We start from the raw sequence: 57,671 nt of genomic DNA on the forward strand, positions 1-57,671 counted from the left end.
AATGCTGCCCAACGTCGAACTGAAGTGGTACCGCACCTCCGTCGAGGGCAAGCAGGAGCACTTCTTCACCACCACCCTGACCGACGCCACCATCGTCGACATCAACCTGCGTATGCCCCACGCCCAGGACGCCACCAAGGCCGAGTTCACTCAGCTGATGGACGTCTCCCTGGCCTACCGCAAGATCGACTGGGAACACACCGTCGCCGGCACCTCCGGTTCCGACGACTGGCGCGCCCCGTCCGAAGCCTGATCGGCTCGTCCTCGCTCCCGCCCGCCGGCTCGCCGGGCGGGAGCGACGGTGCGCACCGCGACGCCAGCGTTCCCTTCGAGCGCTGGCGTCGCGGCGTGTAAGACATCGCTGACCATTGCTGTCAGCCATTGCCCTTTCGTGCCGTTTCGCTCTTGTCTTGTCGGATACGGCACGTAACCTACCGTCGCAGCATCTTTCGCCGTGGCGGTGGCTCACCGCATATTCGTCTTCCAGGAGGGAAGCATGGCCGCTGAAACCGGACTCCAATTCACCCTCGCGCTCGCCGGGGCCGACAGCGCCGAGCTGGCGGTGGTCGACTTCTCCCTGGAAGAAGCGCTCTCAGCGCCCTTCACCCTCAAGCTGCGCTTTGCCAGCCGTAACGGCAGTCTCTCCGCCAGCGAGCTGCTCGACCGCCCGGTGACCCTGACGATCTGGCAGGACGGCGAGGCGCTGCGCCGGGTACACGCCATCGTCAGCGAGTTCGGCCGCGGCGACCGCGGCCACCGCCGTACGATGTACTCGCTGGTCGCTCGCCCGGCGCTGTGGCGCCTCGGCCTGCGCCAGAATTCACGCATCTTCCAGCAGGTCTCGCCGCTCACGGTGATCAACACCCTGTGCGACGAGCGCGGCCTCACGGATGTGGCCTTTGCCGCCACTCGGGAACCGCAGGAAAGGGAGTACCTCACCCAGTACCGTGAAACGGATCTCGCCTTCCTTCAGCGCCTGGCTGCCGAGGAAGGGCTGTTCTACTTTCATGAATTTGAAGCGGCGCCGAACGGTGCCCACCGCCTGGTGTTCGCCGACGCGCCCCAGGTGCTGGCCCACCTGGGCGAGCGCACCTACCACGGCCGTGCCGGCGGTACCCCGCCGAGCCGCCACGTACGCAAGCTCCAGCAGCTCGCCCGGGTCGCCCCGGCCTCGGTCACGCTCAAGGACTACTCGTTCAAGAACCCGGCCTACGCCCAGCTGCATGAATACTCTGCTGACGGCCTGGAAGAGCACGGCCAGCGTGGCGTCGTTGATGGAGAGTACGAGCACTACGACTACCCCGGGCGCTACAAGGCCGACGCCTCTGGCGAGGCCTTCACCCGCATTCGCCTCGAGCACCTGAGAAGCGACGCCCTGACCTGCGCCGCCGAGAGCGACCTGCCCGAGCTTGCCCCGGGTACGCGCTTCACCCTTACCGACCACGACCTCAGTGAGCTCAACCGCGACTGGCAGGTGGTGGCGGTGACGCACCACGGCAGCCAGCCCCAGGCGCTGGAAGAGGACGGCTTCACCCAAAGTGACGGGGCCGGGTTAGGGCAAATGACCAAGTTCGACAACGAACTGGTGCTGACCCCCGCCGACCGCGCCTGGCGCCCCAAGCCCAACGCCAAGCCCCGCGTCGACGGCCCGCAGATCGCCTTCGTCGTCGGCCCCGAGGGCGAGGAGATCTATTGCGACGAGCACGGCCGGGTCAAGGTGCAGTTCCCCTGGGACCGCTACGCCGAGCCTGATGAGACCGCCAGCGCCTGGGTGCGCGTCAGCCAAGGCTGGGCCGGCGGCGGCTACGGCAGCATGGCGATACCCCGGATTGGGCATGAGGTAGTCGTCAGCTACCTGGAGGGCGATCCCGATCAGCCGCTGATCACCGGGCGCACCTACCACGCCGTCAACACGCCGCCCTACGCACTGCCGGCGCACAAGACACGCACCGTGATCCGTACCCAGAGCCACCAGGGCGAAGGATTTAACGAACTTCGCTTCGAGGACCAGGCCGGCGAAGAGCAGATCTGGCTGCACGCCCAGAAGGACCTGGAGCTGCTCACCCACAACGACCGCACCGAAGAGATCGGCAACGACAGCTTCCTCACCGTGCATCACGACCGGATCGGTGAGATCGACGGCGACGAGCACCACACCGTGCGCGGCAACCGCCATGAGCAGAGCGACGGCAATCAGCACCTCACGGTTCAGGGCACGCTGCACGTCAAGGCCGGCCAGGCCTGGCTCAGCGAATGCGGCCGCGAACTGCACATCAAGGCCGGCCACAAGGTGGTGCTGGAAGCCGGCAGCGAAATGACCCTCAACGCCGGCGGCAGCTTCCTCAAGCTCGACGGTGGTGGCGTGACCCTGGTCGGGCCCAAGGTGAAGATCAACGCCGGCGGCAGCCCCGGCACGGGTTCCGGCCAGGCGGTAGAAACGCCGCTGCTGCCGGGCCGGGCAGTGCCGGAGGTGCATGAGGCGATAGAGCCCACCTCGCTGCCCAAGCTCAAGGACTACCAGCTCTCCGAAGCGACGCTGATGCCGCTGTGCGGCAAGCTCAGCGAGACCACCTGCAGCCGGGGGGATTGCCCATGCCTGGCTGGCTGACCCGTATCGGCGAGCGCAGCCAGCGAGTCGACACCCTGGCAAGCGGCTTCGCCGCCCATCGCTCCGCCTACCTGGTACTCGATCAGCGCCGTGCCCCAGAACGCTGCGCCGCGCTCGTGGGCCAGCCCGGCTGGCACGACTTCCTGACCCTGTTCGCCGGCACGCCCTTGGCACCGTTGTTGGAAGCAAGCCCCTGGCTGATCGAACTCAGAATGGGCAGCCAGGCCTGGCAGGCCGCCACCGCGCTGTGCCAAGAGCAGCGTATCGGCTGGGCCTTTCAACCGGCGCAGGACGCCCGGCTGGATGGCCTGGCCGATCACCTCCGCCAGCTGTTCGTGCTCGACGATCCCCACGGCGGCCAGTCACTGGTCAACGTGCAGGACCCCACCGCCTGGACGGCCATGCTCGCCGCCGGCAGCGCCACCGCCTACGCCCAGCTCATCGGGCCCCTGGGGAAGGTCGTCACGCCCACGCCGCTGCCACACTGGCAGGCGTGGCAGCCTGCCGAAGCCACTGGCGACGCCGAGGCACTCTCCCTGTCCCACGAACTGGAACAGGCCCTCAAGGAGAGTCCACGCGCCTGGTGGCTGAGCCGGGCAACCGATACGCCGCTGCAGGCACTGCCGCCGGAGTGGCTGGTGCGGCTCGGGAGGCTTGAGGCGGTAGGCATCAAACAAGCTCATCACCTCCAGCGCTTGTTGCCCTTGATCTGCCAAGACAGCGAGCACTTTTCCCAGCCTGTCGAACAGGGACTGCGTGCCGACCTGCCGGCGCGCAAGAAAGTACAAGTTTTGGAGAGCCTGGTATGAGCACAGGAACACGCCCTGGAAGTCGCGAGAACCCTCACGTCATCAGCCAGTTTGAGCCACCGGAGACAGAGGGCGGCAGTATCGAATCGACGGCACAGCATGTCTGCGAGGAGCAGTGCTGGGCCGACATTCTCTACCTGCCAGGCACCCGCACCTTCTGGCTGCTGACCGAAGAGGTCTCCGACATCTTGCTGGAAGCCAGCGAAACGCTGAGCGAATGGGTTCAGGAAGAAGACCCGGCCGAGCGCCTGCGCAAGCTCACCGAAGATGCTGGGCTCGAGTGCTTACTGCCGGCCCGGGCCGAGAGCTTTCTTGATGAGAGCGAACGGCAGCGCTATCAAGAAGCCTTCGAGCGGCTCGTCGAGCTCACACAAGACGACGAGGCCTCACTGGAAGCGCGCATTGCTCATCAGCACACTCTGTGGGACTACTTGTATCAATCAAGCACTCCAGGCCTGCTGGAGTACCTGGCTCGCAGTATCCGCAGGAACAGTCAAGAAATCGCTCGGCTGGAGCGCCAACTGAGGCAGCTTTACCAACAGGGCCTCGAGCGAGCCAGGGAGCAAGGATACAGCCTTGAGGAGGAGGGCTACTTCGGCCCCTGGGAGGCCGAAATCGCATCAGCGCTGGATGCCTACCGTTCGCACCGCGCCCAGGCCCAACGGGAGTACCACTTCAATCCTGATGGGCAAGGGGAAGCCACTCCCTTCTCTTTGCAAGACGTGCTGGCGGAGTACCAGCGCTTCATCCAGCTATGTGAGTCGATGCCGCCCCATGAGGCAGCCAACGAGTGTCGCTTCGTCGGCTACGTGCAGCAATTGAGCGAGCGGCAGGAAAGCAAGTACTCCGCCTATCTGCACAGCATCCTGACACTGGCTTCTCTCGGCATCGCCACACCCGAGCTGGCCCTCTCCTCGCCCAACCCACGGGTGCGCCAATTGCGCAATGGCGTTGAGGCTTTCGATGCCTACTGCCGCACGCTCAAGGAGAGCCTCGAACTACACCAGGCCGTGGAAAACAAGCTGCGTGAATGGGAGTCCGGTACGGGCGGGCAAACCCAACTGCCCGTTTTCCTTTTCGAGCAGGAGCGACAACGCTATGAGGCTCTGCAAGAAACACTGAACGAACTCCATGAGCACGCGCGTCAGGCTGTGGAGGAGATGGAGCCAGGTCGAGTACTGGTCTGGCATACCGATATCGAAGACGACCGGCACTCATTGGGCTACCAGAAACGCAAGATAGAACTGCTGGTACAGAACGACTTCCCGCTGCGCGAGTTCAGCTCACCACTGGGGGAAAAGTCCCTCAGCCACATCAGCCTGTTGCAGATGATTCCCACCATGACCGGCAACGAGCGCTGGCGGCTAGAACGTACGCTTAGAGCTGACGGGGTACTGCCAGCCAGATTGTGGGAAGCTCCCGAGACCGCACTCTCGCAATGGTTGCAAGGGCGTCGCTGCCAGGCGATAGAGCATCGGCTCGATTGGCACGATGAGCCCATGGGGTTCTTCCAGCCCGAGCGCTTCTTCGCTCACCTGGAAGAAGAAGGCCATGAGGTCGCTTCGCTGGATGAAGCCAGCAAGCAAGCCTGGGGCGAGGCGCTGCAAAAAATTCTCTTCACCGGCCCGAGCCGCGAGGAGCTTCGTCTGTTCGATGCCAGCGCCCAAGCGCAGATGCTGCGGTTGGTGGGCATGGCACGACATGAGCTCAACGAAGCCCGACAGGAAGGCGAGCGCGACACCCCGTGGGACGTCACCGAGCACTCCCCCAGCCTGACCTTCTTCGATGTCGAGATGGAAAGGAAAAGTGAGGGTAAACTCAAGACTCAGAGCCGAAGCGAAACTGCCCTCGAACGGGAGGAGCCCGGCCTCTGGATTCTCGATGCCAACGATGAATGGAGCCCTTCGGTCGCTCTCACCTACAGCTGGGAAACCAAGGGTACCTTCAGTCTCGCCCGCGGTGAGCTTCCGCTGGGGCGACTCGTGCTCCCAAGCAGGGAGCAGGCCCGTCCTGTCGTCGCGACACTCACCAAGAATGGCGAGCAACGCGAACTTGGCCGCTACGCCATTGCGCTCGACGCCGTCGCCAAGGGCTTCGCCGGCGCCAGTCTGGCACTCGCCACCGAAGTAGGGTTCTCCATCGACAAGGATGGGCTCAGCGTTTCCGGCATCGACTGGGTCAAGCGAGAAGCGACAGGCGCCACGGTGGAAGCCTTTGCCGGGGCGCGCCTCGGCATCGAGACGCGCTGCGAGGTGCATTGGGAGCCGCCCGAGAACCTGCTGCGCATTCTCCCCCAGCGTGCTGCCATGGCCAGCATGGGCATGCACCGCCCCAGCCAATCGCTGAGCGGCTGGCGCAGCATCGGCGTTGCCCAGATCGATGTCGAGGGGGCAATTGGAGCTAGTGTCAAACTCGGGTTCGTGCTTGGCATGAAGAACGGTAAGTTCGTGTTCAAGGTGTCAGGGCGCTTCGTGTTCGGCAAGGGCGCCGGCGGTGGCCTTGCCATCGAACTCGACCCCGATAGCCTGGACCTCTGGCTGGTCATGCTCCACCGCGCCCTGGTAGACAACAACTTCGAAAAGCCAGAGTGGATCGATGAGGAAGCCTATGAAAGCATGAACTGGCTGGCCTACATCGCGACCACGACACTGCTCAACGTGGGGCTGCTGGCCGCACGTGGCAGAACCGGCATCGAGCGACTCTACCGAGCCATGACCGGTGGGCAGAAAGCGGGGCCGATTGCGCATGTGCTGGCAACACGTGATGGCGATGACTTACGAAAAATGAAGGCGTGGGTTCAGCAGTTGTCATCGGAAGCTTTGGGGGTACTATTGCATTTGCTGATTAGCGAGCCAAGAGCTTTCGAGGTAGAAGCCTCAGGTCGAGGGCGTGCTGGAAGCCAAAGCTTCAATGCACGGCAGGCATTGGACTTCCAGCAGATCGCCATCGCCAACTGCCTGGGCTGGATTGTGGAGGGCGTGACAATGAGCGTTTACGGTCCCCAGTGTCGCTTCAGCAACGTGAACCCCACTCCGGCACAGTACCTCTTTACCAAGGCGGTGGTACGTATGACAGCAGATGGCCAGCCATCCGATAACGCCGGTGATGCTGCCTATCTTACCAATCGAAATCGGCTGGATAGGTTTATGGCAAGAATCTCTGGGACGAATAACAGATCTGTCACGATAGCGAAAGGCAACTATCAACACTATGCAGCTGGCCTTGGGGTCATCAATTGCGCCGTATAAGTATGATTCATTATTAGGAAATACACTGATGAGCCGGCTATCTATCTCAACACTGGCAGCTTTGGTGCTATCGCTGCTTGCAATGCCTACAGCCGTGGCACTCGATGAGGAAGCGCAAGCCGCCAAGGACGAGGGCATGCGACTTTATAATGCCCATCAGCGTACGACGAGCATGCCGTACCTGGAAATCGCCGCGAACGCTGGGGATGTGGAGGCAATGTACTATCTAGGCGAAGCACATCGATTGCGCCACCTGGGTATGACTCAAGCTGCCTTGGAGTGGTATCACATGGCCGCACAACAGGGCGAACCCCATGCCATGCTGCGGCTCTATGATGGCAGTGCCTGCGAATTGGGCGATGTCTGCCCTGAAGATGGCAACGATTGGCGCGAAGCGGCCCTCGACGCAACGCTGCCCAAGGCCGAGTCGGGCGATGCCGATGCCATGGGCGCGCTCTACGATATTTACACCTACCTCGACCGGCACGATGAGGCCATGGAGTGGCTTCTGCAATCCGCTGAAGCCGGCAACCTTAACTCCATGAACTGGCTCGGCCATTTAGCGCGTGACGATGAGGAGAACTACGCCACAGAGACCGAACGCCTGGAAGCAGCAGCGGAATGGCATCGCAGGGCCGCCGAGGCCGGTTATGCCCCGGCCATGAATGATCTTTCATCTGTATTGAACAATCTTGGGCGTCATGAAGAGGCTTGGGAATGGATGGTGCATGCCTCTGAGGCCGGCCATATCAATGGTAGGCTTTGGCAGGCAGCTTGCTACATAGAGCCAGATTCAGAAGAAAACGAGATGTGTCAGACAGAGAAAGATCCTGCTAAAGGCTGGGCTATTCTTCTAGCTTTGAGTGAAGAAGTGCCGGGTTCATCTTCCGAAAACGCATTAAAATATTACACCTATGGCGATAACGTCACTGCCAAGCAGCGCGAAGAGGGCGAACGAATGATGGAAGAATGGCTCAATCGCGAGCCACCGCTCTCCTATTTTCCGGACAAGTTTGGCTACTGATGTCGATAAGCGGACTCAAAGCCGTGGTGGCGTTGGCAGCCCTGACGCTTTCGCCTATAGTAATTTCAGCAGCCTGGGCTTGGGATGATGAAGCTCAAGCCGCCAAGGATGAAGGCATGCGGCTATGGGGCATCCATCAGTGGATAAAAATGCAGCCCTATCTAGAGCAAGCTGCTGAACATGGTGACGTTGAGTCCATGTACTATCTGGGCGAAGCGAACCGCCTATTAAGTCGTGGGCTTTCGCTAGCCGCTCTAGATTGGTACCACCGGGCCGCCCAACAGGGCGAGCCCCATGCCATGCTGCGGCTCTACGATGGCAGCGCCTGTGAGCTGGGCGATGTCTGTCCCGAGGATGGCAACGATTGGCGCGAAGCAGCCCTCGAGGCCACGATGCCCAAGGCCGAGGCGGGCGACGCCGATGCCATGGGCGCGCTCTACGATATCTACAACTACCTCGACCAGTACGATGAGGCCATGGAGTGGCTGCTGCTTTCCGCCGAAGCCGGCAATCAGGACTCCATGAACTGGCTCGGCCAACTGGCACGAGACGATGAGAAAAATTACGCCACGGATCCCGAGCGCCTGGAAGCGGCAGCGGAGTGGTATCGAAGAGCTGCTGAGGCTGGGTATGCCCCCGCTATGAATAATCTCGCATCGGCTCTCAATCACCTTGGGCATCCCGAAGAGGCCTGGGAGTGGATGACAAAAGCTTCTGATGCTGGCCATATCAATGGCCGCGGCTGGATAGCTGCTTGTCATATTACGCCTGATGAAGAGGGGCGCGGCTTATGCCAAGGGGCTCCAGAGCCGGAACCAGCCAAAGGATGGGCTATCTTCCTTGCTATTCATGAAGAAGTACCGGGGACATCTTCTGAGCGATCACTACGAGTCTATCGCGATAGTGTGACGCCGGAACAGCGTGAGGAAGGCGGGCGAATGATGGAAGAATGGCTAAATCGTGAGCCCCCGCTTTCCTATTTCCCGGACAAATTTGGTTTCTGATGTCGATGATCCGATTCAAAGCCACGGTGGCGCTGGCAGCCCTGACGCTCTCATTTCTGGTGCCGCCCACAGCCTTGGCGCTCGATGATGAAGCTCAAGCGGCCAAGAATGAAGGTATGCGGTTATACAATACCCACCAGCGTACGACGAGCATGCCGTATCTGGAAATCGCCGCGAACGCTGGGGATGTGGAAGCAATGTACTATCTAGTCGAAGCGCATCGGTTGCGTCACCTGGGTATGACTCAAGCCGCCCTGGAGTGGTACCACCGGGCCGCCCAACAGGGCGAGCCCCACGCCATGCTACGCCTTTACGATGGCAGCGCCTGCGAGCTGGGTGATGTCTGTCCTGAAGACGGCAACGATTGGCGCGAAGCAGCCCTCGAGGCCACGATGCCCAAGGCCGAGGCGGGCGACGCCGATGCCATGGGCGCGCTCTACGATATCTACAACTACCTCGACCAGTACGATGAGGCCATGGAGTGGCTGCTGCTTTCCGCCGAAGCCGGCAATCTGGACTCCATGAACTGGCTCGGCCAACTGGCACGAGACGATGAGAAAAATTACGCCACGGAGGCCGAGCGCCTGGAAGCGGCCGCAAAATGGTATCGGAAGGCGGCTGAAGCCGGCCATGCTCCCTCTATGAGCTATCTTGCATCGACTCTGAACAGTTTGGGCCGCTCTGAAGAGGCATGGCAGTGGATGGTCAAGGCCTCTGAAGTTGGGAATATTAATGGCCGTCAATGGTTGGCAACTTGCTATATAGACCCTCAGGAGAGCGAGCTATGCCACGCAGAAAAAGATCCTGCCCAAGGGTGGGCTATTTTTCTCGCTATAAACGAGGAAATATCGAGCACTTCCTCTGAGAGAGCTCTTAGGGTCTATCACGACACGGTCACTCCTGAGCAACGTGAAGAAGGCGAGCGAATGATGGAAGAATGGCTCAATCGTGAGCCGCCGCTCTCCTATTTTCCGGACAAATTTGGTTTCTAATGTCGACAAGTCAGCTCAAAGTCTGGGCGGCGCTGGTAGCCTTCATACTTTCATCTCTCGCGATGTCAGCAGCCTGGGCCTTGGAGGAAGAGGCTCAGGCCGCCAAAGATGAAGGAATGCGGCTCTATGGTATTCGTAGGGCAGAAGCAGCGATTCCTTTGCTTGAACAAGCAGCGACGGCAGGCGATGTTGAAGCGATGTACTATCTCGGTGAAGCCAATCGGCGCTTGGTTATGGGGGGAATGAACCAAGCCGCCCTGGAGTGGTACCACCAGGCCGCGCAACAGGGCGAGCCCCATGCCATGCTGCGCCTCTATGATGGCAGCGCCTGTGAGCTGGGCGAAGCTTGCCCAGAAGATGGTAGTAATGATTGGCGCGAAGCAGCCCTCGCTGCCACGCTGCCCAAGGCCGAGGCGGGGGATGCTGATGCCATGGGTGCGCTCTATGATATCTACACCTACCTCGACCAGCACGATGAGGCCATGGAGTGGCTTCTGCTTTCCGCCGAAGCCGGCAATCTGGACTCCATGAACTGGCTCGGCCAACTGGCACGAGACGATGAGAAAAATTACGCCACGGATCCCGAGCGCCTGGAAGCGGCAGCGGAGTGGTATCGAAGAGCGGCCGCAGCCGATTATGTACCAGCTATTCACAACCTTTCCTTGGTGCTTTTGCAGTTGGAGCAGTCGCAAGAAGCATGGGAGTGGATGCAGGTTGCTTCCGACGAAGGCCACATAGATGCGCGGCTTGGGATTGGTTGGTGTTACCTAGAACCAGAAAGAAGTGCGCTTTGCCAGAACGAAAAAGATGTAATGAAAGGACTTGGCATGCTCACGGCGCTTGTCCAAGTGACTAATATAGAGATGGTCAAACCGCTCATAGACGACTTCAAAAAAAACTTGATGAAGAGCAGCTGAACGAAGTTGAAGCCCTTGCCGAAGAATGGTTAGCTAAAGAGCCCCCCTTATCTCATTACCCCGACAAGTTTGGCTACTGATGTCGATAAGCGGACTCAAAGCCGCGGCGACCGCGGCCACCGCCGTACGATGTACTCGCTGGTGGCTCGCCCGGCGCTGTGGCGCCTCGGCCTGCGCCAGAATTCACGCATCTTCCAGCAGGTCTCGCCGCTCACGGTGATCAACACCCTGTGCGACGAGCGCGGCCTCACGGATGTGGCCTTTGCCGCCACTCGGGAACCGCAGGAAAGGGAGTACCTCACCCAGTACCGTGAAACGGATCTCGCCTTCCTTCAGCGCCTGGCTGCCGAGGAAGGGCTGTTCTACTTTCATGAATTTGAAGCGGCGCCGAACGGTGCCCACCGCCTGGTGTTCGCCGACGCGCCCCAGGTGCTGGCCCATCTGGGCGAGCGCAGCTACCACGGCCGTGCCGGCGGTACCCCGCCGAGCCGTCACGTACGCAAGCTCCAGCAGCTCGCCCGGGTCGCCCCGGCCTCGGTCACGCTCAAGGACTACTCGTTCAAGAACCCCGCCTACGCGCAGCTGCATGAATACTCTGCCGACGGCCTGGAAGAGCACGCCCAACGGGACGACTACGAGCACTACGACTACCCCGGGCGCTACAAGGCCGACGCCTCCGGCGAGGCCTTCACCCGCATTCGCCTCGAGCACCTGAGAAGCGACGCCCTGACCTGCGCCGCCGAGAGCGACCTGCCCGAGCTTGCCCCGGGTACGCGCTTCACCCTTACCGACCACGACCTCAGTGAGCTCAACCGCGATTGGCAGGTGGTGGCGGTGACGCATCGCGGCAGCCAGCCCCAGGCGCTGGAGGAGGACGGTTTCACCCAGAGTGATGCGGCAGGCTCAGGGCAGATGACCAAGTTCGACAACACCCTGGTGCTGACCCCCGCCGACCGCGCCTGGCGCCCCAAGCCCAACGCCAAGCCCCGCGTCGACGGCCCGCAGATCGCCTTCGTCGTCGGCCCCGAGGGCGAGGAGATCTACTGCGACGAACACGGCCGGGTCAAGGTGCAGTTCCCCTGGGACCGCTACGCCGAGCCGAATGAAACCGCCAGCGCCTGGGTACGGGTGTCCCAGGGCTGGGCCGGCGGCGGCTACGGCAGCATCGCCATCCCGCGGATCGGGCACGAGGTGGTCGTCAGCTATCTGGAGGGCGACCCGGATCAGCCGCTGATCACCGGGCGCACCTACCACGCCGTCAACACCTCGCCCTACGCACTGCCGGCGCACAAGACGCGCACCGTGATCCGCACCCAGAGTCACCAGGGCGAAGGCTTCAACGAACTTCGCTTCGAAGACCAGGCCGGCGAAGAGCAGATCTGGTTGCACGCCCAGAAGGACCTGGAACTGCTCACCCACAACGACCGCACCGAAGAGATCGGCAACGACAGCTTCCTCACCGTGCATCACGACCGGATCGGTGAGATCGACGGCGACGAGCACCACACCGTGCGCGGCAACCGCCATGAGCAGAGCGATGGCAATCAGCACCTCACGGTTCAGGGCACGCTGCACGTCAAGGCCGGCCAGGCCTGGCTCAGCGAATGCGGCCGCGAACTGCACATCAAGGCCGGCCACAAGGTGGTGCTGGAAGCCGGCAGCGAAATGACGCTGAACGCCGGCGGTAGCTTCCTCAAGCTCGACGGCGGCGGCGTCATCCTGGTCGGGCCCAAGGTGAAGATCAACGCCGGTGGCAGCCCCGGCTCGGGCAGTGGCCAGGCCGTCGAGACGCCGCTGCTGCCGGGCCGGGCAGTGCCGGAGGTGCATGAGGATGTAACCCTCAAGCCCAACCGACAGCCCACCGCGTTTGCCGAAACGGAAGGCCAGGTACTGGCGCTACAGCGAGCGGCCAGCAGTGGCAAGGCGCTATGCGATATCTGCGCCGATACGCTCAAGTCCTCAGGGGGAAGCCAGTGAGTACGCTGCCTACCTGTACGCATATTCTGCTGGACACGGCACTTCCCGAGATGCGCCAGCAGTGGTACCAGCGCTCTTCTTACAGCACTAGCAGCGTACCGCTCTATGTGGGCACACCCTTCGCCCACCTGCTGGAAGTCTCGCCCATCGTGGCCAGCACCTCGCCCCGCGATCCGTTCCTGCACTGGCTGATGACAGAACGACCGAGCCTGAACTGGGGGCTGCTACTGGAAAGCCCGGCGACACCAGAGGAACTGGCAGCGCACTACCGCCGCTGGCTGACGATCCTGAACCCGCAAGGCGATGAAGTCCTGTTCCGCTTCTACGACCCGGACGTACTGCCGCATTTCCTCGATGCCTTCGATGGCCGCGAATACCGCCAATGGTTCGGTCCCGTCACGGCCGTCAATTACCGCTCCGCTGGTGGCTTCACCGTGCGACATGCTGCCGAACGCCCAGCGGAGGAGCGCGCTCAGCCCCCGTTACCGGCAGCGCCGTGGTGGAAAATCCAGGCACGCCATCAACGGGCATTACGACCGCTTTACCGCCAGGAGCTGATTGGCGATACCCAGCAGCGGCTGCTGCTCGAGGCCGGTGCCTGGTTGATGCACCTGGACAGCCCCAGCATCAAGGCGCGAGTGGCCGATGCCGTGGATCGCCTGACGGCGCTCAACGCCGATACCCTGCCCAGCCGTGACGAAGCCGCGCATTTCTGTCTGCTGGCGGTGACCAGCTGTTCGCACCCGGAACGGCGTGACGACTTCCGGCAGGACCTGGCGCGGCACGGCCTGACGGCAACCCTCGCCAACTGGCAAGCCCATGCCTACGGCAAGCTGCCCGACCGCCACCACCATGATCCCGCTTGGCTGCCCGAAGGCCCCCAGATGGACGCAGCATCACGAGAAGGAACGCATTCATGAGCGACAACGGCGCCCAGCAGTGCCCGCTGGAAAACGACATCGAGAGCCGCCTGGGTATCGTCTGCAGCTTCGTCTGCACTTGCAATGAGGTACCCAACCAGGGCCGTGGCGGTATCAACCTCAAGCAAAGCTGTGTCGATATCGGTATTGCGCGCCTCAACGAGACCTGCGACACAGGACTGCGCGTGCAGGTACCCTACTACGTACCGGTAAATCAAGCTGAAACTCCCATGCCTCTGATGATAAAAGATGCCGAAGGTAGGGAAACCGTGGAGCCGATTCGCAACTTCGGCCATGCCATCAACCGCATCGTCAGCATGAAACGACGTAATCTCCCGATCAGCGAAACGGAGAAGAACCGTATCGAGGGCTATAACCGTGGCGAGTTGCGCATTCCCGATGCCGTGGCGCTGCGCGACCCCAACGGCAGCCCCACCCAGGACAACCTGCTGGGCGTTATCGAGGTCAAGTTTCCGCCGGATGATTGGAGGCCGGACCAAAGACAAGCTTATGAGAGAATTGCAGGCGAACGGGACAATCTAAAACTACTCACTCCAGAACGCTGTGGCTGTGATGGCCCTCGCCAGACACAATATGAAACGGATGCCCAGCCGGCCATGGAGGTCTATCGGGACCGGCTGGAGGAGAACGGCATTGACTGGGGTGGGCTTGCAGGGGGCGCGGCCACGGTCGGGGCCGCGGTAGCCATCGCTGTACTTTCCAGAGGAAGGCAGGGCAAGGAGAGTCAAGCGCTCGGTAAAGCCGGCATAAGGCAAATCATGCAATCCTTGGGTAGAGCCCCTGCCTGGTAACCATTGATGGGAGAACACCGGATGGAACAACTGCAGGATATCGATCAACTACTCACCGTCGAGACCGACAACGGCGTGCTGTTCAAGATCTGCCTGGGTGTGGCCCTGTTCTTCAAGGGCGACCAGCAGCAGGAAAAACGTCAGGCGGTATTGGAGATTCTCGCGGACTACCGCGATCTGGTCGGCGACCAACTGACCTGGACGACCAACCCAAGCACTGGCAAGTGGAAGAAGCTCGAGGGCTTCGACAGCTATATCACCCCCTTCGACTGGCTGCCCACTTACGGGGCCGGCCAGTGGCAGTTCGTCTACCACGGCGGCCAACGACGTAGCGATGCGGACAACCATAGTTTCGTCGTACTGGGCACAGGCCATAATGACAATATCAGCTACCTATACTGTCAGTTCCCCATTGATTTCTTTATCGAGCGTGAACAGAAGCTGCCTGCCCTGGTGCAGCAGTGGTGCGAGAAACTCAAGCCCGAGCATGGCTACGCCGGCTTCTGGTTGGGGCAGTCTTACGGCTACGAAGACACGGATGAAGCGATTATTCTCGAACACAAATTCGGTCAGCGTTTCCCCGGAATCCAGATTAATGGCTTTTCCACTCACTCCTTGAATCTGCACCGGGGCCCCAAGGGCGTCGATTGGCTGACCATTCTCTCCGATCAATGGCTGGAACGGCTGGGTGGCCTCGACCACGTGAAGACCGAGATGGGCGAGTTGCCGGTACTGGAATATAACGGCGGTGCCATTCTGCGTGCTGGGCCGATGCCGCAGTTCGGCGATAGCGAAGATCCCGAGGTCAATGCCGCCCTGGCCGACTACCGCCGCGTCGCGGCGATAATCGAGCCGATTCGTATCAAGGATCACCAAGGAATTCACTCAACTCTTTCCCCCAGCTATCGGCACGAGAAACGCTTCGATGCCCAGGAATACCAGGCTTGGCTGGCACGCTTTAGCCCGCAGGGAGGTGAACGGTGAGCGACGAATCAAAACCCCAAGGCGAGGCGTTTCCGCTGGAGTGGTTCCCCACGCAGCTCTTCCCCGATATCGCGCTGGAGCGAGTGGAGATCGCGGACACGGCCATTCGGGTGATCTGCCGCGACGGTGACTGGTCGCTGCAATCGGATCTCACGCCCTTCTGGGGCCCCGGTACCATGGTGTTTCACACCCAGGGCGAGATCGAGGTACGCATCCAGGAGGGTGAGAGCTGGCCACTGGTGGAGCGTGAGCTGGCCGAGGAGAAACTGCTGCCTCATTTCCACACGTTGGAACTGATCGAACGCGGCGAGCCCTGGCGCCTGCGCGGCCGGGCCGGCAAGCAGAATGCCGTGGTTGAATTGCTCGCCGACATTACCGCCATTACCTGGCACGCCGACGAGGCCTGAGGTTAGCCATCGAAATGGGTTTTCCTTCGACAAGGATGGGCTCAGCGTTTCCGGCATCGACTGGGTCAAGCGAGAAGCGACAGGCGCCACGGTGGAAGCCTTTGCCGGGGCGCGCCTCGGCATCGAGACGCGCTGCGAGGTGCATTGGGAGCCGCCCGAGAACCTGCTGCGCATTCTCCCCCAGCGTGCTGCCATGGCCAGCATGGGCATGCACCGCCCCAGCCAATCGCTGAGCGGCTGGCGCAGCATCGGCGTTGCCCAGATCGATGTCGAGGGGGCAATTGGAGCTAGTGTCAAACTCGGGTTCGTGCTTGGCATGAAGAACGGTAAGTTCGTGTTCAAGGTGTCAGGGCGCTTCGTATTCGGCAAGGGCGCCGGCGGTGGCCTTGCCATCGAACTCGACCCCGATAGCCTGGACCTCTGGCTGGTCATGCTCCACCGCGCCCTGGTAGACAACAACTTCGAAAAGCCGGAGTGGATCGATCAGGAAGCCTATGAAAGCATGAACTGGCTGGCCTACGCCGCGACCACGACCTTGCTCAATGTGGGGCTACTGGCCGCACGTGGCAGAACCGGCATCGAGCGAATCTACCGGGCCATGACCGGCGGGCAGAAGGCGGGGCCGATTGCGTATGAAATAGTGAACGCCAGTGATAGTGGTCGGGGTGAGCAGCTTGCCGCTTGGGTACAGCAGCTAACTCCGGAGGCGTTGGGGGCGTTGCTATTCTTACTTACTCGTGAGCCAAGAGCTTTTGAGGCTGATGGGCTGGGCAGAGGACGCGGTAACCGCCAGAATTTTAATGCGCGACAGGCGCTGGATTTCCAGCAGATCGCTATCACAAACTGTCTAGGCTGGATTGTAGAGGGCGTGACCGTAAACGTTTACGGCCCTCTTTGCTATTTTAGCCGCGAGGCACCCACTCCATCGCAGTATCTTTTTACTAAGGCTGTAGTTAGGATGACCGCAAGCGGTCAGCCGCCTAACCCTCGTTACCCAGATGTCGATTATGCAAATCATAAGCACCGATTAGACAAATTTATGGGAAGAGACTCTGGAACGGGTGATCAAGATGCAATGTTTGCCAGAAATGACTACCACCGCTATGTCTCTGGTCTTGGTACGGTAATCTGCGCTGGCTAAGGAAGCTTTTTGAGAAGGAAGATAAGGATGCGCCCAGTAATCCTAATATTGCTAGCAGCTTGGGCATTTTTACCGCTGGTTGTGCCTGCGGCTTGCGCTCTGGACGAAAAAACTCAAGCTGCCAAAGATGAAGGAATGAGGCTCTATGGTGTTCGTAGGGCAGAAGCTGCAATTCCTTTGCTTGAACAAGCTGCGGCGGTAGGTGATGTAGAAGCTATGTACTATTTAGGGGAGGCCAGCCGCCGGTTGGTTATGGGGGGAATGAGTCAAGCCGCCTTGGATTGGTACCACCAAGCCGCACAACAGGGAGAGCCTCATGCCATGCTGCGCCTCTATGATGGCAGCGCCTGTGAGCTGGGCGAAGCTTGCCCAGAAGATGGTAGTAATGATTGGCGCGAAGCAGCCCTCGCTGCCACGCTGCCCAAGGCCGAGGCAGGCGATACTGATGCCATGGGAGCACTCTACGATATCTACACCTACCTCGATCAGCACGATGAGGCCATGGAGTGGCTTCTGCGATCCGCCGAAGCAGGCAATCTGAACTCTATGCACTGGCTTGGTCAGTTGGCTCGTGACGATGAGGAGAGTTACACATCTGAAACCGAGCGTCTGGAAGCAGCTGCACAATGGTACCTGAGAGCGGCTGAAGGCGGTTATGCTCCTGCTATGAATGATCTGGCAGTGGTTCTGAGTAATCTTGAACTCTATGAAGAAGCCTGGAAGTGGATGATCAGAGCTTCTGAGGCTGGTCATATCAATGGTAGGCAATGGCAAGCCTCATGCTATATTGAGCCTGAGGCAGAAGGACGTGATCTATGCAAAGTAGACAAGAATCCAGCTAAAGGCTGGGCCATCATGCTGGCGAGAAATGAGGAGGTTCCTGGCACTTCTTCCGAACGAGCCTTGCGATCCTTTTATGATAAGGTAACGCCCGAGCAGCGCGAAGAGGGCGAACGAATGATGGAAGAATGGCTCAATCGCGAGCCACCGCTCTCCTATTTTCCGGACAAGTTTGGCTACTGATGTCGATAAGCGGACTCAAAGCCGTGGTGGCACTGGTAGTTTTGGCGCTTTCACCTCGCGCAGTGTCAGCAGCCTGGGCCCTGGAATCCGAGGCACAGGCAGGGGACGTGGAGGCGATGTACTACCTTGGCGAAGCCACTCGCCTGCTGGATCGTGGTTTATCCCAAATATCTATGAATTAGTATCTGCAAGCCGCCGAGCAGAATGACGTTTCCGCCATCTCGACCCCACCACGCGTATCTTCGATGAGGCCGGCAAGCGCGGCCGCCCGGCGACTTATTGGCGTGACCTATATGCTAGGGCCAGCGAGCCGCAGCAAGACGCTTCATCGCAAAACGACGGCACACGGTAAACCTTGGCCGCACGGCAAACCTATCTCCCTGTCGGCTTTATCGGGCTAGCCGCTGGCCGCCTGCCCTGGCGGCCACCTGGGCAAGCGCTGACCCGGCGTTGGAATAAGCAAGGAGACAGAACAGGACCGACGCTGCGCAACCGGAAAGGTCCGGCTTGCCGGGGCTTTTCGTATCCGTCAGCTCAGCGATTCCTATCAACCCTGAGCGTCACCGAGTAGCGGTAGTCTCGCTCCATCGTCCCGAAGGAGCTGGGGCTCGCATGTGGGGTGGTCACCCGCAGGTACCAGGTGCCCGGCTCCAGTTGACGCTCGATCCTGAAGTTGCCGTTGCGGCCGCTGACCCAGTCGCGCTCCACCATCCGACCGTTGGCATCGAGCAGTTGCCCGGCTGGCTCTACGAGTCCGGTGTCCCCAGGGAAGGTGTGGCTCTCCAGCACCACACGGGCGGGAGCGTCCAGGGTAAAAGTGAAATAGCGGTGCCCTGCCGACATGACCTCGTAGGCTCGACCGGGCACCAGCTCGGTGGCGCTATCCAGTGGGTCCCATGTTCCGGCACAGCCGGTCAGTGACAGCAGCAGCATCAATGAGAGAGAGGACACGAAGCGTTTCATGACAGACTCCTTTCCGGATAAGCCAACCCTTACATACTCAGCCTAACCCCAACAGGCGCTCTGCGCCCAGCCAGATCAGGCGCAGCGCCAGCAGCGTCAGCGCCCACTTGAAGAGGAAGTCGAAGCGGTGGTCGCTGACCCGGTGCAGCAGGCGCAAGCCCAACCAGGTGCCGACGAAGCCCGCCGCCACCATGACCAGCATCAGCCCCAGCCAGTCGCGGAAGACGAAGCCGGCGAAGCCGAAGATGAATGCCTTGGTCAGGTGCTGCAGCGTCATGCAGGTGGCGAAGGTGGCCACCCGCGGCAACCGTTCGCTCATGCCAAGCTTGATGAACGAGGCCACCATGGGGCCGCTGGCCCCTACCAGACTGGAGAGCAGCGTGGTGACGGCACCGGCGATCACGGTACCGGTGCGCCCCACCGCCCGCTGGGGCAGGCCCGGCCCCCAGCAGGAGTAGAGCACGAAGGCGGCGATGCACAGCTCCAGCACGCCGTAGGGCAGGCGGATCAGCAGCCAGGCCGCCACCAGGGCGCCAACGACGACGCCGGGCAGGAAGGCCGCGACGATGTCGCGGCGCATGTGACGCCAGGTCATCACCGCGCGGCCGCCGTTGGAGCCGAGCTGCACCATGCCGTGCACCGGGATCAGCGCCGTGGCCGGCATCACCTGGGCCATGGCAATGATCAGCAGCGTGCCCCCGCCGATGCCGGCCGCCGCGGAGAGCGCCGAGGTCAACACCGAGAGCAGCACCAGGCTCAGGTTGACCCCGGCCGACAGCGGCGAGAGCAGCTCCAGCATCAGCGTCGATGCCTCGTCACGCCAGCCTGCCCTCCTCGACGCCGTGACACGCCACCTCGCTGCCGTCGCTGCGGGCGATCAGCTTCGGTACCTCAGCCTTGCAGCGAGCGTTGGCATGCGGGCAGCGGGGGTGGAAGGCGCAGCCCGAAGGCGGATGCACCGGGTTGGGCACTTCGCCCTGGATCACCGTGCGCTCCTTGCCCACGCCCTCGAGTGACGGCACCGCAGCCAGCAGCATCTTCGAATAGGGATGGTGCGGGTTATCGAAGAGCTGGTCGGCCGGGGCGATCTCGGCGATGCGCCCCAGGTACATCACCGCGATGCGGTCCGACATGTGCTTGACCACCGCCATGTCGTGGCTGATGAAGAGATAGGTCAGCCCGTACTCATCCTGCAGGTCGCGCATCAGGTTGAGGATCTGCGCCTGCACCGAGACGTCCAGTGCCGAGGTCGGCTCGTCGCAGATCATGAACTCCGGCTCGTTGGCCAAGGCGCGTGCGATCGAGATGCGCTGGCGCTGGCCGCCGGAGAACTCGTGCGGGTAGCGGTTGGCGTCCATGGGCGACATGCCCACCTGTTCGAGCAGCTCACCCACCCGGCGGCGGCGGTCGGTGCTGCTCATCTCGGGGCGGAAGAAGCGCAACGGCTCGCCGATGATGGTACCCACCCGCCACAGTGGGTTGAGGCTGGCGTAGGGGTCCTGGAAGATCATCTGGAAGCGCTTGCGCACGCTGGCGGCCTGGCGTCCGGTGCGGTTCGCCAGGTTGCTGATGTCCTCGCCGTCGAACACCAATCGGCCACGGGTAAGCCCGTAGAGCCCCACCACCAGGCGTGCCACCGTGGACTTGCCGCAGCCGGACTCGCCCACCAGCGAGAGCGTCTCGCCGCGGCGGATGGAGAAGCCCACGCCATCCACCGCCTTGAGCGTGAGCCGCTCGCTACGCTCGATCACCCGGTTGAGCCAAGGCTTGGAGACGTCGAAGTAGCGTGCCAGGTCGTGCGCTTCCAGCAGGATGTCGCCCTGCGCCGCCGGGGCCGGGCCTGTCGATTTCAGTGCCGTATCAGCGCACATGGCTCACCTCCTGTCCCTCTACGTCTTGCCTTGGCGGCAGCGGATCCACCGGGTCGTGCAGCCAGCACGCCGCGCGGCTGCCCTCGGCCGGTAGCAGGTCCGGTCGTTCTTCGCGACAGCGCTGCTGGGCGTGAGGGCAGCGCGGGTTGAAGGCGCAGCCCTCGGGAATCGCCGCCAGCCGCGGCATGGAGCCTTCTATCTGGTAGAGCCGCTCGAGCTTCTTCGTAATGCCGGGAATCGAGGCCATCAATCCCTTGGTGTAGGGATGCTGAGGGTTTCGCACCACTTCATCGACCGGTCCGATCTCGATCAGCCTGCCGGCGTACATCACCGCCACCCGGTCGGCGGTTTCGGCGATCACGCCCATGTCGTGGGTCACCAGCATCACCGCGGTGCCGTGGTCGGCACACAGCCGCTTGAGCAGGGCCAGGATCTGCGCCTGCACCGAGACATCCAGCGCGGTGGTGGGCTCGTCGGCGATGATGAACTCAGGCCGCGCGGCGAGCGCCAGGGCGATCACCACGCGCTGGCGCATACCGCCCGAGAACTGGTGCGGGTAGCTGTCGAGGCGGTTCTCGGGCGCGGGAATGCCCACTTCGCGCAGCAGCTTGAGTGCCTCCTCGCGGGCTTCGCGCTCGTTCATCGGCAGGTGCGCGCGGATCGTCTCGATCAGTTGGTCACCAATCGAGAACAGCGGGTTGAGGCTGGTCAGCGGGTCCTGGAAGATCATGCCGATATGGCGGCCACGCAGCGGCACGAAGCGCTCTTCCGGCAGGTCGTCGATGCGCTTTCCCGAGAGGTACACCTCACCCGCGGCGATGCGCCCGGGTGGCTCCAGCAGTTGAATCACGGCATTGCCGGTCATCGACTTGCCGGCACCGGACTCACCGACCACACCCAGCACCTCGCCGGGGGCGATATCGAAGGAGACATCGTCCAGCGCCACCAGGGTGCCATGGCGGGTGGGGAACTCCACCCGCAGGTGGCGCACGGAAAGCACCGGTTCCTGCCCCGCAGCGCCAGGCTCGTGGCCGGCCATCGCGGTATCGTTCTTAACGGAGCTTGGGGTTGAGGACATCACGCAACCAGTCTCCCAGCAGGTTGACGGAAAGCGCCAGTATCAGCAGCGCCACCCCGGGGAAGAGCAGGATCCACCACTCTCCCGAGAACATGTAGTCCTGGCCCACCCGGATCAGGGTGCCCAGGCTCGGCTGGGTGGCCGGCATGCCGACCCCCAGGAACGACAGCGTGGCCTCGGCGATGATGGCGAGAGCCAGGCCGATGGTGCCGATGACCAGCACCGGTCGCAGCACGTTGGGCAGGATGTGCTGGAACAGGATCTTGCGTGCCGGCAGGCCAATCACCCGCGCTGCCTGCACGTACTCCTTGCTCTTTTCCACCATGGTGGCACCGCGCACCGCACGGGCGTACTGCACCCAGTCGGACAGGCCGATGGCGATGATCAGCACGATGATCGCCACCTCGGCATGCATCGAGCGCGGCAGGAAGCCGCGGATCACACCGAAGATCAGCAGTGCCATGAGGATCGACGGGAAGGTGAGCTGGACGTCGGCAATGCGCATGATCAGCGCATCGCGCCAGCCGCCGCGGAAGCCCGCCAGCAGGCCCAGGGCGGTGCCCATCACCAGGGCGAAGATCACCGCAGCGAAGCCCACCAGCAGCGAGATGCGCGAGCCGTAGAGAATCGCCGAGAAGACGTCGCGGCCCTGGCTGTCGCTGCCCAGCAGGTAGAAGTTGCCGGTGAAGTCCGAGGTGGTCAGCGGCGGCGTGAAAGCGTCGATCAATTCGAGCTGACGCGGGTCGAACGGATTCTGCGGCGCAATCCACGGCGCGAACAGCGCCGCGGCGAACATGATCAACGTCACCAGGGTGGCAAGGATTACCACCGGTTGGCGCTTCCACGAGTAGACGATGTCGCTCTCGAGGAAGGTGCGCCACTTGCTCGGCTTGGGCGGCACTGCGGGTGCAGCGCTCTCCCGGGTCTGGATGTCCTGGCTCATTTACCACCTCCCTGCGCACGCAGCCGCGGGTCGACGGCGTAGTAGAGCAGATCCACCACCAGGTTGATGATCACGAACACCAGCGCGATCATCATCAGGTAGGCCGCCATCACCGGCACGTCGACGAAGCGCACGGCGGTGATGAACAGCGCCCCGACGCCGGGCCACTGGAACACCGTCTCGGTGATGATGGCGAAGGCGATGATGGTGCCGAGCTGCAGGCCGATGATGGTGATCACAGGAATCATGGTGTTCTTCAGCGCATGGCGCAGGTGCACAACGCGCTTCGATAGACCTCGCGCCCGGGCGAACTTGATGTAGTCGGTGCTCAGCACCTCGAGCATCTCGGCGCGCACCAGTCGCATGATCAGCGTGAGCTGGAACAGCCCCAGGGTGATCGCCGGCAGGATCAGCGAGCGCAGGCCGCTGGCCGTCAGTAGCCCGGTGGACCACCAGTTGCCGATACGCACCGTCTCGCCGCGCCCGAAGGCCGGCAGCACACCCAGCTCCACCGCGAAGATGTAGATCAGCAGCACGCCGATCAGGAAGGTGGGTAGCGACACGCCGATCAGCGAGGCGGTCATGATGAAGTTGGCCAGCCAGCTGCGACGACGCAAGGCGGTATAGATGCCCAGCACGATGCCCATGACCACGGCGAAGATCGCCGAGATGACGGCCAGCTCCAGGGTAGCGGGCAGCCGCTCGAGGATCAGGTCGGTGACCGGGCGGGCCGAACGGTAGGAGATGCCGAACTCGAACTGGGCGGCATTGACGATGAAATTCCAGAACTGCACCACCACCGGCTGGTCGAGGCCCAACTGGGCGCGCAACGCGGCGCGATCGGCCTCGGTCGCCTCCTGTCCGAGCATGTTGAGCACCGGGTCGCCGACGTAGTGGAACAGCGAGAACGAGATGAGCGCGACCACGAACATCACGAAGATGGCCTGCAGCACGCGCTGGATCAGAAACGCTAGCATGGGATCACCAAATAACGACGATGCCCCCGGCTACTTGTGGCAGCCGGGGGCCGGGCCTTCAGGCTCGCCCGGAAAGTATCTGCGCTCGCCGACTTCCGGACAGAGCCTGACGCTTACTTGTTGAACTTCAAGTATTTGAAGTGCGGCGTATTCTCGCTCTGCACCTTGAAATCGATGTCGTCGCGCATCGACCAGGTCAGCATCTGGTGGTGGATCGGGATGTAGAGGATCTCGTCGTGGACGATCTCCCACGCCTCGCGGATCATCTCGTTGCGCGCTTCCTCATCCGTCTCCTGGCCCATGGCCACGGTCAGCTCGTCCACCCGCTCGTCGGAGTAGCCGGTGAAGTTCCAGGTGCCGTGGTTCCCATCCTTGGTGTGGTAGAGGTAGTTGAAGATGTACTCGGAGTCCATGGTGGGCACGCCCCAGCCCAGCAAGTAGAAGTCGTACTCACCTCGCGCCAGCTCGGCGAAGTGCAGCGAGCGGGTCTGGGCCACCAGGTCTACGGTGATGCCGATGCGCGCCAGCATGCTGACCACCGCCTGGCAGATCTGCTCATCATTGACGTAGCGGTCATTGGGGCAGTGCAGGGTAACGCGGAAGCCATCGCCGTAGCCGGCCTCCTCCATCAGCTCCTGCGCGCGTGCGGTATCCGCCTCGAGAACTTCGTCCATCTCCTCGCTGTAGCCGTTGACGAAGGGCGGCGCGATCATTCCGGCTGGCTGGGAGTTGCCGCGCATCACCGCGCGCTGGATGGTATTGGCGTCCACCGCCAGGTTGATCGCCTCGCGTACGCGGCGGTCGGCGAAGGGGTTGTCGTCGGTGTCGGCAGTGCGCAGCTCAGCCGAGCCTACATCCATACCGAGAAAGATGGTGCGGTTTTCGGCGCCCTGCTCGTTCTTGATGCCGTCGGCATTGGCCAGGCGCTCAATGTCCTGGACCGGCGTCTCCTGCAGGAAGTCGACCTCGCCGGAGAGCAGTGCCGCCACGCGGGTGGAGGCCGACTCGATGGGCGTGAACACCAGGCGGGTGATCTCCATCGGGTAGTGGTCGATGCCCCAATAGTCGTCGTTGCGCACGAACACGGTACGCACGTCGGGCTCGCGGCTCTCGACACGGAACGGCCCGGTGCCGTTGGCGTTGCGCACGGCGTGAGTTTCCTCGCCGGCAGAGTAGTTCTGTGCCTCTTCCACCCCGTGCTCTTCCGCCCACTCGCGGCTCATGATGAACAGGTTGGTGAAGTTGTTCGGCAGCAGCGGGTTGGGCTCGTGGGTCTCGATCTCGACGGTGTAGTCGTCGACGGCGCGCACCTCGGAAATCGAGGTGAGCAGGCCGCGCATATCGGCAGGCTCGCGGCGTGCGCGGTCGATGGAGAAGGCGACGTCGTCGGCGGTCAGCGCCTGGCCTTCATGGAAGGTCACCCCCTCGCGGATCTTGAACACCCAGACGGTGGGTTCGTCTTCCTTCACGTACCACTCGGTGGCCAGGCCCGGCTGGTACTCGACGTCCATGTCCTGATAGACGAGGGTGTCGAAGATCTGGTGGTTGACCGAATGGGTCGGCCCCTCGTTCTGGGAGTGGGGGTCCATGGTCAGGCTGTCCGCAGAGCGGGTCCAGCGCAGGGTTTCGGCATTCGCGGCGGTGGCCAGCATGGCGCCGATAACGGCGGTGGCCAGAAGGGTCTTCTTGGGTAGCATCTTGTTATGTCCTCAATCAAGCGTTTGATGGGCATGCGCCCTGGTAGAGGTTCTCCCATACCTTAGCCAAGAAAGCTAGAATTTACTTAGGAAGGCTTTTCAGCGCTATTTCGACTATTGGCAGTTACATTTACGGTATCGAGACCGATTCTTGGGAAACCGCTCGGTCGGTTTCACTTCATTGATAATAGACGCAAATACTGAATCAAAGGAAAAAGGCACTCATGGCACTGCTGACGACCCGAGTCGCCCCGGAGTGGGTCGACTACAACGGCCACATGAACGATGCCGAATATGCGAGGGTCTTCTCGCTGGCAGTGGATACGCTGATGGAGCGGATCGAGCTCGATGCCGAGGGGCGCAAGAGCCTGGCGTATACCCTCTTCACCCTGGAGACCCATCTCTGCTACCGGCGCGAGGCCCACCAGGGGCAGGCGCTGGCCGTCGAGGTGCTGCTGCTCGACCGCGACGCCAAGCGGCTGCATGTCTTCTTCACGATGCGCGATGAGGCCGGCGAGCTACTCGCCACCAGCGAGCAGATGCTGATGGGCATCGACACGCGAAGTCACCGCCCCGCCCCGTTTCCGCCCGCCGTGATCGAGGCCATCGATGCCCTGCCGCGAATCGAAGCCGACGCCTGGCCGGAGGCGGCCGGACGGCGGATCGGCATTCCACGGCGTTGAGGCAGAGCATCGCCAACCTCACTGCAGAAGCGGCCTCGAACACAAGTACACTGATGAACCTTTAATTGACAGCAGTGTACATTTCTCTCTATCGTTGTGAAATACACAACAATAGAGAGGCCTGGCCATGGCCAACGACCCGCTGCTGCAGCCCTTCCAGCTCAAGCATCTCACCCTCAAGAACCGGCTCATGATGACCTCCCACGAGCCTGCCTACCCCGAGGATGGGATGCCCAAGGCGCTCTATCGCGAGTATCACGTCGAGCGAGCCCGGGCCGGCCTGGGTCTGACCATGACCGCCGGGTCGGCGGCGGTAGCCAAGGACAGCCCCCCGGTGTTCAACAACATCCTGGCCTACAAGGACGAGGTGGTGCCGTGGATGCGTGAGCTCACCGATGCCTGCCATGAGCACGGCACCGCGGTGATGATCCAACTGACGCATCTGGGCCGCCGCACGCGCTGGGACAAGGGCGACTGGCTGCCGGCGGTATCGGCCTCGCATCGTCGTGAAGCCTCCCACCGCGCCTTTCCCAAGCAGGTTGAGGAGTGGGATATCGAGCGCCTGATCCGCGACTATGCCGATGCCGCCGAGCGCATGCATGCCGCCGGCCTCGACGGCATCGAGCTGCAGGCCTACGGCCACCTGATGGACCAGTTCTGGTCGCCGCTGACCAATACCCTCGAAGGGCCTTACGGGGGCGATCTCGACAACCGGCTGCGCTTCACCTTCGACGTGCTGCGGGCCATTCGCCAGCGGGTGGGCGAGGCATTCATCGTCGGCGTGCGCTACACCGGCGACGAGATGCTGCCGGGCGGGCTGACGGCCAGCGACGGCATGGCGATCTCACGGCGCCTGAAGGAGAGCGGCCTGGTCGATTTCCTCAACGTGGTGCGCGGACATATCGACACCGACGCCGGGCTCACCGACGTGATTCCCATCCAGGGCATGCCCAGCGCCCCGCACCTCGACTTCGCCGGAGAGATCAAGCGCCAGGTCGACTTCCCTACCTTCCACGGCGCCAAGATCCAGGACGTGGCAACGGCGCGCCATGCCATCGCCTCGGGCAAGGTCGACATGATCGGCATGACCCGCGCCCACATGGCCGACCCGCACATCGTGCGCAAGATCATGGAAGGTCGCGAGGAGGAGATCCGCCCCTGCGTCGGCGCCAACTACTGCCTCGACCGCATCTACCAGGGCGGCGCCGCCTACTGCATCCACAACGCCGCCACCGGGCGGGAAACGACGATGCCCCACACCATCCCCAAGGCCGCGCAGAAGCGTCGGGTGGTGATCGTCGGCGCCGGACCCGCGGGGCTGGAGGCCGCCCGGGTCGCTGGCGAACGGGGCCATTCCGTGGTGGTGCTGGAAGCCGCCAGCGATGCCGGTGGCCAGGTACGTCTCACGGCGCAGAGCGAGCGCCGCCGCGAGATGATGGGCATCATCGACTGGCGCCTGGCCCGCTGCGAGGCCCTCGGTGTCGAGATTCGCTACAACGTCTGGGCCGAGGTGGAGGACGTGCTCGCCGAAAAGCCGGACGTAGTGATCGTGGCCACCGGAGGCTATCCCATGGAGGACCAGCCCGCAGTCGGGCACGAGCTGGTGGTCAACACCTGGGACATCCTCTCCGGGCACGTGGGACCGGGCAAGCGCGTGCTGCTGTTCGACGATGCCGGCGACCATGCCGCCATGCAGGCGGCGGAGATCATTGCCGCCACCGGGGCTGAACTCGAGATCATGACGCCGGACCGCACCTTCTCGGCGGAGATCATGGCCATGAACCTGGTGCCCTACATGCGCGCCCTGCAGCGCCCCAACGTCACCTTCACCCCCACCTACCGACTGAAGTCCGTGCGGCGGGAAGGCGGCGAACTGCTCGCCACTATCACCAGCGACTATCTGGATCTCAACCACGAGCGGCGCATCGATCAGGTAGTGGTCAACTACGGCATCACACCGATGGCCGACGTCTATTTCGCGCTCAAGCCGCACTCGAGCAATGGCGGCGAAGTAGACTACAACGAGCTGATCGCCGGCCGGCCCCAGGCGGTTGTCCGTAAGCCGGACGGCAACTTCCAGCTATTCCGGATCGGCGATGCCGTCGAGTCGCGCAATACCCATGCGGCGATCTATGACGCCCTGCGGCTGGTGAAGGATATATAGTGGCCGGGCACCCGAAACAGCGAGACCCTCTCGATGCCGACAGCTAGTAACAGCGACACCAAATGGAAAGGCTCCCGCGAAGCCTGGCTCGACGCCGCCTTCGAACTGCTGCTCGACTCCGGTGTGGATAGCGTGCGGATCCTGCCGCTGGCCAAGCGGCTCGACGTCTCGCGCACCAGCTTCTACTGGTTCTTCAAGGATCGCGAGGCGCTGCTGGACGCCCTGATCGAGCGCTGGCGGGAGAAGAATACCCAGGGCCTGGTGCGGCAAACCGAGGCCTATGCCGAGACCATCGTCGAGGCGATTCTCAACGTCTTCGACTGCTGGCTGGACCCCGAGCTGTTCGACTCCCAGCTGGAGTTCGCGATGCGCAGCTGGGCGCTACAGTCGGAAGAGGTGGCGAAGGAGATCGATACCGCCGACGAAGCGCGCATCGAGGCGCTGACGCGCATGTTCGAACGCTTCGGCTATGAGCCGCTGGCGGCCAACGTGCGTGGCCGCACCATCTACCTCACCCAGATCGGCTACATCTCGATGAAGACCCAGGAAGCGCTCGAGGTCCGCATGCGGCGCATCCCCGCCTATGTCGAGATCTTCACCGGCCAGGCGCCGCAAGCCCGAGAGCTGCAGCGCTTCCAGGCCCGGCATGGCTATACGCGGGAAGGCACCCAAGCGGCGTCAGGCACTGCGGGTCACTGATCCAGCCTCCTCTCCAGCTCCGGCACCACCTCGAACAGGTCGCCGACGAGACCATAGTCGGCGACCTGGAAGATCGGCGTCTCCTCGTCCTTGTTGATCGCCACGATCACCTTGGAGTCCTTCATGCCGGCCAGGTGCTGGATCGCCCCCGAGATGCCCACGGGGGACGTAGAGTTCCGTAGGCGGGCACGTAGACGGTGTGTGGCCCGACGATCTCCACGTTGCGTGCCGGATTACGCGCGTGCTGGATGAACTGGCGTGGCACGCTATCCTGGATCAGCCGCCGGCACAGCCCGCGCGGTATGCGTACACGCTCGCCTGCACTTCGGCCCCCGGCATCGCGCCAGATCTGCCGGGCCCCCTCATCGTCGCGGAAATCGATGCCGATCTCCTCAAGAAGGGACAACCCCGCGTCGTCGAGAACTTCAAAATGGGGAATACGGCGCGTGGCGTAGGGCTGGGCCGAGGCGGCAGACTGGCATTACTCATACAGCGACCCGCACATGCCGAATTGCGTCAACCGTTGCGCTGCGCGATAGCCTTGGGCGGCAATGGATATCAGAGAGTATTGCGGGGTCGCATTCGACATGCTATGCATGCTGCATGTTGTTGGAGTGCCTCCCCATGGCTATGAGCATTTTCGTGCAAAGGTATTTGCTATCAGAAAACATTCATTTAATATGCATATTATCAATAGTTGCTTAAAAAATTGATCCTAAGCAACTAGCGACCGATAACGTCATTGTCCGGCCAGCCAATATGTTAACGTATATTGCATTGAACAACTGCCTGATGACTGAAGGCAAGCCAGGGCAACAGCTAACAAGTCCAACCATGACGGACCTGGTCATAAGCATGTGGGAGAAACATCATGTCAATGTCATCGTGCACAATACCGCTCGGCTCGCCGATCAGAAAAACTCAAAGCATAGGATTCCTGCTACTAAATAACTTCACTCAGATCTCACTAGCCTCAGCCATCGAGCCGTTGCGTATGGCCAATCAGCTCACCGGTAGCGAACTTTATCGCTGGTATACGCTGACGACAGATGGCGAGCCTGTCAGCGCTAGCGACGGCCTCACAGTAATTCCTGACATGTCCATCCATACGCCGCTCTGCCTAGATATGGTTATTGTCTGCGGTGGAGTGAGGCCTCAGTGCAGCGTAAAGCACGAACACATCAATTGGCTGAAAGAGCAGGCGCGCCTATCCCGCAGCTTGGGCGCCATCTGCACTGGCAGTTGGGCTCTGGCCATGGCGGGCTTGCTTGACGGCTACGATGTGAGTGTACACTGGGAATATGAAGCGGCGATGCGCGAGGCTTTTCCGCGTATCGAGATGTCCACACGCTTGTTTTCCATCGATCGAGACCGAGCCACCTGCCCTGGCGGGACGACCCCACTCGATATGATTCTCACGCTGATTAGCCAAGATTATGGCCACGAACTGTCTGCGAGCATTTCAGAGATATTCATCTGCGAGCGTGTACGTAGCGATCGAGATCAGCAGCGCATCCCTCTACGCCATACGCTGGGCACCAACCAACCCAAGCTTTTGGAGGCCGTAGTGCTGATGGAGGCCAATCTCGAGGAGCCCATCGACCTCGACGAACTGGCTAGCTATGTCCGCATCTCGCGTCGTCAACTCGAACGTCTATTCCAAAAGAACTTGCAGTGTACTCCGTCGCGCTACTATATGAAGCTGCGACTGACCCGCGCCCGCCAGTTGCTCAAACAGACAGCCATGTCGATAATCGAGGTGGCCTCGGCCTGCGGCTTCAACTTCACACCGCACTTCTCGAAATGCTATCGGGAACTCTTCGGCATATCTCCACGCGACGAGCGCATCGCGTATTTCAACCCGCCGCTGCATTTGAGGAAGAATGATATCAAGGCGCTATTTAGCAAGGCCGCCTTCGAGGCCGTGCTCAATGAACCAGCCTCAAGCGCTACGGCGGCCCTCGTCCATGCACGGGGTGAATCCACTTATGCCAGTGTATCTGTGCCCCCCCCGGCCGACCTTCTGTCCATCTAATACTCACCAACGAGGCCGTGCTCACTCTACGCCTCGTTCCACTTCCTCTCGGCGAGCACGCCCTGAAACTCAGGCATAGTCTGATACAACGTCGCGTTCCCAGCCCAACCATGGCACTCCGGCCAATTACCGTTTTGCATGGTACGCACAGCCGGTTGGTCCGGAGAGGAAAGGGGCTTTTCGGTCTACCAGCTGTGTGGGCAGCTGCAGCAGGCTACTGCTGTAACCGGCTTAATGCATAAGCCGGATTAATTTACATGATAGTCTGCTTAGTTTTTTCTTCGACGTTGGCGACGGGCAGGTACTTCCCGAGCTTTATCGTTACCATCGCTGACCGAGGAAAACTCACCCAGTGCATAGCGAATTTGCTCCAAAGTGGGTCGCGTTCCTCGCGGCCTTTCTTCAAGCGCAGCGCGCATTCTAGCAAGATGCTCTGGCGTGGTACCGCAGCAGCCACCAATAATCCTTGCCCCTGCGTCCCGCGCCAGAACCGCATAATCGGCCATGAGCTCGGGGGTTCCATTATAGTGAATATGCCCATCAATATATTCGGGTATCCCGGCATTGCCTTTAGCAATAATCGGCATTGTAGTTTCTTGCAATGTAAGGCCCAGCACAGTGCGTATCAAATCAGACGCACCAACACCGCAGTTGGCTCCAAATGCTACCGGTGTGTTGGATATCTGACCAACAAGCTCCACCATGCTCTGGGAGGTCATGCCCATCATAGTTCTTCCAGCCATATCAAAGCTCATAGTTCCACACCAAGGCATACTGGCCAGTTGAAAGGCGCTACTCGCAGCCTGAAGCTCTTCAGGCGCCGAGATTGTCTCCAGCCACAGTACATCAGCACCACCTTCCTTGAGACCTTCGGCCTGTTCGTGGAAGATCTCCACTGCTAACTCATGGGTTAAAGAGCCCAAGGGGGCCATCATTTCACCCGTTGGCCCCACAGAACCTGCAACAACGATGGGGCGGGAGTAGCGATCTGCCACATCGCGTGCGATTTCAGCGGACAGTCGGGATAATTCGCGCGCTCGGTGTTGTGCACCATGTAGCCTGAGCCGTGCAGCATTACTGCCAAAAGAATTAGTCAGAAAAAGATCGCTTCCGGCCTCCAAGGTTAGTGCATACAACCTAGCAATTCTTCCAGGGTAACGCTCATTCCACAATTCCGGTGCTTCGCCAGACTTCAATCCCATGTCGAACAAGTTGGTCCCCGTGGCTCCATCTGCCAGCAGCCAATCACGAGACGCCAAAATTTTTTCAAGCTTGTTATCCATAGCCGTATTGACCTTCTCCCGGTTTTAGGTCCGCCATCAATGTGTGGAGCCACAGCCGGCAAGGCGGTTCGAAGTCCGTCTTGCCGTCTGGCCGTCTGGCCGTCTGGCCGTCTTGCTTTATTCCAATGCAGTTTATGTAATCGATTTATTTATATATCTTGGATTAATCAAGCGATACTCACTCAGCAGACCTTTAACGATTGTGAAACAACCTGCGAGAAGCACCAATGTGAATGGCAGGCCCGTGGACACAGCCATGGCCTGCAGAGCGACCAACCCGCCACCGAGCAGCAGAGCAATCGCAATCAGTCCTTCGATCACCGCCCAGAACACGCGCTGCGGCTTGGGGGCGTCGACCTTGCCGCCGGCCGTGATGGTGTCGATCACCAGCGAGCCGGAGTCGGAGGAGGTGACGAAGAAGACGATGACCAGCACGATACCGACGAAGGAGGTGATCGCGGTCAGTGGCAGTTCGCCGAGCATCACGAACAGCTGCAGTTCTAGGGCCGCGTCCTGCACCCCCTCGAAACCAGTGGCCACCAGCTGGTGGACGGCGGTACCGCCAAAGGCGGTCATCCACACCACCGAGACCAGCGAGGGAATAAGCAGCACGGCAATGATGAACTCACGCACGCTGCGCCCACGCGACACCCGGGCGATGAACATGCCGACGAAGGGCGACCAGGAGATCCACCAGGCCCAGTAGAAGGCCGTCCAGCCCTGGCTGAAGTTAACATCCTCACGGCCGAAGGGCGCCGAGAGCGCCGGCAGATGGGTGATGTAAGCGACCAGGTTGTCCAGCACGCCGGTGAAGATCACCAAGGTCGGGCCTACGATGATTACGAAGGCCAGCAGCAGGAAGGCGAGCACCATGTTGATCTCCGACAGCCGGCGCACGCCCTTGTCGACACCGGAGATGATGGAGAGGATGGCGATCAGCGTGATGCCGATGATCAGCAGCACCATGGTGGTGTCACCGCCCGGAGCACCGAACAAGTAGCCGAGTCCTGCCGTGGCCTGGGAGGCGCCCAGTCCCAGCGAGGTGGCCAGGCCGAACAGCGTGGCGAAGACCGCCAGGATGTCGATGACATGGCCCGGCCAGCCCCAGGTGCGCTCACCCAGCACGGGGTAGAAGATCGAGCGCATGGTCAGCGGCAGGCCTTTGTTGTAGGCGAAGATCGCCAGAGCCAGCGCCACCACGGCATAGATCGCCCAAGGGTGCAGGCCCCAGTGGAAGATACTGGCCGCCATGCCCAGCCGCGCCGCCGCCTCAGGGTTGCCGGCGGCCGCGCCCAGGGGGGCCCAGTCGCTGCGCACGCCACCATCCAGGCTGGTACCGCCCAGCGAGGAGGCGAAATGCGACATGGGCTCCGAGACGCCGTAGAACATCAGGCCGATGCCCATGCCGGCGGCGAACAGCATCGAGAACCAAGCCGAATATGAGAAGTCGGGCTTGGCGTTGACACCCCCGATACGCACCTTGCCCAGCGGCGAGATGACCAGCACTAAGCAGAGCACCACGAAGATGTTGGCGGAGAGCAGGAAGAACCAGGTGAGGTGGTTGGTCAGCCAGTTGCGCAGCCCGGTAAAAAGCGGCTCCACTTCGCTGTGCAGGGCCAGGGTTAGAATGACGAAGAACAGTGTGACCAGGGCCGAGATGGCGAATACCTTACCGTGGATGTCCAGGTTCAGCTTGAACTCTCCGGTGATGTTGTCTTGCCCGATCACGTAGTCGGTATCAATCAGATCGGCAGGGCCCTCGGGGGCCGGGACTCCGTCGGAGGGTCGAGTGATGGGTTCTTTCATCTATAGATTCCTCGAGTTGTTGTTATCTCATTGCCGTGATGATCACCAGTGCTGCCGAGTCCTCCAGTGGGGACGCCGGCCGGCTTGGCGGGACCGGCCGGCATCGTGGATTAGCAGGCTGCTAAATATTGGAATCGGGGAAGGCCGCCTTGCGCGTTGCCATGTAGTCGAGCAGGGCCTCGTCGATCGCCGGGTCCAGGGGCGGCGCCTGGTATTCGGCGAGCAGTTTCTTCCATCGGGCGTTGGCGCGCTGGGCCATGTCCAGTCGGCCGTCGGCATCCCACTGTTCGAAGCTGTTGTTGTCGGTGATCGGCGAGAGGTAAAAGGCATCCTTGAAGTTGGCCTGGGTGTGCGCACAGCCCAGGAAGTGCTTGCCGGGGCCGACCTCGCGAATGGCGTCCATGGCCTGGCCGTTCTCCGACAGGTCGACGCCCTTGAGCAGGGTCTGCATCATGCCGGTCTGGTCGGCGTCCATGATGAACTTCTCATACCCCATGGCCAGCCCCCCTTCCAGCCACCCCGCCGAGTGCAGCGCGAAGTTGACGCCACCCAGGGTGGTCGGCACCAGGGTGTTGGCGCTCTCGCTGGCAGCCTGGGCATCGGGCAGCTTGGAGGCGGTGAACGAGCCGCCGGAACGGAAGGGCACGCCCAGGCGGCGGGCCAGGTTGGCCATCACGTAGAGCACCAGCGCCGGCTCCGGCGTACCGAAGGTAGGGGCGCCGGACTGCATCGACATGGAGCTGGCGAAGCTGCCCAGCACCACCGGTGCACCCGGGTTCACCAGCTGTATAAAGGCCATCCCGGCCATGGCCTCGGCCAGGGTCTGGGCGGCGGTACCAGCCACAGTCACCGGTGACATGGCGCCTGCCAGGATGAAGGGGGTAACGATGCAGGCCTGATTGGCCCGCGCATAGACCTTGGCGGCACCCAGCATGGTGTCGTCGAAGGTCATCGGCGAGTTGGCGTTGATCAGGTTGATCACGCAGGTGCGCGGCTTGCCGGTGTCGGGGTCGATCCAGCGATCGCCGAACAGGATCTTGGCCATCTCGACCGTGTCTTGGGCGCGATCGGGGTGCGTCACCGAGCCCATGAAGCACTTGTCGGAGTACTTCATGTGGCTGTAGATCATGTCGAAGTGGCGCTTGTTGACCGGCAGGTCGACTGGCTCGCAGATGGTGCCGCCGGAGTGGTGAAGGCTCGGTGACAGATAGGCGAGCTTGACGAAGTTCTGGAAGTCCTCGAGCGTGCCGTAGCGCCTTCCGCGGTCGATGTCGTGCACGAAGGGACAGCCGTAGGCGGGCACGTAGACGGTGTGCGGGCCGCCGATCTCCACGTTGCGTTCGGGATTGCGCGCGTGCTGGGTAAACTGGCGTGGCGCGCTGTCCTGGATCAGCCGCCGGCAGAGGCCACGCGGCATGCGTACGCGCTCCCCCTGCACGTCGGCACCGGCATCACGCCAGATCTGCAGGGCTTCCTCGTCGTCGCGGAAATCGATGCCGATCTCCTCGAGGATGGTGTCGGCATTCTCCTCGATGAGGGAGAGCCCCGCGTCATCGAGGACCTCGAAGTAAGGGATGCGGCGCGTGGCGTAGGGCTGGGTCGAGACGGCGGCGCCTTTGCCGGCGCGGCGGGCGTTTCCAGCGGTGCGGGTACGGCGGCGAGAAGAGGGGGAATCCATGGCGTTCTCCGGCATTGTTTTGCAGACAGTGTTGTTGGAGAGGGCAATATGCGAAGCACCGACAGGCTGGCATTGCTCATCCAGCGACCCGCATATACCGAATTGGTCAACCGTTGTGCAACGTCATCGCCATGGGCGATGACGGTTATTAGGCCATCTCGGCCGACGTGCTCCCCCAAGCCAGCGACATGATGTCGTCGGGGAAGGGGATGCCATGCTGTCGGCAGGTGGCTTCCAAGGTGTTGAGTAACAGGCAGGCGATGGTCATGGGGCCGACGCCGCCGGGGACCGGCGTGAGGGCGCCGGCAACCTTGCGGGCACCTTCGAAGTCCACGTCGCCGACCAGCCGCGTACTGCCATCGGCTTCGATGCGGTTGATGCCTACGTCGATCACCGTAGCACCGGGTTTGATCCAGTCCTCCTTGACCAGGCGCGGCCGACCTACCGCAGCCACCAAGATGTCGGCCTGACGGCACACCTCCTCGAGTTGCCGGGTGCGCGAGTGCGCGACGGTCACGGTGCAGTGCTCCTGCAGCAGCAGGCTAGCCATCGGCTTGCCAACGATGTTGGAGCGCCCCAGCACCACGGCACGCTTGCCACTCAGGTCACCCAGTTGGAACTTGAGTAGCTTCAGGCAGCCGAGTGGCGTGCAGGGCACCATGCCATATCCCCCGGTGGCGATGTTGCCCACGTTGATCGGATGGAAGCCATCAATGTCCTTGTCTGGACAGATGGCCTGGATCACGCGTGCCTCATCGACCTGGGGCGGCAGCGGCAGCTGGACCAGGATGCCGTGCACTTCCGGGTCGCAGTTGAGCCGCTCGATCAGGTCGAGCAACTGGATCTCGGGCACGCTGTCAGCCAGGCGGTACTCGAATGAAGACATGCCAGCTTCCCGGGCCTGGGTCGCCTTGTTGCGTACATATACCTGGCTGGCGGGATCCTCGCCGACGAGGATCACGGCCAGGCCGGGAGTGATCAGGTTGTGCTGACGCAGTCTGCCTACTTGACGGCCGATCTCTTCGCGAAGCCGAGCGGCGTGGGCCTTGCCATCGATCAGGATGGACATGGTCTTTCCTCCTGTCGGGCGCCTCAGCGGAAGACGACGGTCTTGTTGCCATTGGGGAAGACGCGATGCTCCAGGTGGTAACGGACCGCCCGCGACAGCGCCATGTTCTCGGCATCGCGTCCCACGGCTGCCAACTGGGCAGGACTATAGGTGTGGTCGACGCGTTCGACGACTTGTTCGATGATCGGCCCTTCATCCAGGTCGGTGGTGACGTAGTGGGCAGTGGCACCGATCAGCTTGACGCCCCGCTCGAAGGCCTGGTGATAGGGCTTGGCGCCTTTGAAGCCCGGCAGGAAAGAGTGGTGGATATTGATGGCGCGACCAGCCAGTTCCTCGCATAGGTTGGAGGAAAGGATTTGCATGTAACGCGCAAGGACGACCAGCTCGGCCCCCGTTTCCTCGACGAGGTCGAGCACCTGGCGCTCCTGCTCCTGCTTGGTCTCCGGTGTAATGGGTAGGTGATAGAAAGGAATTTCATACCAGTCGGCGAGACGCTTGAGGTCGGGATGATTGGAGACGATGGCCGGAATCTCCATCTTGATCTCGCCGGTCCGCTGTCGATACAAAAGATCGTCGAGGCAATGGTCGTACTTCGACACCATGATCAGCACCTTGGGCAAAGTCAGGGTGTCGTGCATCTCCCACTCCATGCCGTCGCGTTCGGCAACACCATGACCGAATTCTGTCTTGAGTTCCTCCAGCTTGGGAGTGATGCCAGGTGTCGTGGAAAAGACGCAACGTACATAAAAATTGCCGGTTTCGATGTCATCGAACTGCGCCAGTTCCATGATGTAGCAGTGGCGCTGGGCAAGGTAAGTGGTAAGGCGGGAAACGGTACCGATGGCCCCCTTGCAGTTGGCCTTCAGCACATAGACGTTCTTCCCTTCGATCATAGCGGACATGGCTACCCTCGCTTCGGCTTGTCTGTTGTTGTTCAGGTATGCGTCGCAATGTACTCCGGTGGCATCGGCACGCATGTCTAAAGACGACTCGAAACGTTGTCGCAGCGACCGCGGCGAAAAAGTTGGAAAATCGTAAAATTTGACTCAAATCAATTAACTGCAAGATATTTGGAAATTCCCAAACGAAGCGAGACATATGGCGTTTTTCGGCATGAAGGCGTCGCTTGCATGGATATGTTTCCTACGGTGAGCGCCTAGGCTGCTTTCGCAACCATACCCTCTCCGTAATTCGGGTATGGAATGACCAGGAGCGGAGCACCATGACAGAACAGTACAATGAAAACGAAGACTTCGATCTCAATGACCTGCCCGACGACGAGCTGGTCGAGCAGATGCACGACGACCTCTACAACGGGCTGCGCGACGAGGTGGTCGAAGGTACCGAGATCCTGCTGGAGCGCGGCTGGAGCGCCAACCGAGTGCTCGACGAGGCGCTGGTGGGTGGCATGGCTATCGTCGGCGTCGATTTTCGTGACGGCATCCTCTTCGTCCCGGAGGTGTTGATGGCGGCAAACGCCATGAAAGGGGGCATGGAAGTGCTGCGCCCCCTGCTGGCGGCCTCCGGTTCCGAGACCATCGGCAAGATCGTGATCGGCACCGTCAAGGGCGACATTCACGACATCGGCAAGAACCTCGTGTCGATGATGATGGAAGGGGCTGGTTTCGAGGTGGTCGACATCGGCATCAACATTCCGGTGGAGACCTATCTCGAGGCCCTGGAAGAGCACAAGCCTGACATCCTTGGCATGTCGGCGCTGCTGACCACCACCATGCCTTACATGAAAGTCGTCATCGATACGCTGGTCGAAAAGGGCCTGCGTGACGATGTCATAATCATGGTTGGTGGCGCTCCGCTCAACGAGGAGTTTGGTCAGGCTATCGGTGCCGATGCCTATTGCCGTGATGCCGGTGTAGCGGTCGACATGGCCAAGGAACTCATCGCCCAGCGTCGCGCAGCCTGAACCCCGGAGGTCCACCGTCATGTCGTCCACGTTGATCATCGCCTGCGGGGCGCTGGCCAGGGAGATCAAGGCCCTGATCGATGCCAATGGCTGGCGTGACGTGCGCCTGGAGTGCCTGCCGGCGGACCTGCACAATCGGCCGGATCGGATACCCGAGGCCGTGGGCAAGAAGCTGCAAGAAGCGTCGTGGTATTCGCGCATTTTCGTAGCCTATGCCGACTGCGGTACGGGCGGATTGCTGGACGAAGTGCTGGCCGAGCATGGCGCCGAACGGTTGCCGGGGGCACACTGTTATGACGTCTATGCCGGGGAGTCGGTGATCGCGGCGCTCAGCGAACAGGAGTTGGGCACCTTTTATCTGACCGATTTTCTCGTGCGCCACTTCGACCGGCTGGTCATCCAGGAGCTCGGCATCGAGCACCATCCCCAACTCGCAAGTCTCTATTTCGGCCAGTATCGCCGGCTCGTCTACTTGTCGCAGCGGGACGATCCCGCTCTTCAGGCCGCGGCCCAGCGTGCCGCCGCACGACTCGGACTCTCCTTCGAATACCGGCATACCGGCTACGGCGAGCTGGCGACCTCCCTGGTCCGCTTGGTCTCAGAGCCGGTCGCTGTAGAGCAAGCAACATGACAACTCTGACCATCGTCAGCTGGCGGGATATTCCCGCCCAGGTAATCACCAAGCAGGGGCGCAAGAGCGCCAAGGTACTGCTGTCGCCGCGCTTTCAGCACGCCATCGACCGGGCGGCCATGCGGGCTGGCAAGGGCGGCTCGGAGGCGTACATGGCCGACTGGCAGCGCAGCGCCCCGCGCGAGTGCGGCGACAACCTGCAGGCCGAGGCCGAGGCCGAGGCGGCACGCCTCGAGGCAAGCTTCGATGACGAGGCGCTCAAGCAGTTGGTGCGCCAGAAGGGACTGGCTGAGCCTGCCTGAGTGAGCGCGACGACAACAACAACGACCATGGCCGCGGCCCCCGCTCACGGGGGCGGCGGCAAGGAGGGAGAGGATGTACAAGGTGAGGCGCTGGGTGGTCCGTCACGCCCGGCTGTTCGAATGGGTGTACCGGGGCTTCGAGCCACTGTTGGTCAAGCTGCATCCGCTATGGCAGCGAATCGGCTATGAACGCGTCGAGGCCCCGGTCAAGGCCCTCGAGAAGGGCGTCAAGGGCCTACTGTTCGATTGCCAGATGTGCGGGCAGTGTGCGCTCTCCGCTACCGGCATGTCCTGCCCCATGAACTGCCCCAAGAACCTGCGCAACGGCCCTTGCGGCGGGGTGCGCGCCAACGGCCACTGTGAGGTCAAGCCGGAGATGCGCTGCGTGTGGGTCGAGGCCTGGGAAGGCAGCCGCCGGATGAAGTATGGCGATCGCATCCAGGTGGTGCAGCAGCCGGTCGACTTCCGCCTGAAGGATTCCTCGTCCTGGCTGCGCGTGGTGCGCAAGCTGGCCGATCAAACCCGCGAGCGCGCGGATAGCGGAGCCGTGAAATGAAGTTCGACGACGAGCCCGTACCGGGCTACTCCCTGCCGATCCTGCCGGGCCACGTCTCGCCCGGACGCCTGGAGCGCGTGCTGCGCGCCGGCAAGTTTGCCATCACCAGCGAGATCGACCCGCCAGACTCCGCCGACCCCGCCGAGGTGCTCAAGCGTGCGGCGATCTTCGACGGCTACGTGGATGCCATCAACGCCACCGACGGCTCCGGTGCGCACTGCCACATGTCCAGCGTCGGGGTCTGCTCGCTGCTCACCCGGGTGGGTTATGCCACCATTCTGCAGATCTCATGCCGCGACCGGAACCGCATCGCCATACAGGGCGAGATCCTGGGGGCCGCGGCCATGGGCGCCTGCAACCTACTGTGCCTGTCCGGCGACGGCGTCCAGGCCGGCGACCATCCCCAGGCCAAGCCGGTGTTCGATCTTGACTCCATGTCGTTGCTGGAGATCGCCCGTGGTATGCGCGACGAGTGTCGCTTCCAGAGCGGGCGCAAGATCGACGCGCCACCGCGGATCTTCCTCGGCGCGGCCGAGAACCCCTTTGTGCCGCCCCTGGAGTGGCGCCCGCACCGGTTGGCCAAGAAGGTCGCTGCCGGGGCGCAGTTCATCCAGACCCAGTACTGCTTCGACATCCCCCGGCTGCGTGACTTCATGCTCAAGGTGAACGACCTGGGGCTGCTCGAGGGGCCGGACCGCGTATTCATCCTGCCCGGCGTCGGGCCGCTCGCCTCGGCGCGCAGCGCACGCTGGATCCGCGACAACGTGCCCGGCGTGCACATCCCGGATGCCGTGATCGCGCGCCTCGAGGGCGCCCAGAACCAGAAGGAGGAGGGCAAGCGACTGTGCATGGACCTGCTTCACCAGATCCGCGAGATCCCTGGGGTCAGCGGTGCCCACATCATGGCCTACCGCCAGGAGCACACCGTGGCCGAGATCATCGAAGGCACCGGCGTGCTGGAGGGACGCGTGCCCTGGTACCCGGGGCGCGACAACCCGGCCGAACTCAATCCGGAGTCGCCCGACGCGCTGGCGGAAGAGTTCGAGCCTGTGTCGGGATGACCCATCCCTATCCGACCGCCAGCTTGGAGCCGCAACGCCACAGTTAACTACAACGCCTTCCGCAGGCACCCAATAGCAACGACAAGACACCATCACTGAGGAAGCATCATGACCGATACCGTCATCAGCTCGCACAAGAAGGAAGTCGTGATCGGCTTCGAGCGGCCCTTCGTGGTCATCGGCGAGCGCATCAACCCCACTGGCCGCAAGCAGCTGGCTGCGGAAATGGCCGCCGGCGACTTCTCCCGCGTGGTCAAGGACGTGGAGGATCAACTGGCGCACGGCGCGCACATGCTGGACGTCAATGCCGGCATCCCGCTAGCCGACGAACCGGCGATCCTGGCCCAGACCGTCGAGCTGGTGCAGTCGCTGACCGACGTGCCGCTGTGCATCGACTCCTCGGTCATCAAGGCACTCGAGGCGGGCCTGGCGGTTTATAAGGGCAAGGCGCTGGTCAACTCGGTGACCGGCGAGGACGAGAGCCTCGAGGCGGTGCTGCCGCTGGTGAAGAAATATGGGGCGGCGGTGGTGGCGATCAGCAACGATGAAACCGGTATCTCCCACGATCCCGACGTGCGCTTCGCCGTCGCCAAGAAGATCGTCGAGCGCGCCGCCGACCACGGCATCCCTGCCTGCGACGTGGTGGTCGATCCGCTGGTGATGCCGATCGGCGCGGTGAACTCGGCGGGCCGCCAGGTATTTGCCCTGTGCCACCGCCTGCAGCAGGAGCTCAAGGTCAACACCACCTGCGGGGCCTCCAACGTCAGCTTCGGCCTGCCCAACCGCAACGGCATTAATGCGGCGTTCATGAGCATGGCCATCGCCTCGGGGATGACCTCGGCGATCACCAACCCGCTGCACACCGAGATCATGACCGCGATCATGGGCGCCGACGTGATGATGGGGCACGACCCCGATTGCATGCGCTGGATCCAGAAATTCCGTGAGCCGCCGGCCGTCGGGGCGGACGGGGCCGAAGGGCGCGGGCGGCGGCAGACGCGCCGACGCCGCGCCGTGACCTGAGCGCGGATAGTTGCCAGACCACTATAACAACGAACAACGCAAGCGCCTCGCCTGAGGCGCTTCGCTCTCCTGAACGAATTCCTGTGGACGGAGGTCCCCATGTCCGATGCTGACGAAGCGCTCGTCGTCTTCACCCCTTCCGGACGTCGCGGACGCTTCCCGGTCGGTACCCCGGTGCTGGAGGCCGCTCGCGCGCTGGGGGTCGACATCGATTCGGTGTGCGGCGGGCGCGGCCTGTGCGGCCGCTGCCAGGTCGACCTCTGCGAGGGGCGCTTCGCTAAGCACGGGGTCGCGTCATGGCCGGATCACCTCACCGCCAAGAGCGACACCGAGCAGGCCTGGGAGAAGCGTCGCGGGCCGCTGCGCGACGGACGTCGGCTGAGCTGCTCGACCCAGCTGCTCGGCGATGCCGTGATCGACGTACCCTCGTCGAGCCAGGTGCACCGCCAGATCGTGCGCAAGCGGGCCGAGGTGCTCGATATCGAGCTCGACCCCATCGTGCGCCTCTACTATGTGGAGGTGCAGGAGCCGGACATGCACGTGCCGGCCTCGGACCTGCGTCGCCTCAAGGATGCCCTGGCCTACGAGTGGCACCTGAGCGAGCTGGAGAACGACATCCGCGTGGTCCAGCAGCTGCAGCAAGCCCTGCGTCAGGGCGGCTGGGGCGTGACGGTAGCGGTCTACGACGAACGGCGCATTATCGGCGTGTGGCCGGGCTTCCAGTCACAGGTCTACGGCATGGCGGTGGATGTGGGCTCGACGACCATCGCCGCCCACCTGTGCAACCTGCAGACCGGCGAGGTGGTCGCCTCCACCGGGCGCATGAACCCGCAGATCCGCTACGGCGAGGACCTGATGAGCCGGGTCTCCTACATCATGATGAACCCCGGCGGCGACCAGACCATGACACGCTCGGTGCGCGATGCCTTGAACGAGCTCACCGTGGAACTGGCCAGCGAAGCGGACGTGCATGTGAACGCCATCCTCGAGGCGACTTTCGTCGGCAATCCGATCATGCAGAGCCTGGTGTTCGGCATCAATCCGGTGGAACTGGGCGGCGCGCCCTTCGCCCTGGCCACCGACGAGGCCATCGACGGGCTGTGGGCCACCGAGATGGACCTGGTCATCCACCCCAACGCCCGGGTCTACGGTCTGCCCTGTATCGCCGGGCACGTGGGAGCCGACACCGCCGGGATGATCCTCTCCGAGACGCCCTACCTCGGCGAGGAGCTGATGCTGCTGGTCGACGTGGGTACCAACGCGGAGATCGTGCTGGGCAACCGCCATCGCCTGCTGGCCTGCTCCAGCCCCACCGGTCCAGCCTTCGAAGGCGCCCAGATCAGCGGCGGGCAGCGGGCAGCTGCCGGCGCCATCGAACGGGTGCGCATCGACCCGCTGACGCTCGAGCCGCGCTACAAGGTGATCGGCTGCGAGCTGTGGTCCGACGAGCCGGGCTTCGACGACGCCGTGGTCCCCCATGGGGTCACCGGCGTCTGCGGCTCGGGCATCATTGAGGTCATCGCCGAGATGTACCTGGCCGGCATCATCAACCAGGACGGTGTCATGCAGGGTGGCCTGGCGGCGCGCAGCGAACGGATCGTGGCCGATGGGCGCACCTTCGCCTACGTGCTGCATCGCGACGGCAGCCGCACCCTGTCCATCACCCAGAACGACATCCGTGCCATCCAGTTGGCCAAGGCGGCGCTCTATGCCGGTATCCGCCTGCTGATGGAGCACTTCGGCGCCGACCACGTCGATCGCATCCGCCTAGCCGGGGCCTTCGGCGCCCATATCGACGTCAAGTACGCCATGATCCTGGGGCTGATCCCCGACTGCGATCTGGCGCACGTCACCTCGGCGGGCAACGCCGCTGGCACGGGAGCGCGCATCGCCCTACTGAGCCGCAAGGCGCGCCGCGAGATCGAGGAGGTGGTGCGCCGCGTGGAGAAGGTGGAGACGGCCACGGAGCCCCGTTTTCAGGAACACTTCGTGGGTGCCATGGCGATCCCCCATCGCCACGATCCCTTCCCGCAACTGAGCGCCCACGTGACCCTGCCGGCGGTGACGGAGGATGCCAGCGCCGCAGCGCGCGGCGGCCGGCGACGGCGCCGCCAGCGCGCCTGAGGGGCGACCCTATAACGCGCTATCAATGTGGCAATGACACGAAGGGTGGTTGGCAAAACACCAAGCACATTTGGCAACACACCAAGTACATAAGGAGAGGCCCCGATGGGCTATCGGCTGGGCATCGATACGGGCGGTACCTTTACCGACGCGGTCCTCCTGAATGAGGCCGATCAGGTGGTGGCGATGGCCAAGCGCCTGACGACGCGCCTGGATCTTCAGCAGGGCATCGCCGATGCCTTGGGGGCGCTTCCCACCGACCTGCTGTCTCAGGTCGATCTGGTGTCACTGTCGTCGACGCTGACGACCAACTCGGCGGTAGAAGGCAAGGGTGCACCGATCTGTGTGCTGCTGATTGGGTATGACGAGCGCCAGGTCAAGGCGACCGGACTGGTCTCGCTGCTCGGCGCCAACAGTCTGATTCTGCTGGGCGGCGGCCATGACGCGGGAGGCTGCGAACTCGCGCCCCTGGATGAGCAAGCCCTGCGCGAGACGATCCTGGCCTGGCGGGAGCGGGTATCGGCGTTCGCGGTCTCGGCCTCCTTCAGTGTCCGCAACCCGGCTCACGAGCAGCGCGCGGCCGAACTCGTGCATGAGCTGACCGGCAAGCCAGTGACCTGCGGCCATGAGCTGGCGGCTTCGCTGGGGGCGCCGCGCCGCGCCATGACCGCGGCGCTGAATGCCCGCATGATCGCCTATGTAGCGCGACTCATTGAAGCGGTCCAAGGGCTGTTGCACAGCCATCGGATTTCGGCACCGCTGATGATCGTGAAGGGCGATGGTTCACTGATTTCCGCTGACAGTGCCATCCTCCAGCCCATCACCACCGTGCTGTCCGGGCCGGCAGCCAGCGTCAACGGCGCCATAATGCTGAGCGGTCGCCGCAACCTGATCGTAGCCGATATGGGGGGGACCACGACGGATATTGCCGTGGTGCGAGACGGCTTGCCGACGCTCTCCTTCGACGGCGCCCGGGTGGGAGACTGGCGTCCCATGGTGGAAGCGATCAAGCTCTATTCCATCGGCCTTGGCGGCGATAGTGAAGTCGCCTTCGACCCAGGCCGGGGCCTTGCCATCGGACCTCGCCGCGTGTTGCCCATGAGCCTGTTGGTCAGCCAGCATCCCGAGCTCCACGAGGCCCTGCTGCGGCAGCTCAACATTCCCCCGGGCAGCAACCACAATCGCTTCGCCATGCGCCTGCAGCACGACGAAGCGCTCTTGGGTCAGCTCACCCCCGATGAGCATGAGGCCTGGGCGCGGCTGGCCGAGGGACCGGTGGAGATGCTGCGTGCGGTGGAAGAGAAACGTTGGCTGGCCCGTGCGCTGACCAGCCTGGAACGTCGTGGCCTGGTGATCTTCAGCGGCTTCACACCCACCGATGCCGCCCATGTCCTGGGTATCTCACGCCACTGGGACGTCGAGGCCGCCCGCCTGGCAGCGGTCATCTGGGCCAAGCGCATGCGCCGCCAATACGGCCTTGGGCGCTGGCCGGAAGGCGATGCGGAAGCGCCATCACGCGAGGTCTTCGGCCGGGTGGTCAAGGCCATCTCCACCAAACTGATCGAGGCGGGGCTGCACGATGCCAATGTCGATGCCCAGCAGGCGCGGTTGGCGTCCTCCTTGGCGGCGCTGATCCTGCGCGGCGAATCCCGCGTCACCACTACGCCCTCGGTCTTCACATTGAATTTCTCGCCGCTCTCCCCGGTGGTCGCGGTGGGCGGGCCGGCAGCAAGCTACTATCCAGCGGTTGGCGAGGCTCTGGGCGCCGAAGTTGTGTTGCCATCCCACGGCGAGGTGGCCAATGCCGTAGGCACCCTGCTCGGCCAGGTGGTACAGCGGGTTCATGTCTCGGTTCTGCAGCCTGTTCACGGCCGCTTTAGGGTCTTTCTGCCCGATGGCCCCTGCGATCACGTCACACTCGAGGCTGCCTATGCGATGGCGCGGCAAACGACCGCCGAGCGCGCTGAAGCCTTGGCTTGGCAGGCCGGCGCGGCCAAGGTGGAGGTGCGCTTCGAGATTGACGAAAACCGTGTCGATAACGACATCGACGGGGAAGTCTTCTTCGAGGCGAGGGTAACGGCCGTGGCCATCGGACCACCGCGCCGTACTCGGACATGACAAGCCATACGCTCCCAGCCTTGGCCGGAGTCGTGTAGCTATTCAGACGATTGAGCGATGACGAAGGCCTGCATGTGAAATGCAGCATGTTGCGAGTCGTAGCGTGACGGGGCGCTGACTGGGCAAGCGCATCTTGCTGCGCAGCCCAGCTGCATGCAGGCGCCACCCGGCGTGTCGCGCAGGTGCAACATACATGCTCCGATTCGATACTCGGTGCCTGTGAAGGCTCCGACTGGGCACGCATCGAGACATGGCCGCTTGGCGCATCCCAGGCACGGCGACGCGTATTCGGGCGTTGGCGCAAGATCGTCCGGCATTTGATCGATCGCGAGCGCGAAGCGGTATGCGTGCCATAAACCGTGCTCTGGATGGATGGCCAGGCCGAGCGGTGATGGGTGTACCGATTCGGCACGCGACGCCCAGCGCTGGAAGGGATAATGCGGCGGCCCGCCGAACGGATAAAGTGCACGCGCACCGTAGCGTGCAGCAAGCGCGTCTCCGATGCGTTGGCTCCAGCGATCCAGCGGATCGCGCCTTCCGTCACAATACTCGGGCGACGCAGCGAATTGGGGCCACAGCGACGAACCGACATTACCCACTAGTACCAGTGCTGCGGCTGGCATGGCGTGGGCGAGCGGGGGCACATGATCCTCCGGCCCCACCTCGAAGGCTCCGCGCAAAACGAGCCCATGCGCCTCGAGTTCATGTTTCAGCTGAAGCAGTCTCATCGGAGCAATACCACCATCATTTCGCTGATCTGCGCATCAGTTTGCGCCATCCGTCGCGGTTGTACGCGATTGGCTGTGGCAGAGTCACGCAACGACCGGGCCGGCTGGCACCATAGTTTCGGTGAAAGCATTTGGTTGCATAGTGCTTGAGGCGCTGTGCAACGGCTGAAGTGCGGCGAACTACCGGGCTAAGCCACAGCCTTGCTTATGGTCTTCTCAGTCGGCCTGCCTCGCTGCCATGCTCACCGCCTCGCGCAGCGCCTGGCCGGCTTCGCCCTCCGGCCCTTGCCAGCCGTCGAAGTGCAGCAGCTCCTCCAGGGGCAGCCGCGACAGCCAGCCCGCTTTCTCCAGCTCCGGCCGGTCATGGAAGTGACTCACATAGCCCACGCAAAGGTAGGCGATCGGCATGATGTGGCGGGGGATACCGAGGGCCTCGCGCAGCGCCTGCTGGTGGAAGATGCTGACCCAGCCCACACCGAGCCCCTCGGCGCGCGCCGCCAGCCACAGGTTCTGCACGGCACACACGGCGCTGAAGATATCCATCGTCTTGATGTGGGTGCGCCCCACCACCACCGGCCCGTGTCGCTTACGGTCACAGGTGATGCACAGGTTGAGCGGCGACTCGACGATGCCCTCCAGCTTGAGGCGGCGGTAAGTCGCCTGCTTCTCGCCCTCGAACATCTGCGCCGCCTCCTCGTTGGCCTGGCGGTACAGCGCCTGCACCCGGGCCTTGACCGCCGGCGAGCGGATCACCACGAAGTCCCAGGGCTGCATGAAGCCCACCGACGGGGCGTGATGGGCTGCCGTCAGCACCCGGGCCAAGACCTCATCGGGCACCGGGTCGGGCAGGAACTCGCTGCGTACGTCGCGGCGCGTGAAGATCGCCCGATAGACGGCATCACGCTCGTCCGTACTGAATTCGGGGTGGGCCTGCATTTCCGGCTGGGTGTCGTGGTTCATGGCCATCCCTCATAGGTTTCAGGTGTCGGTGCTTCGAGAAATCACTCGCTGACGATTGTGTCGGATCGGGCTCAGTACTAGACCAGCTGCCACAACCGGTCGGTGTCCAGATGGGCCTCGACGGTATCAGCCAGGCGGTTGAGCTCCGCTTGGCGGTGATCGGCATAGTCTACCGCCGCCTCGCCGGCCAGGCCGCAGCGCGCCAGCAGCGCCGTGCAGGCCTCGGGCCGGTCGAACAGGCCGTGCAGGTAGGTGCCCATCACCTGGTGGTCGTCGCTTACTGCGCCATCCACGCATTCTCCCTCGCGGCCGTCGAGCGCCACCAGCGGGCGCGCCAGCGCCGCCCCCTCACTCACGCCGTTGTGGATCTCGTAACCGCTGACTGGCACGCCCTCCGGAAGCAAGCGTCCGCTCACATTGCGCAACTGCTTGCCTGCGACCATGCGCGTCTCCAGCGCCAGCAGGCCCAGCCCCGGCGTGGAGCCGGCCGGCCCCTCCAGGCCGTCGGGGTCGTGGATGGCTCGGCCGAGCATTTGGAAACCGCCGCAGATGCCGAGTACCCGGCCGCCGTAGCGTAGGTGGCGCTGGAGGACGGTCTCCCAGCCTTGGCTACGCAGCCAGTCGAGATCAGTGCGCGTGCTCTTGCTGCCTGGCAGGATGATCAGGTCCGCTGGCGGGACCGCCTGGTTCGGCCCGACGAAGGTGAGTTGGACGCGGGGATGCAGGCGCAACGGATCGAAGTCGTTGTGGTTGCTGATGCGCGGCAGCGCCGGCACCACGATCCTCAGCGCCGGCTCGCCCTCCTCCCGCCCCTCGCGGCCAATGCTGTCCTCGGCGTCGAGCAGCAGGCCGTGCAGGTAGGGCAGCGTGCCGAGCACCGGCTTGCCGGTGTGCGCGGCGAGCCAGTCGAGGCCCGGTTCGAGTAGCGCCAGGTCGCCGCGAAAGCGGTTGATGACGAAGCCCCGGGTGCGGGCGCGCTCGCTCTCGCTGAGCAGCGCCAGGGTACCGACCAGTTGGGCGAAGACACCGCCTCGGTCGATGTCGCCCACCAGCAACACCGGGCAGTCCACCATCTCGGCGAAGCCCATGTTGGCGATGTCGTTCTCGCGCAGGTTGATCTCCGCCGGGCTGCCCGCCCCCTCGGCGATGATCACGTCGAAGCGCTTAGACAGCGCCTCCCAGGCGGCCAGCACGGTGTCGCGCGCCTCGCGCTTGTAGGCGTGGTAATCGAGAGCGTCCATATGACCATACACCCTCCCGCGCAGGATCACCTGGGCGCCGCGGTCGCTCTCCGGCTTGAGCAGCACCGGGTTCATGTCGCTGTGCGCTTCCAGGCCGCAGGCCAGCGCCTGCAGTGCCGTGGAGCGGCCGATCTCACCTCCGTCCACCGTCACCGCGCTGTTGAGCGCCATGTTTTGCGGCTTGAACGGCGCCACCGACACACCGCGGCGATGGAGCACACGGCACAGCGCCGCCACCACCGTGCTCTTGCCGGCATCCGAGGTGGTGCCCTGCACCATCAGTGTTGCCATGGTTAGAGCTCTACCCCTTTCTGCGCCTTGACTCCCTGCTCCTTGAAGGCATGCTTGACCACCTTCATCTCGGTGACGGTATCGGCCAGCTCGATCAGCTCCCGCGGCGCGTAGCGGCCGGTCACCACCGCGTGCTGCATCGCCGGACGCGCCTGCAGGTCGTCGAGCACCCGGTCGAGGTCGAGATACTCGTAGCGCAGGGCAATGTTGAGCTCGTCGAGCAGCACCAGGTCGTAGCTGTCGTCGCCCAGCATGCGGCTGGCCTCGGCCCAGGCGGCCTCGGCGGTCTTGACGTCCTTGTCGCGATCCTGGGTGTCCCAGGTGTAGCCCCCGCCGATCACGTGGTAGTCCACGTTCGGCTGCTGGCGGAAGAAGGCCTCCTCCCCGGAGGCGAACTTGCCCTTGATGAACTGCACGACGCCCACTTTCATGCCGTGGCCGAGTGCGCGGGCCAGCATGCCGAAGCCGGAGCTGCTCTTGCCCTTGCCGGGGCCGGTGAGCACCAGCAGCACGCCCTGCTCCTTGTCGGCGCGGGCGATGCGCTCTTGCATGATCTTCTGCTTGGCGGCCATGCGCTTGGCATGGCGTGCAGGGTCCTTAGCGTTGTCACGCATGTCGACTCTCCTGGGATGGAATCAGGGCCACGGCGACTGGCCGTGGAAGAGCGCGGCCACCCGTTCGGGGACCGAAGGTTAAAGTAGCTGTGGGTCTCGCCGCGAATCGGGGTCAAGTCGTGCATTTCACCTCACGGGAACGAAGACGGGGGCGCCATCCACCATGGCGGTGGCCAGGCGCTGGCCGTAGAGGCGCTCCAGGGCGCCCGGCACCAGCATGGCGTCGCGCGGCCCCCAGCACGCCTCACCGTCGGGATAGAGCAGCAGCACCTGGTCGCACCAGCGCGCTGCCAGGTTGAGATCGTGCAGGCACAGCATCACGGCACTGCCGGCGTGGGCCTCGCCGGCGAGTAGGGCCATCACCGCGGTCTGGTGGTGCAGGTCGAGATGGTTGGTGGGCTCGTCGGCCAGCCAGATGGCCGGCGCCTGGGTGAGCACCGTGGCGATGGCCAGGCGCTGGCGCTCGCCACCGGAGAGCGTGCTCACCAGCCGCTCGGCCAGGTGGGCGACATCGAGCCGCTCGAGCGCCGCCTCGGCCAGCCGCAGGTCCTCGCCCCCCTCCATCTGCCAGGGCGAGAGCCAGGGATGACGGCCGATCAGCGCCGTCTCGCGCACCGTGGCGGGAAAGCCGTCCTGGCGCTCCTGGAAGACCAGGCCCAGGGCGCGGGCGACCCGGCGCCGCGGCAGCGCGGCCAGCGACTCCCCGTCGAGGCGCAGCGTGCCGCGCCGCGGCGCCCGCAGCCCCGCCAGGGTGTGCAGCAGGGTGGTCTTGCCGGCCCCGTTGGGGCCCAGTACGCCCCACACCTGCCCGGGCTCCAGGGTCAAGCTCAGCGCCCGGCCGTCGCGGCGGCCCGGCACGTCGATGACGAGGTCATGTGCCTCGAGTCGGCTCATTAGCGGCTCCCATGGTGCAGGTAGAGCAACGAGACGCTCGGTACGCCGACCGGCGGCTGATCCGGGTTCGACAGTCGGCTCATCAGCGGCTCCGGTAGAGCAGGTAGAGGAAGGTCGGTACGCCGAGCAACGCCGTGATCACCCCCACCGGCAGCTGTTCCGGAGCGATGATAGTGCGCGCCAGGGTGTCGGCGAGCACCAGCAGGGTGCCGCCGGCCAGGGCACAGGCGGGCAGGATCAGGCGCTGGTCGTTGCCCAGCACCAGGCGCAGCATGTGCGGCACCACCAGGCCGACGAAGCCGATGCTGCCGGCCGTGGTCACCGCCATGGCGGTGAGCAGGCTCGCCGTGATGTAGATCGTCCACTCCAGCGGACGCACCGCCACGCCCAGGGCCGCGGCCTGCAGCGCCCCGCGGGCCAACACGTTGAGGCTGCGCCCCAGCGGGAAGGCCAGCAGGCACACCCCCAGCAACAGGGCGAGCGGATAGCCGGGCGTGCGGGCGTAGGAGAGATCGCCCATCAGCCAGTAGAGCATGCCGGGCAGACGCTCGGCGGGGCTCACCGCCAGCATCAGGGTGACCACCGCTCCCCACCCGGCGGCCACCACCACGCCGGTGAGCAGCAGCCGGGCCGGCGTCCAGCTGCCGGTGCCATGGGCCAGGCCGAACACCAGCAGGGTGGAGGCGAGCGCCCCGGCGAAGGCCGAGCCGGAAATCACCATGCCGCCCAGCCCGGCCAGCATGGCCGCCAGCGCCCCCACCGCCGCACCGCCGGAGAGGCCCAGCACATAGGGGTCCGCCAGGGGGTTGCGCAGCAGCACCTGCATCAGCGCGCCGGCCAGCGCCAGCAGGCCGCCGGTGGCGAAGGCCGAGAGCGAGCGCGGCACGCGCAGCTCCAGCACCAGGGTGCGCGACAGGGCATCGCCGCGACCCAGCGCCACCTCCCACAGCTCGGCGGGCGTGACGGCGACGCTGCCGACCGTGACCGACAGCGCCAGGGCGGTCAGCGCCGCCAGCGACAGCAGGCCCAGGGGGAAGGCCAACCCGCGTCGCCCGACGGTGGCCATGGAATGCCTAACGGCGTGCACGGGCGTCCTCCAGTTTCTCGCAGAACAGCCGACTCCCCTCCAACAGCCGCGGCGTGGGGCGCTGGATCAGCGACGGCGGCACGAAGAAGAGATTGTCGCGTGCCACCGCCGTCAGGTTCGGGTACTGCTCCCAGTGGGTGAGCCAGTCGCGGTTCTCCTCGCCCATGCCGCCGGCGAGGATCGCCTCGGGGTCGGCGGCCAGCACCGACTCGTCATCGATACGCGGCACCAGGCGCGAGAGCTCACCGAAGACGTTGACGCCACCGCAGGCGGTCAGCACCTGGCCGATCAGGTGCTTGTCGTTGATGGTCATCAGCGGTTCATCCCAGACTTGATAGAAGACCCTCACCGGCGTGCGCTCGGCGTGACGCTCGACGAGTTCGGCCATGCCGTTGCGAAAACGCGCCGCCTCGCGCCGCCCCTCGTCCCCGGTGCCGGCCAGGCGTGCCAGTCGCTCGATGGCGCTGGCCACCCCCTCGAAGCTACGCGGCTCGAGATAGAAAACCGGTACGCCGAGCGTCTCTATAGTCTCCAACTGCTCGGAGGGATTGCCGGTCACCCAGCCGATCACCAGCTCCGGGCGCAGGGCGACGAGACGCTCCATGTCGACGCGCGTGTGGCTGCCCACCGAGGGAACGGACTCCACCTCGGGGGGGTAGTCGCTGTAGTCGACCACGGCCACCACCTGCTCACCGGCCCCGGCGGCATACACGAGCTCGGTCGCCCCGGGCGAGAGCGCGGCAATGCGCGCGGCCGGCGCCGGCAGGCACACCTCGCGGTCGGCATCGTCGGTGGCGCAGACCTCGGCGTGGGCGGGCAACCCCGCACCAAGCAGCAGCCCGGCCCCCATCACCAGCGCACCTCGCATCCGACAGACTCCCATCCCGTTCTCCTTCCCTCAACTGCGCCCCGGCTCATCGATCAGGATCAGCTTGCCGCTCTGCGGGTCGCGGTAGACGCGACCGACGCTCTCGTAACCGCTGCCGGAGGCGCCCACGCCCGCCGGCAGCTCGGGCAGCTCGCGCCCGGCCTCGAGCTCCACACCGCCGGCAGCGCCCGTGCCGCGCGAGGCGGCCAGCGCCACCATCAGCCCCACGGCGAACACCAGCATGATGTCGGCCAGGTTGGCGAGCGGCCCCATGGGCTCCTCGTCCGCGCTGTCGAAGCGGCTGCGCCGATACTCGGGAATGCTCATGTGCCATGCTCCAGTTGGGCCATGGCGGTGTCGTACCAACGCCGCCGCAGCCGCCCCAGCAGGAAGCCGAGGATGCCGATCAATAGTCCCATCACCGTGGTATTGAAGGCCACGGTGACGGCCTGGGCCAGCACGTCCAGCTGGCCGTTGCCCAGCGCGGCGAGCCCCGGCCCCAATGGGATCAGGGTGCCCATCAGCCCCAGCATGGGGCCGATACGCGCCAGCAGGTCGGCGCGGTCGATGGCGCGGCGTGCCTGCGCCGCCAGCCGGTCGCCCCGGCGCGCCGCGACCAGGCGACGGATGCCGCCGCTGCGCTCGCCGATGGCAAGCCCCGCCTCCCACAGCGACAGGGCCACCAGGGCGAGCAGCACCACGATGACCGGCGTCAGCAGCCAGTCCACCAGGGTGCCCATGACTTCCAGTGTGGCGTGAGTCAGGCTCGTGTTCATGGTGCGCGTCTCCCGTAGGCGATGCCTCCCAGCATCAGCAGCAGCGCCGCAAGACCCAGCAGCCAGGGCAGCAACGACGGCGCCCCCTCGACAGCGGCTGCCAGCGCGTCGTCCTGGCCGCCCGTGGTATCGCCTGACTCGGGCTCCTGCACGGGCTCTTGTGCCGGTTGCACGGCTTGCACCGCCTGCGGCTCGACCTCGCGGATGGTGGTCGGCGCCGCTTGCGCCTCGCTGTGCTCGAGCCGCGCCGCCGAGATCACCGCCGTGAAGGCCTCGCGCCGCTCGGCATCCAGGCGCTCGGCGATCCACGGCAGCAGCGGGTGGTCGGGGTGCGCGTGACCGCTGCCGGGCAGGCCATGCTCGATCACCGCCTCCGCGAACTCGCCGGCGAGCCGTTCCAGGGTCGCCTCATCGGCCTCCCAGAAGCCGCGCTGGGCGGCGAGCAGCGCCGTGGCCTGCATGTGCGTCTTGACATGGACGTTGTGCCCCTCGGCCAGGAAGTCATCCAGCCCCAGGCCGTGGCGATCCTGGAAGTAGACCGCATCGACCTCGTCCCACACCCAGGAGCGCACCACCTGCGGGCTCGTCACCTGCCAGCCCCACAGGTTGTCGAGGAAGTCGCTGCTCATGGTGCGCGCCCCGGCGTAGCCGTGCTCCATCAGCGGGCGCAGCCACTGGGGGTTGAGGTTGCGCGCGCGCAGCTCACCGAGCAACGCCCGCTCCAGGCTCTCGACGCGCGGGTTCTCGGGATCAGCGTGCTGCAGCACCCGGTTAGCCGGCGGCGTGCCGGTCAATTGCTCCACGGCGTTGGAGAGCCCGCCCTGGAAGTCGAAGCCGTCGTCGTTGTCGAGCAGCCCATAGAGGTGGCTGGCACGGCCCAGGTAGGTGCGCCCGACCCGGGCGAGGTTGGCATCGAAGACCGCGTGGGCCGGCTCGCCGCCCTGCCCCTTGCCGTAGACATGCCCCATGCGCCGGCGGTAGGCGCTGCCCAGTTCGTCACGCTCCTCCCAGGCACTGGAGCGCGACGCCAGGCGGTTGATGCCGGCGCCATAGGCGCCCGGCGCGGTGCCGAACACCCGCCACGCCGCCCGGTCGCCGGCCTCGGCCGTCGCTGCGCCGCCGGTCAGCAGCTCACGGGTGTCGGCCACCCAGCGCGCCGCGACCCGGTTGTCGGCGAGCGCCTCGGCGCCCGGGTCGCGCATTGTCTCGGGCAGCGGCGCGAGCGCCGCCTCCAGCGCCCCGGTGAGCTGCGGATGCTCGGCGCGAATGGTTTCGCTCGCCCCGTCGAGCGCCAGGCGCACGGCGAGGTCGAGCCATACCAGTTGGTCCTCGTAGAGGTCGCGGAACAGCCCCGAGGTGGTGAACAGCACATCGCGGCGCGCCGTGCGTAGCGTGTCCGCCTCGTCGCCAGGCTCCGCCAGGGGCAGGCGCTCGAGACCCTGGACGATGCCGCGCGCATTCCAGTGCGGCTTCACGCCCAGCATGTCGAGGCCGAAGGCGATCATCACCCCTTCGTCACGCACCGTGTCCGAGGCCCACAGCACCAGGGCCTCGCTGTCCTCAGCCTCCTCGCCGTCGCGCGAGCGGGCACTGGCCGCCATCTCGCTGCCCAGCGACCAGGCCACCCGGGTCGGTATCAGGTCGCTGGACAGCGCATGAAAGTTGCGCCCGGTGGGCAGCACCTCGGGCGTGCGCAGCGGGTCGTTGCCCGGTCCCGGCGGTACGAAACGCCCCTCCAAGGCACCCAGGAAGCTGTCCCGCTCGTGACGCGGCGAAGCCTCGACCAGGCCGCGCCAGCGTTCGCGCTCGTCACCCTCGCCTCCCATCGAGTCGAGCAAGGTGTCGACGGCCTCCCCGTCCCAATCGCGGCCGAACACGTGCAGCCCCAGCGGCATGAAGCGCTCCTGCATATCGGTGACGTAGTGCCCGGCCTCGTGCACCAGCAGTTCCGAGGAGACCTCGTCCAGACTCACCTCCTCGGCCGCCAGGCCCAGGTCGCCGGCAATCTCGCGCTCAAACTCCTCGGTCAGTTCGAGGCTCTCGATGCGTTCGCGCAGCATCGCCACCGCACGGCGCCGCGTGGGGCTGTCGGGCTCGGTCGCCACCTCGAAGGTCTCGACCAACTGGCGCAGTTCGAGCAGATCGTCGTAGAGTTCGGTCGCCGCCAACGGCGGGGTCAAGTGGCCAATCATCACCCCCAGGGCTCGCCGCTTGGCCTGGATGCCTTCCCCCACCCCGTCGACGATATAGGGGTAGACCAGCGGCAGGTTGCCGCCCAGCAGCTCCGGGTAGTCATCCTCGGCCAGTCCCGCCCGGCGTCGCGGCAGGAACTCGCGCGTGGAGTGACGGCCAACGTAAACCAGGGCGTCGGCCGCGAAGTGGTCGCGCAGCCAGTGATAGAAGCCCAGGTACTGGTGGGTCGGCGGGAAGGTGGTGTTAGCGTGCAGCAGCTCCTCGTCCAGCTCCCAGCCGCGCGGCGGCTGCGGGCCGATGAAGACGTTGCCGAAACGCAGCCCCGGGAAGAGCATCTCGTCGTTGAGGACCATCGAACGTCCCGGCGGCTCGCCCCAGCCGGAGAGCCCGGGGATGCCAGTGGCCACCAGGGCATCGCGCAGTGCCGCGAGCGCCTCGCTCCCGTCGGCCTGCGCGTGGGCGAGCTGCCGCTGCCAGCCCGCGACATACTGGTCCAGCAGGTCGAGGGCGCGCGCCCGGGCCGGGTGGTCGTGCTGCTCGATGAGGTGGCGCAGATCCAGGGCGACGCGCTCCAGCACCTCGAGGACCAGTTCCGGTTCGCCCAGCGTATCGGCCCGCTCGAGGCGGGCGTGCAGGTAGCCCAGCGGGCCCTGCACGAGCTCGCCGCGGATGGTCGCCGGCAGCGTCGCGAAGTAGCGGCGGTAGTCCTCTGCGGCAAGCGACGGCACCTGCCCGGCCATGCTCTCCAGGGCGCCGCGGTCCTCGGGCAGGTTGACCCCGCGCGCCTGGATCAGCTCGTGCAGCGCCTCCGGGTTCTCCGGCAGCTCGCCGGTGTCGTAGCCGGCCTCGCGCAGCCGGGTGAGCATCTCGTAGAGCGAGGCCGGCACGTCGAGGTTGTCGGCGCCAACGTTCTGCCGCCCGGGCGGATGGTTGTAGTAGATCAACGCCACTTTCTTGTCGGCGTTGTCCAGCGCCCGCAGGCGCTGCCAGCGCGCGAAGCGCTCGGCGACGGCGGCGATGCGCGACTCGAGCGGCTGCGAAAGGGTCAGTGCCACGCCGGTGCGTTCATCGATGGTGCGCGGAGCGGCCACCGCCAGCACCATCGGCTGGCTGGCACCCTGCAGCTCCGGCATGGCCAGCTGGTAGTGCACCGCCTCACGCGGCAGGCCGTCGTGCGAGAGTCGCCACTGCGCCTCGCTACGCTCGGCCAGGCGCACCCCCTTGATCACCGGCACGTCGAGCCGGTCGAGCGCGGCGGTGGCATCGCGCCGCCCCTCGCCCCCGCCCAGGGTGAAGTCCTGCAGGCTGAGGATACCGGCCAGGCTCGCCTCACCGAGCGTCTCGGGCAACTGTTCGAGGGCCGCCAGGGTGGCGCCACCCCAGCGTGCCAGCACCGCGACGCACTGGATATCGTGTGCCTCGAACGCCGCACAGGCGTCATCGAGCAGCTCGCGATCGCCAGGGCGGT

The 57,671-nt window shown here is 63.9% G+C and carries 49 protein-coding genes and 2 pseudogenes (1 of these 51 running past the window's edge); 27 read left to right on the top strand and 24 right to left on the bottom strand.

Features of this window, described 5'->3' with window-relative positions; translation table 11 throughout:
• The 15 genes and pseudogenes from tssD to ACUY1T_RS20455 form a co-directional block, all read left to right on the top strand.
• Positions 1 to 253 (top strand): type VI secretion system tube protein TssD (tssD, locus tag ACUY1T_RS20385; protein WP_446025398.1); only part of this gene is annotated, 253 nt, incomplete at its 5' end.
• A 243-nt stretch (positions 254 to 496) separates the two neighbouring features.
• Entirely contained in the window at positions 497 to 2,608 is a 2,112-nt protein-coding gene (locus ACUY1T_RS20390) for a type VI secretion system Vgr family protein (protein ID WP_446025399.1), read from the top strand.
• Entirely contained in the window at positions 2,593 to 3,417 is an 825-nt protein-coding gene (locus tag ACUY1T_RS20395) for a DUF4123 domain-containing protein (RefSeq protein ID WP_446025400.1), read from the top strand. Before ACUY1T_RS20390 ends, ACUY1T_RS20395 begins: the two co-directional genes overlap by 16 nt.
• Positions 3,414 to 6,665, top strand: coding sequence for a hypothetical protein (locus tag ACUY1T_RS20400; RefSeq protein WP_446025401.1), 3,252 nt, complete (start codon positions 3,414 to 3,416; stop codon positions 6,663 to 6,665). Before ACUY1T_RS20395 ends, ACUY1T_RS20400 begins: the two co-directional genes overlap by 4 nt.
• 28 nt (positions 6,666 to 6,693) lie before the next feature.
• A complete protein-coding gene (locus tag ACUY1T_RS20405; protein WP_446025402.1) occupies positions 6,694 to 7,689 on the top strand; it encodes a tetratricopeptide repeat protein in 996 nt (331 codons plus the stop codon).
• On the top strand, positions 7,635 to 8,693 hold the full coding sequence (locus ACUY1T_RS20410; RefSeq protein WP_446025403.1) for a tetratricopeptide repeat protein: 1,059 nt from the start codon (positions 7,635 to 7,637) through the stop codon (positions 8,691 to 8,693). Before ACUY1T_RS20405 ends, ACUY1T_RS20410 begins: the two co-directional genes overlap by 55 nt.
• Entirely contained in the window at positions 8,693 to 9,685 is a 993-nt protein-coding gene (locus ACUY1T_RS20415) for a tetratricopeptide repeat protein (protein ID WP_446025404.1), read from the top strand. The genes ACUY1T_RS20410 and ACUY1T_RS20415 overlap by 1 nt, the downstream gene beginning before the upstream one ends.
• A complete protein-coding gene (locus ACUY1T_RS20420; RefSeq protein ID WP_446025405.1) occupies positions 9,685 to 10,602 on the top strand; it encodes a tetratricopeptide repeat protein in 918 nt (305 codons plus the stop codon). The genes ACUY1T_RS20415 and ACUY1T_RS20420 overlap by 1 nt, the downstream gene beginning before the upstream one ends.
• Before the next feature lie 102 nt (positions 10,603 to 10,704).
• Positions 10,705 to 12,579, top strand: a pseudogene (locus tag ACUY1T_RS20425) (type VI secretion system Vgr family protein); the annotation flags it as partial.
• Positions 12,576 to 13,499, top strand: coding sequence for a DUF4123 domain-containing protein (locus ACUY1T_RS20430; RefSeq protein WP_446025406.1), 924 nt, complete (start codon positions 12,576 to 12,578; stop codon positions 13,497 to 13,499). The pseudogene ACUY1T_RS20425 and the gene ACUY1T_RS20430, both read left to right, overlap by 4 nt.
• Positions 13,496 to 14,311 (top strand): hypothetical protein, encoded by an 816-nt coding sequence (locus ACUY1T_RS20435; RefSeq protein ID WP_446025407.1) that lies wholly within the window; start codon positions 13,496 to 13,498, stop codon positions 14,309 to 14,311. Before ACUY1T_RS20430 ends, ACUY1T_RS20435 begins: the two co-directional genes overlap by 4 nt.
• A gap of 21 nt (positions 14,312 to 14,332) precedes the next feature.
• Positions 14,333 to 15,295: a type VI immunity family protein gene (locus ACUY1T_RS20440; RefSeq protein WP_446025408.1), complete on the top strand. Its 963-nt coding sequence runs from the start codon at positions 14,333 to 14,335 to the stop codon at positions 15,293 to 15,295.
• Entirely contained in the window at positions 15,292 to 15,702 is a 411-nt protein-coding gene (locus tag ACUY1T_RS20445) for a hypothetical protein (protein ID WP_446025409.1), read from the top strand. Before ACUY1T_RS20440 ends, ACUY1T_RS20445 begins: the two co-directional genes overlap by 4 nt.
• Positions 15,641 to 16,843: a hypothetical protein gene (locus ACUY1T_RS20450; RefSeq protein WP_446025410.1), complete on the top strand. Its 1,203-nt coding sequence runs from the start codon at positions 15,641 to 15,643 to the stop codon at positions 16,841 to 16,843. Before ACUY1T_RS20445 ends, ACUY1T_RS20450 begins: the two co-directional genes overlap by 62 nt.
• 27 nt (positions 16,844 to 16,870) lie before the next feature.
• The gene (locus tag ACUY1T_RS20455; RefSeq protein ID WP_446025411.1) at positions 16,871 to 17,866 is read left to right on the top strand and encodes a tetratricopeptide repeat protein; all 996 of its coding nucleotides are present in this window, start codon (positions 16,871 to 16,873) and stop codon (positions 17,864 to 17,866) included.
• A 534-nt stretch (positions 17,867 to 18,400) separates the two neighbouring features.
• Here ACUY1T_RS20455 and ACUY1T_RS20460 read toward each other — a convergent pair.
• From ACUY1T_RS20460 to ACUY1T_RS20490, 7 genes are all read right to left on the bottom strand, one after another.
• Positions 18,401 to 18,829 (bottom strand): PPC domain-containing protein, encoded by a 429-nt coding sequence (locus tag ACUY1T_RS20460; RefSeq protein ID WP_446025412.1) that lies wholly within the window; start codon positions 18,827 to 18,829, stop codon positions 18,401 to 18,403.
• A gap of 37 nt (positions 18,830 to 18,866) precedes the next feature.
• Positions 18,867 to 19,628 carry a sulfite exporter TauE/SafE family protein gene (locus tag ACUY1T_RS20465; protein WP_446025413.1) on the bottom strand — a complete coding sequence of 254 codons (762 nt, stop codon included), beginning with the start codon at positions 19,626 to 19,628 and terminating at the stop codon, positions 18,867 to 18,869.
• A gap of 16 nt (positions 19,629 to 19,644) precedes the next feature.
• Complete coding sequence (locus ACUY1T_RS20470; RefSeq protein ID WP_446025414.1) at positions 19,645 to 20,700, bottom strand: ABC transporter ATP-binding protein; 1,056 nt, start codon at positions 20,698 to 20,700, stop codon at positions 19,645 to 19,647.
• Positions 20,690 to 21,739 carry an ABC transporter ATP-binding protein gene (locus ACUY1T_RS20475; protein ID WP_446025415.1) on the bottom strand — a complete coding sequence of 350 codons (1,050 nt, stop codon included), beginning with the start codon at positions 21,737 to 21,739 and terminating at the stop codon, positions 20,690 to 20,692. The genes ACUY1T_RS20470 and ACUY1T_RS20475 overlap by 11 nt, the downstream gene beginning before the upstream one ends.
• A gap of 13 nt (positions 21,740 to 21,752) precedes the next feature.
• Positions 21,753 to 22,721: an ABC transporter permease gene (locus ACUY1T_RS20480; RefSeq protein WP_446025416.1), complete on the bottom strand. Its 969-nt coding sequence runs from the start codon at positions 22,719 to 22,721 to the stop codon at positions 21,753 to 21,755.
• A complete protein-coding gene (locus tag ACUY1T_RS20485) occupies positions 22,718 to 23,698 on the bottom strand; it encodes an ABC transporter permease (RefSeq protein ID WP_446025417.1) in 981 nt (326 codons plus the stop codon). The genes ACUY1T_RS20480 and ACUY1T_RS20485 overlap by 4 nt, the downstream gene beginning before the upstream one ends.
• Positions 23,699 to 23,811: 113 nt before the next feature.
• Positions 23,812 to 25,395, bottom strand: coding sequence for an ABC transporter substrate-binding protein (locus tag ACUY1T_RS20490; RefSeq protein ID WP_446025418.1), 1,584 nt, complete (start codon positions 25,393 to 25,395; stop codon positions 23,812 to 23,814).
• Positions 25,396 to 25,619: 224 nt separating this feature from the next.
• On the opposite strand from ACUY1T_RS20490, the gene ACUY1T_RS20495 reads away from it, so the two are divergent.
• From ACUY1T_RS20495 to ACUY1T_RS20505, 3 genes are all read left to right on the top strand, one after another.
• Positions 25,620 to 26,078, top strand: coding sequence for a thioesterase family protein (locus ACUY1T_RS20495; RefSeq protein WP_446025419.1), 459 nt, complete (start codon positions 25,620 to 25,622; stop codon positions 26,076 to 26,078).
• A gap of 127 nt (positions 26,079 to 26,205) precedes the next feature.
• Positions 26,206 to 28,242 (top strand): oxidoreductase, encoded by a 2,037-nt coding sequence (locus ACUY1T_RS20500; RefSeq protein ID WP_446025420.1) that lies wholly within the window; start codon positions 26,206 to 26,208, stop codon positions 28,240 to 28,242.
• A 33-nt stretch (positions 28,243 to 28,275) separates the two neighbouring features.
• A complete protein-coding gene (locus tag ACUY1T_RS20505) occupies positions 28,276 to 28,941 on the top strand; it encodes a TetR/AcrR family transcriptional regulator (RefSeq protein ID WP_446025421.1) in 666 nt (221 codons plus the stop codon).
• Here ACUY1T_RS20505 and ACUY1T_RS20510 read toward each other — a convergent pair.
• Positions 28,935 to 29,102, bottom strand: a pseudogene (locus tag ACUY1T_RS20510) (electron transfer flavoprotein subunit alpha/FixB family protein); the annotation flags it as partial. The gene ACUY1T_RS20505 and the pseudogene ACUY1T_RS20510 overlap by 7 nt on opposite strands.
• On the bottom strand, positions 29,063 to 29,380 hold the full coding sequence (locus ACUY1T_RS20515) for a trimethylamine methyltransferase family protein (protein ID WP_446025453.1): 318 nt from the start codon (positions 29,378 to 29,380) through the stop codon (positions 29,063 to 29,065). The pseudogene ACUY1T_RS20510 and the gene ACUY1T_RS20515, both read right to left, overlap by 40 nt.
• 438 nt (positions 29,381 to 29,818) lie before the next feature.
• On the opposite strand from ACUY1T_RS20515, the gene gbdR reads away from it, so the two are divergent.
• Positions 29,819 to 30,976 (top strand): choline metabolism transcriptional regulator GbdR, encoded by a 1,158-nt coding sequence (gene gbdR, locus ACUY1T_RS20520; protein ID WP_446025454.1) that lies wholly within the window; start codon positions 29,819 to 29,821, stop codon positions 30,974 to 30,976.
• 269 nt (positions 30,977 to 31,245) lie between these two features.
• On the opposite strand, the gene bmt is transcribed toward gbdR, so the two are convergent.
• The 5 genes from bmt to purU all read right to left on the bottom strand — a co-directional run bounded on the left by bmt (position 31,246) and on the right by purU (position 37,714).
• Positions 31,246 to 32,259: a betaine--homocysteine S-methyltransferase gene (gene bmt, locus ACUY1T_RS20525; RefSeq protein WP_446025422.1), complete on the bottom strand. Its 1,014-nt coding sequence runs from the start codon at positions 32,257 to 32,259 to the stop codon at positions 31,246 to 31,248.
• A 132-nt stretch (positions 32,260 to 32,391) separates the two neighbouring features.
• A complete protein-coding gene (locus tag ACUY1T_RS20530; protein ID WP_446025423.1) occupies positions 32,392 to 34,065 on the bottom strand; it encodes a BCCT family transporter in 1,674 nt (557 codons plus the stop codon).
• A gap of 121 nt (positions 34,066 to 34,186) precedes the next feature.
• On the bottom strand, positions 34,187 to 35,743 hold the full coding sequence (locus ACUY1T_RS20535) for a trimethylamine methyltransferase family protein (RefSeq protein ID WP_446025424.1): 1,557 nt from the start codon (positions 35,741 to 35,743) through the stop codon (positions 34,187 to 34,189).
• Positions 35,744 to 35,891: 148 nt separating this feature from the next.
• Positions 35,892 to 36,812, bottom strand: a complete 921-nt coding sequence (folD, locus tag ACUY1T_RS20540; protein WP_446025425.1) for a bifunctional methylenetetrahydrofolate dehydrogenase/methenyltetrahydrofolate cyclohydrolase FolD — start codon at positions 36,810 to 36,812, stop codon at positions 35,892 to 35,894.
• 23 nt (positions 36,813 to 36,835) lie between these two features.
• On the bottom strand, positions 36,836 to 37,714 hold the full coding sequence (gene purU, locus ACUY1T_RS20545; RefSeq protein ID WP_446025426.1) for a formyltetrahydrofolate deformylase: 879 nt from the start codon (positions 37,712 to 37,714) through the stop codon (positions 36,836 to 36,838).
• 320 nt (positions 37,715 to 38,034) lie between these two features.
• On the opposite strand from purU, the gene ACUY1T_RS20550 reads away from it, so the two are divergent.
• The 8 genes from ACUY1T_RS20550 (at position 38,035) to ACUY1T_RS20585 (ending at position 46,551) form a co-directional block, all read left to right on the top strand.
• The gene (locus ACUY1T_RS20550; RefSeq protein ID WP_446025427.1) at positions 38,035 to 38,736 is read left to right on the top strand and encodes a corrinoid protein; all 702 of its coding nucleotides are present in this window, start codon (positions 38,035 to 38,037) and stop codon (positions 38,734 to 38,736) included.
• A 19-nt stretch (positions 38,737 to 38,755) separates the two neighbouring features.
• The gene (locus tag ACUY1T_RS20555; RefSeq protein ID WP_446025428.1) at positions 38,756 to 39,367 is read left to right on the top strand and encodes a DUF1638 domain-containing protein; all 612 of its coding nucleotides are present in this window, start codon (positions 38,756 to 38,758) and stop codon (positions 39,365 to 39,367) included.
• Positions 39,364 to 39,669: a virulence factor gene (locus tag ACUY1T_RS20560; protein ID WP_446025429.1), complete on the top strand. Its 306-nt coding sequence runs from the start codon at positions 39,364 to 39,366 to the stop codon at positions 39,667 to 39,669. Before ACUY1T_RS20555 ends, ACUY1T_RS20560 begins: the two co-directional genes overlap by 4 nt.
• Before the next feature lie 73 nt (positions 39,670 to 39,742).
• The gene (locus ACUY1T_RS20565) at positions 39,743 to 40,225 is read left to right on the top strand and encodes a methylenetetrahydrofolate reductase C-terminal domain-containing protein (RefSeq protein ID WP_446025430.1); all 483 of its coding nucleotides are present in this window, start codon (positions 39,743 to 39,745) and stop codon (positions 40,223 to 40,225) included.
• A complete protein-coding gene (locus ACUY1T_RS20570) occupies positions 40,222 to 41,286 on the top strand; it encodes a methylenetetrahydrofolate reductase (protein WP_446025431.1) in 1,065 nt (354 codons plus the stop codon). The genes ACUY1T_RS20565 and ACUY1T_RS20570 overlap by 4 nt, the downstream gene beginning before the upstream one ends.
• A gap of 108 nt (positions 41,287 to 41,394) precedes the next feature.
• A complete protein-coding gene (locus ACUY1T_RS20575) occupies positions 41,395 to 42,309 on the top strand; it encodes a dihydropteroate synthase (RefSeq protein ID WP_197449232.1) in 915 nt (304 codons plus the stop codon).
• Between the two features lie 99 nt (positions 42,310 to 42,408).
• Positions 42,409 to 44,433 (top strand): ASKHA domain-containing protein, encoded by a 2,025-nt coding sequence (locus tag ACUY1T_RS20580; protein WP_446025432.1) that lies wholly within the window; start codon positions 42,409 to 42,411, stop codon positions 44,431 to 44,433.
• Positions 44,434 to 44,538: 105 nt separating this feature from the next.
• Positions 44,539 to 46,551 (top strand): hydantoinase/oxoprolinase N-terminal domain-containing protein, encoded by a 2,013-nt coding sequence (locus tag ACUY1T_RS20585; protein ID WP_446025433.1) that lies wholly within the window; start codon positions 44,539 to 44,541, stop codon positions 46,549 to 46,551.
• Positions 46,552 to 46,589: 38 nt separating this feature from the next.
• Here the strand turns inward: ACUY1T_RS20585 and ACUY1T_RS20590 are convergent, their stop codons facing one another.
• The 10 genes from ACUY1T_RS20590 to ACUY1T_RS20635 form a co-directional block, all read right to left on the bottom strand.
• A complete protein-coding gene (locus ACUY1T_RS20590) occupies positions 46,590 to 47,279 on the bottom strand; it encodes a hypothetical protein (protein ID WP_446025434.1) in 690 nt (229 codons plus the stop codon).
• Positions 47,280 to 47,495: 216 nt separating this feature from the next.
• Complete coding sequence (bluB, locus tag ACUY1T_RS20595; protein ID WP_446025435.1) at positions 47,496 to 48,239, bottom strand: 5,6-dimethylbenzimidazole synthase; 744 nt, start codon at positions 48,237 to 48,239, stop codon at positions 47,496 to 47,498.
• A 77-nt stretch (positions 48,240 to 48,316) separates the two neighbouring features.
• Positions 48,317 to 49,771: a cobyric acid synthase gene (locus tag ACUY1T_RS20600; RefSeq protein WP_446025436.1), complete on the bottom strand. Its 1,455-nt coding sequence runs from the start codon at positions 49,769 to 49,771 to the stop codon at positions 48,317 to 48,319.
• Positions 49,772 to 49,773: 2 nt separating this feature from the next.
• A complete protein-coding gene (cobO, locus tag ACUY1T_RS20605; RefSeq protein ID WP_446025437.1) occupies positions 49,774 to 50,385 on the bottom strand; it encodes a cob(I)yrinic acid a,c-diamide adenosyltransferase in 612 nt (203 codons plus the stop codon).
• Positions 50,386 to 50,511: 126 nt separating this feature from the next.
• Positions 50,512 to 51,279, bottom strand: a complete 768-nt coding sequence (locus tag ACUY1T_RS20610) for an ABC transporter ATP-binding protein (RefSeq protein ID WP_446025438.1) — start codon at positions 51,277 to 51,279, stop codon at positions 50,512 to 50,514.
• Positions 51,280 to 51,361: 82 nt separating this feature from the next.
• Positions 51,362 to 52,345 carry a FecCD family ABC transporter permease gene (locus ACUY1T_RS20615; RefSeq protein ID WP_446025455.1) on the bottom strand — a complete coding sequence of 328 codons (984 nt, stop codon included), beginning with the start codon at positions 52,343 to 52,345 and terminating at the stop codon, positions 51,362 to 51,364.
• A 7-nt stretch (positions 52,346 to 52,352) separates the two neighbouring features.
• On the bottom strand, positions 52,353 to 53,216 hold the full coding sequence (locus ACUY1T_RS20620) for a cobalamin-binding protein (protein WP_446025456.1): 864 nt from the start codon (positions 53,214 to 53,216) through the stop codon (positions 52,353 to 52,355).
• 48 nt (positions 53,217 to 53,264) lie between these two features.
• Positions 53,265 to 53,561, bottom strand: coding sequence for a hypothetical protein (locus ACUY1T_RS20625; protein WP_446025439.1), 297 nt, complete (start codon positions 53,559 to 53,561; stop codon positions 53,265 to 53,267).
• Positions 53,558 to 54,010 carry a MotA/TolQ/ExbB proton channel family protein gene (locus ACUY1T_RS20630; RefSeq protein WP_446025440.1) on the bottom strand — a complete coding sequence of 151 codons (453 nt, stop codon included), beginning with the start codon at positions 54,008 to 54,010 and terminating at the stop codon, positions 53,558 to 53,560. Before ACUY1T_RS20630 ends, ACUY1T_RS20625 begins: the two co-directional genes overlap by 4 nt.
• Positions 54,007 to 57,671: the 3' portion of a cobaltochelatase subunit CobN gene (locus ACUY1T_RS20635; RefSeq protein WP_446025441.1), read on the bottom strand. 721 nt of this gene lie beyond the right edge of the window; 3,665 of the gene's 4,386 nt are visible here — the last part of the coding sequence; its start codon lies off the right edge, out of view; the stop codon is at positions 54,007 to 54,009. Before ACUY1T_RS20635 ends, ACUY1T_RS20630 begins: the two co-directional genes overlap by 4 nt.

It is taken from the genome of Billgrantia sp. Q4P2 (assembly GCF_052806135.1).

Coding starts and splice junctions, on each gene's coding strand:
- ACUY1T_RS20480 (WP_446025416.1), bottom strand. CDS start 22,721: ATGAGCCAGGACATCCAGACCCGGGAGAGCGCTGCACCCGCAGTGCCG.
- bmt (WP_446025422.1), bottom strand. CDS start 32,259: ATGGATAACAAGCTTGAAAAAATTTTGGCGTCTCGTGATTGGCTGCTG.
- ACUY1T_RS20390 (WP_446025399.1), top strand. CDS start 497: ATGGCCGCTGAAACCGGACTCCAATTCACCCTCGCGCTCGCCGGGGCC.
- ACUY1T_RS20460 (WP_446025412.1), bottom strand. CDS start 18,829: ATGAAACGCTTCGTGTCCTCTCTCTCATTGATGCTGCTGCTGTCACTG.
- ACUY1T_RS20455 (WP_446025411.1), top strand. CDS start 16,871: ATGCGCCCAGTAATCCTAATATTGCTAGCAGCTTGGGCATTTTTACCG.
- ACUY1T_RS20590 (WP_446025434.1), bottom strand. CDS start 47,279: ATGAGACTGCTTCAGCTGAAACATGAACTCGAGGCGCATGGGCTCGTT.
- ACUY1T_RS20620 (WP_446025456.1), bottom strand. CDS start 53,216: ATGGGGGCCGGGCTGCTGCTTGGTGCGGGGTTGCCCGCCCACGCCGAG.
- ACUY1T_RS20470 (WP_446025414.1), bottom strand. CDS start 20,700: ATGTGCGCTGATACGGCACTGAAATCGACAGGCCCGGCCCCGGCGGCG.
- ACUY1T_RS20475 (WP_446025415.1), bottom strand. CDS start 21,739: ATGGCCGGCCACGAGCCTGGCGCTGCGGGGCAGGAACCGGTGCTTTCC.
- ACUY1T_RS20410 (WP_446025403.1), top strand. CDS start 7,635: ATGGCTCAATCGCGAGCCACCGCTCTCCTATTTTCCGGACAAGTTTGG.
- ACUY1T_RS20420 (WP_446025405.1), top strand. CDS start 9,685: ATGTCGACAAGTCAGCTCAAAGTCTGGGCGGCGCTGGTAGCCTTCATA.
- cobO (WP_446025437.1), bottom strand. CDS start 50,385: ATGCGTGACAACGCTAAGGACCCTGCACGCCATGCCAAGCGCATGGCC.
- ACUY1T_RS20440 (WP_446025408.1), top strand. CDS start 14,333: ATGGAACAACTGCAGGATATCGATCAACTACTCACCGTCGAGACCGAC.
- ACUY1T_RS20615 (WP_446025455.1), bottom strand. CDS start 52,345: ATGGCCACCGTCGGGCGACGCGGGTTGGCCTTCCCCCTGGGCCTGCTG.
- ACUY1T_RS20625 (WP_446025439.1), bottom strand. CDS start 53,561: ATGAGCATTCCCGAGTATCGGCGCAGCCGCTTCGACAGCGCGGACGAG.
- ACUY1T_RS20580 (WP_446025432.1), top strand. CDS start 42,409: ATGTCCGATGCTGACGAAGCGCTCGTCGTCTTCACCCCTTCCGGACGT.
- ACUY1T_RS20415 (WP_446025404.1), top strand. CDS start 8,693: ATGTCGATGATCCGATTCAAAGCCACGGTGGCGCTGGCAGCCCTGACG.
- ACUY1T_RS20535 (WP_446025424.1), bottom strand. CDS start 35,743: ATGGATTCCCCCTCTTCTCGCCGCCGTACCCGCACCGCTGGAAACGCC.
- ACUY1T_RS20405 (WP_446025402.1), top strand. CDS start 6,694: ATGAGCCGGCTATCTATCTCAACACTGGCAGCTTTGGTGCTATCGCTG.
- ACUY1T_RS20490 (WP_446025418.1), bottom strand. CDS start 25,395: ATGCTACCCAAGAAGACCCTTCTGGCCACCGCCGTTATCGGCGCCATG.
- ACUY1T_RS20550 (WP_446025427.1), top strand. CDS start 38,035: ATGACAGAACAGTACAATGAAAACGAAGACTTCGATCTCAATGACCTG.
- ACUY1T_RS20610 (WP_446025438.1), bottom strand. CDS start 51,279: ATGAGCCGACTCGAGGCACATGACCTCGTCATCGACGTGCCGGGCCGC.
- ACUY1T_RS20630 (WP_446025440.1), bottom strand. CDS start 54,010: ATGAACACGAGCCTGACTCACGCCACACTGGAAGTCATGGGCACCCTG.
- ACUY1T_RS20465 (WP_446025413.1), bottom strand. CDS start 19,628: ATGCTGGAGCTGCTCTCGCCGCTGTCGGCCGGGGTCAACCTGAGCCTG.
- ACUY1T_RS20495 (WP_446025419.1), top strand. CDS start 25,620: ATGGCACTGCTGACGACCCGAGTCGCCCCGGAGTGGGTCGACTACAAC.
- ACUY1T_RS20450 (WP_446025410.1), top strand. CDS start 15,641: ATGCCGTGGTTGAATTGCTCGCCGACATTACCGCCATTACCTGGCACG.
- ACUY1T_RS20395 (WP_446025400.1), top strand. CDS start 2,593: ATGCCTGGCTGGCTGACCCGTATCGGCGAGCGCAGCCAGCGAGTCGAC.
- ACUY1T_RS20505 (WP_446025421.1), top strand. CDS start 28,276: ATGCCGACAGCTAGTAACAGCGACACCAAATGGAAAGGCTCCCGCGAA.
- ACUY1T_RS20435 (WP_446025407.1), top strand. CDS start 13,496: ATGAGCGACAACGGCGCCCAGCAGTGCCCGCTGGAAAACGACATCGAG.
- ACUY1T_RS20530 (WP_446025423.1), bottom strand. CDS start 34,065: ATGAAAGAACCCATCACTCGACCCTCCGACGGAGTCCCGGCCCCCGAG.
- gbdR (WP_446025454.1), top strand. CDS start 29,819: ATGTCATCGTGCACAATACCGCTCGGCTCGCCGATCAGAAAAACTCAA.
- ACUY1T_RS20600 (WP_446025436.1), bottom strand. CDS start 49,771: ATGGCAACACTGATGGTGCAGGGCACCACCTCGGATGCCGGCAAGAGC.
- ACUY1T_RS20585 (WP_446025433.1), top strand. CDS start 44,539: ATGGGCTATCGGCTGGGCATCGATACGGGCGGTACCTTTACCGACGCG.
- ACUY1T_RS20565 (WP_446025430.1), top strand. CDS start 39,743: ATGTACAAGGTGAGGCGCTGGGTGGTCCGTCACGCCCGGCTGTTCGAA.
- ACUY1T_RS20500 (WP_446025420.1), top strand. CDS start 26,206: ATGGCCAACGACCCGCTGCTGCAGCCCTTCCAGCTCAAGCATCTCACC.
- ACUY1T_RS20575 (WP_197449232.1), top strand. CDS start 41,395: ATGACCGATACCGTCATCAGCTCGCACAAGAAGGAAGTCGTGATCGGC.
- ACUY1T_RS20555 (WP_446025428.1), top strand. CDS start 38,756: ATGTCGTCCACGTTGATCATCGCCTGCGGGGCGCTGGCCAGGGAGATC.
- ACUY1T_RS20400 (WP_446025401.1), top strand. CDS start 3,414: ATGAGCACAGGAACACGCCCTGGAAGTCGCGAGAACCCTCACGTCATC.
- folD (WP_446025425.1), bottom strand. CDS start 36,812: ATGTCCATCCTGATCGATGGCAAGGCCCACGCCGCTCGGCTTCGCGAA.
- ACUY1T_RS20560 (WP_446025429.1), top strand. CDS start 39,364: ATGACAACTCTGACCATCGTCAGCTGGCGGGATATTCCCGCCCAGGTA.
- ACUY1T_RS20485 (WP_446025417.1), bottom strand. CDS start 23,698: ATGCTAGCGTTTCTGATCCAGCGCGTGCTGCAGGCCATCTTCGTGATG.
- purU (WP_446025426.1), bottom strand. CDS start 37,714: ATGTCCGCTATGATCGAAGGGAAGAACGTCTATGTGCTGAAGGCCAAC.
- ACUY1T_RS20570 (WP_446025431.1), top strand. CDS start 40,222: ATGAAGTTCGACGACGAGCCCGTACCGGGCTACTCCCTGCCGATCCTG.
- bluB (WP_446025435.1), bottom strand. CDS start 48,239: ATGAACCACGACACCCAGCCGGAAATGCAGGCCCACCCCGAATTCAGT.